58 protein-coding genes and 1 tRNA gene (2 of these 59 only partly in view) are annotated in these 56,135 nt (G+C 56.9%); 19 read left to right on the plus strand and 40 right to left on the minus strand.

The window, feature by feature from the left end; genetic code table 11:
- The 5 genes in view from ACR0M2_RS03100 to ACR0M2_RS03120 are tightly spaced (at most 56 nt apart) and all read left to right on the plus strand, a layout consistent with a single transcriptional unit that may run on beyond the window.
- Positions 1–874 carry the 3' portion of a sugar ABC transporter ATP-binding protein gene (locus ACR0M2_RS03100; protein ID WP_480704008.1) on the plus strand. 680 nt of this gene lie to the left of the window's left edge, so only the last 874 of its 1,554 coding nucleotides appear in the window; its start codon lies beyond the left edge, outside the window; its stop codon occupies positions 872–874.
- Positions 875–876: 2 nt separating this feature from the next.
- The gene (locus tag ACR0M2_RS03105) at positions 877–1,863 is read left to right on the plus strand and encodes an ABC transporter permease (protein WP_174818509.1); all 987 of its coding nucleotides are present in this window, start codon (positions 877–879) and stop codon (positions 1,861–1,863) included.
- A 56-nt stretch (positions 1,864–1,919) separates the two neighbouring features.
- The gene (locus tag ACR0M2_RS03110; protein WP_480704009.1) at positions 1,920–2,915 is read left to right on the plus strand and encodes a substrate-binding domain-containing protein; all 996 of its coding nucleotides are present in this window, start codon (positions 1,920–1,922) and stop codon (positions 2,913–2,915) included.
- Positions 2,916–2,967: 52 nt separating this feature from the next.
- Complete coding sequence (locus tag ACR0M2_RS03115; RefSeq protein WP_480704010.1) at positions 2,968–3,870, plus strand: hypothetical protein; 903 nt, start codon at positions 2,968–2,970, stop codon at positions 3,868–3,870.
- Positions 3,858–4,667, plus strand: coding sequence for an NAD-dependent epimerase/dehydratase family protein (locus ACR0M2_RS03120; protein WP_480704011.1), 810 nt, complete (start codon positions 3,858–3,860; stop codon positions 4,665–4,667). Before ACR0M2_RS03115 ends, ACR0M2_RS03120 begins: the two co-directional genes overlap by 13 nt.
- A 139-nt stretch (positions 4,668–4,806) precedes the next feature.
- Here ACR0M2_RS03120 and ACR0M2_RS03125 read toward each other — a convergent pair whose 3' ends face one another.
- The gene (locus ACR0M2_RS03125; protein ID WP_226688812.1) at positions 4,807–5,493 is read right to left on the minus strand and encodes an IS6 family transposase; all 687 of its coding nucleotides are present in this window, start codon (positions 5,491–5,493) and stop codon (positions 4,807–4,809) included.
- A 206-nt stretch (positions 5,494–5,699) separates the two neighbouring features.
- Positions 5,700–7,646: a DUF3604 domain-containing protein gene (locus tag ACR0M2_RS03130; protein ID WP_170362887.1), complete on the minus strand. Its 1,947-nt coding sequence runs from the start codon at positions 7,644–7,646 to the stop codon at positions 5,700–5,702.
- Between the two features lie 202 nt (positions 7,647–7,848).
- Between ACR0M2_RS03130 and ACR0M2_RS03135 the strand changes: the two genes are divergently transcribed.
- On the plus strand, positions 7,849–9,336 hold the full coding sequence (locus tag ACR0M2_RS03135) for an arylsulfatase (protein WP_480704012.1): 1,488 nt from the start codon (positions 7,849–7,851) through the stop codon (positions 9,334–9,336).
- Positions 9,337–9,417: 81 nt separating this feature from the next.
- On the opposite strand, the gene ACR0M2_RS03140 is transcribed toward ACR0M2_RS03135, so the two are convergent.
- The 6 genes from ACR0M2_RS03140 to ACR0M2_RS03165 form a co-directional block, all read right to left on the minus strand.
- A complete protein-coding gene (locus ACR0M2_RS03140) occupies positions 9,418–9,987 on the minus strand; it encodes a hypothetical protein (RefSeq protein WP_480689293.1) in 570 nt (189 codons plus the stop codon).
- Between the two features lie 153 nt (positions 9,988–10,140).
- A complete protein-coding gene (locus tag ACR0M2_RS03145) occupies positions 10,141–10,242 on the minus strand; it encodes a DUF2474 family protein (RefSeq protein WP_170348197.1) in 102 nt (33 codons plus the stop codon).
- A complete protein-coding gene (cydB, locus tag ACR0M2_RS03150; RefSeq protein WP_170374659.1) occupies positions 10,239–11,240 on the minus strand; it encodes a cytochrome d ubiquinol oxidase subunit II in 1,002 nt (333 codons plus the stop codon). The genes ACR0M2_RS03145 and cydB overlap by 4 nt, the downstream gene beginning before the upstream one ends.
- The gene (locus tag ACR0M2_RS03155; RefSeq protein WP_480704013.1) at positions 11,240–12,622 is read right to left on the minus strand and encodes a cytochrome ubiquinol oxidase subunit I; all 1,383 of its coding nucleotides are present in this window, start codon (positions 12,620–12,622) and stop codon (positions 11,240–11,242) included. The genes cydB and ACR0M2_RS03155 overlap by 1 nt, the downstream gene beginning before the upstream one ends.
- 403 nt (positions 12,623–13,025) lie before the next feature.
- Complete coding sequence (locus ACR0M2_RS03160) at positions 13,026–13,316, minus strand: glycine zipper domain-containing protein (RefSeq protein WP_170362899.1); 291 nt, start codon at positions 13,314–13,316, stop codon at positions 13,026–13,028.
- 143 nt (positions 13,317–13,459) lie between these two features.
- Positions 13,460–14,467, minus strand: a complete 1,008-nt coding sequence (locus ACR0M2_RS03165) for a helix-turn-helix domain-containing protein (protein WP_480704014.1) — start codon at positions 14,465–14,467, stop codon at positions 13,460–13,462.
- Positions 14,468–14,863: 396 nt separating this feature from the next.
- On the opposite strand from ACR0M2_RS03165, the gene ACR0M2_RS03170 reads away from it, so the two are divergent.
- Positions 14,864–15,244 (plus strand): hypothetical protein, encoded by a 381-nt coding sequence (locus ACR0M2_RS03170; RefSeq protein WP_170347760.1) that lies wholly within the window; start codon positions 14,864–14,866, stop codon positions 15,242–15,244.
- Positions 15,211–16,458 carry an HlyD family secretion protein gene (locus tag ACR0M2_RS03175; RefSeq protein ID WP_217353028.1) on the plus strand — a complete coding sequence of 416 codons (1,248 nt, stop codon included), beginning with the start codon at positions 15,211–15,213 and terminating at the stop codon, positions 16,456–16,458. The genes ACR0M2_RS03170 and ACR0M2_RS03175 overlap by 34 nt, the downstream gene beginning before the upstream one ends.
- 393 nt (positions 16,459–16,851) lie before the next feature.
- Here ACR0M2_RS03175 and ACR0M2_RS03180 read toward each other — a convergent pair whose 3' ends face one another.
- The 3 genes from ACR0M2_RS03180 to ACR0M2_RS03190 all read right to left on the minus strand — a co-directional run bounded on the left by ACR0M2_RS03180 (position 16,852) and on the right by ACR0M2_RS03190 (position 19,923).
- Positions 16,852–18,591, minus strand: a complete 1,740-nt coding sequence (locus ACR0M2_RS03180; protein WP_264187097.1) for an adenylate/guanylate cyclase domain-containing protein — start codon at positions 18,589–18,591, stop codon at positions 16,852–16,854.
- A gap of 163 nt (positions 18,592–18,754) precedes the next feature.
- A complete protein-coding gene (locus tag ACR0M2_RS03185; protein ID WP_480704015.1) occupies positions 18,755–19,462 on the minus strand; it encodes an IS6 family transposase in 708 nt (235 codons plus the stop codon).
- Positions 19,463–19,833: 371 nt separating this feature from the next.
- Positions 19,834–19,923: transfer RNA gene (locus ACR0M2_RS03190), tRNA-Ser, on the minus strand.
- Between the two features lie 202 nt (positions 19,924–20,125).
- Between ACR0M2_RS03190 and ACR0M2_RS03195 the strand changes: the two genes are divergently transcribed.
- The 8 genes from ACR0M2_RS03195 (at position 20,126) to ACR0M2_RS03230 (ending at position 27,765) form a co-directional block, all read left to right on the plus strand.
- A complete protein-coding gene (locus tag ACR0M2_RS03195; RefSeq protein WP_480704016.1) occupies positions 20,126–21,493 on the plus strand; it encodes an SPOR domain-containing protein in 1,368 nt (455 codons plus the stop codon).
- Between the two features lie 17 nt (positions 21,494–21,510).
- Entirely contained in the window at positions 21,511–22,677 is a 1,167-nt protein-coding gene (locus tag ACR0M2_RS03200) for a D-alanyl-D-alanine carboxypeptidase family protein (protein WP_170348191.1), read from the plus strand.
- Positions 22,674–23,297, plus strand: a complete 624-nt coding sequence (tmk, locus tag ACR0M2_RS03205) for a dTMP kinase (RefSeq protein WP_170348190.1) — start codon at positions 22,674–22,676, stop codon at positions 23,295–23,297. Before ACR0M2_RS03200 ends, tmk begins: the two co-directional genes overlap by 4 nt.
- A 10-nt stretch (positions 23,298–23,307) precedes the next feature.
- Positions 23,308–24,429 carry a DNA polymerase III subunit delta' gene (locus ACR0M2_RS03210; protein ID WP_480704017.1) on the plus strand — a complete coding sequence of 374 codons (1,122 nt, stop codon included), beginning with the start codon at positions 23,308–23,310 and terminating at the stop codon, positions 24,427–24,429.
- A complete protein-coding gene (locus ACR0M2_RS03215; RefSeq protein WP_480704018.1) occupies positions 24,426–25,232 on the plus strand; it encodes a TatD family hydrolase in 807 nt (268 codons plus the stop codon). The genes ACR0M2_RS03210 and ACR0M2_RS03215 overlap by 4 nt, the downstream gene beginning before the upstream one ends.
- Positions 25,229–26,026 (plus strand): MBL fold metallo-hydrolase, encoded by a 798-nt coding sequence (locus ACR0M2_RS03220; RefSeq protein WP_170548103.1) that lies wholly within the window; start codon positions 25,229–25,231, stop codon positions 26,024–26,026. Before ACR0M2_RS03215 ends, ACR0M2_RS03220 begins: the two co-directional genes overlap by 4 nt.
- A 42-nt stretch (positions 26,027–26,068) precedes the next feature.
- A complete protein-coding gene (locus ACR0M2_RS03225; RefSeq protein ID WP_480704019.1) occupies positions 26,069–27,001 on the plus strand; it encodes an AEC family transporter in 933 nt (310 codons plus the stop codon).
- 71 nt (positions 27,002–27,072) lie between these two features.
- A complete protein-coding gene (locus tag ACR0M2_RS03230) occupies positions 27,073–27,765 on the plus strand; it encodes a CbiX/SirB N-terminal domain-containing protein (protein ID WP_480704020.1) in 693 nt (230 codons plus the stop codon).
- A gap of 33 nt (positions 27,766–27,798) precedes the next feature.
- Here the strand turns inward: ACR0M2_RS03230 and ACR0M2_RS03235 are convergent, their stop codons facing one another.
- From ACR0M2_RS03235 to ACR0M2_RS03255, 5 genes are all read right to left on the minus strand, one after another.
- Entirely contained in the window at positions 27,799–28,821 is a 1,023-nt protein-coding gene (locus ACR0M2_RS03235) for a GGDEF domain-containing protein (RefSeq protein WP_480704021.1), read from the minus strand.
- Positions 28,818–29,405, minus strand: a complete 588-nt coding sequence (locus ACR0M2_RS03240; RefSeq protein WP_480704022.1) for a heme NO-binding domain-containing protein — start codon at positions 29,403–29,405, stop codon at positions 28,818–28,820. The genes ACR0M2_RS03235 and ACR0M2_RS03240 overlap by 4 nt, the downstream gene beginning before the upstream one ends.
- A 121-nt stretch (positions 29,406–29,526) precedes the next feature.
- Entirely contained in the window at positions 29,527–31,086 is a 1,560-nt protein-coding gene (locus ACR0M2_RS03245; protein WP_170348182.1) for a trimethylamine methyltransferase family protein, read from the minus strand.
- A gap of 120 nt (positions 31,087–31,206) precedes the next feature.
- Positions 31,207–31,899 (minus strand): HAD family hydrolase, encoded by a 693-nt coding sequence (locus tag ACR0M2_RS03250; RefSeq protein WP_480704023.1) that lies wholly within the window; start codon positions 31,897–31,899, stop codon positions 31,207–31,209.
- Between the two features lie 24 nt (positions 31,900–31,923).
- Positions 31,924–32,208, minus strand: a complete 285-nt coding sequence (locus ACR0M2_RS03255) for a DUF3572 domain-containing protein (RefSeq protein ID WP_480687339.1) — start codon at positions 32,206–32,208, stop codon at positions 31,924–31,926.
- A gap of 87 nt (positions 32,209–32,295) precedes the next feature.
- Between ACR0M2_RS03255 and ACR0M2_RS03260 the strand changes: the two genes are divergently transcribed.
- Positions 32,296–33,696, plus strand: coding sequence for a diguanylate cyclase (locus tag ACR0M2_RS03260; RefSeq protein ID WP_480704024.1), 1,401 nt, complete (start codon positions 32,296–32,298; stop codon positions 33,694–33,696).
- 5 nt (positions 33,697–33,701) lie between these two features.
- On the opposite strand, the gene ACR0M2_RS03265 is transcribed toward ACR0M2_RS03260, so the two are convergent.
- Genes ACR0M2_RS03265 through ACR0M2_RS03280 form a run of 4 tightly spaced genes read right to left on the minus strand, consistent with a single transcriptional unit; the run spans position 33,702 to position 35,600 of the window.
- On the minus strand, positions 33,702–34,175 hold the full coding sequence (locus ACR0M2_RS03265; RefSeq protein ID WP_480704025.1) for a periplasmic heavy metal sensor: 474 nt from the start codon (positions 34,173–34,175) through the stop codon (positions 33,702–33,704).
- Positions 34,172–34,522, minus strand: a complete 351-nt coding sequence (locus ACR0M2_RS03270) for a hypothetical protein (RefSeq protein WP_480704026.1) — start codon at positions 34,520–34,522, stop codon at positions 34,172–34,174. Before ACR0M2_RS03270 ends, ACR0M2_RS03265 begins: the two co-directional genes overlap by 4 nt.
- Positions 34,515–35,126, minus strand: a complete 612-nt coding sequence (locus ACR0M2_RS03275; RefSeq protein ID WP_480704027.1) for an RNA polymerase sigma factor — start codon at positions 35,124–35,126, stop codon at positions 34,515–34,517. The genes ACR0M2_RS03270 and ACR0M2_RS03275 overlap by 8 nt, the downstream gene beginning before the upstream one ends.
- Before the next feature lie 6 nt (positions 35,127–35,132).
- A complete protein-coding gene (locus tag ACR0M2_RS03280) occupies positions 35,133–35,600 on the minus strand; it encodes an EF-hand domain-containing protein (RefSeq protein ID WP_170348176.1) in 468 nt (155 codons plus the stop codon).
- 199 nt (positions 35,601–35,799) lie between these two features.
- On the opposite strand from ACR0M2_RS03280, the gene ACR0M2_RS03285 reads away from it, so the two are divergent.
- Both ACR0M2_RS03285 and ACR0M2_RS03290 read left to right on the plus strand, forming a co-directional pair.
- Positions 35,800–36,198 carry a DUF983 domain-containing protein gene (locus ACR0M2_RS03285; protein WP_170360144.1) on the plus strand — a complete coding sequence of 133 codons (399 nt, stop codon included), beginning with the start codon at positions 35,800–35,802 and terminating at the stop codon, positions 36,196–36,198.
- Between the two features lie 25 nt (positions 36,199–36,223).
- Positions 36,224–36,925, plus strand: a complete 702-nt coding sequence (locus tag ACR0M2_RS03290; protein WP_170348174.1) for an NUDIX hydrolase — start codon at positions 36,224–36,226, stop codon at positions 36,923–36,925.
- A gap of 3 nt (positions 36,926–36,928) precedes the next feature.
- Here ACR0M2_RS03290 and ACR0M2_RS03295 read toward each other — a convergent pair whose 3' ends face one another.
- From ACR0M2_RS03295 to ACR0M2_RS03390, 20 genes are all read right to left on the minus strand, one after another.
- Positions 36,929–38,596 carry a ribonuclease J gene (locus ACR0M2_RS03295; RefSeq protein WP_480704028.1) on the minus strand — a complete coding sequence of 556 codons (1,668 nt, stop codon included), beginning with the start codon at positions 38,594–38,596 and terminating at the stop codon, positions 36,929–36,931.
- On the minus strand, positions 38,593–39,372 hold the full coding sequence (locus ACR0M2_RS03300; RefSeq protein WP_170360150.1) for a type III pantothenate kinase: 780 nt from the start codon (positions 39,370–39,372) through the stop codon (positions 38,593–38,595). The genes ACR0M2_RS03295 and ACR0M2_RS03300 overlap by 4 nt, the downstream gene beginning before the upstream one ends.
- Positions 39,373–39,383: 11 nt before the next feature.
- A complete protein-coding gene (locus ACR0M2_RS03305) occupies positions 39,384–40,133 on the minus strand; it encodes a biotin--[acetyl-CoA-carboxylase] ligase (RefSeq protein ID WP_480704029.1) in 750 nt (249 codons plus the stop codon).
- A 54-nt stretch (positions 40,134–40,187) separates the two neighbouring features.
- Positions 40,188–41,630 (minus strand): NADH-quinone oxidoreductase subunit NuoN, encoded by a 1,443-nt coding sequence (nuoN, locus tag ACR0M2_RS03310; RefSeq protein ID WP_170348167.1) that lies wholly within the window; start codon positions 41,628–41,630, stop codon positions 40,188–40,190.
- Between the two features lie 15 nt (positions 41,631–41,645).
- Positions 41,646–43,190, minus strand: a complete 1,545-nt coding sequence (locus tag ACR0M2_RS03315; RefSeq protein ID WP_170348165.1) for an NADH-quinone oxidoreductase subunit M — start codon at positions 43,188–43,190, stop codon at positions 41,646–41,648.
- On the minus strand, positions 43,190–45,337 hold the full coding sequence (gene nuoL / locus ACR0M2_RS03320) for an NADH-quinone oxidoreductase subunit L (protein WP_480704030.1): 2,148 nt from the start codon (positions 45,335–45,337) through the stop codon (positions 43,190–43,192). The genes ACR0M2_RS03315 and nuoL overlap by 1 nt, the downstream gene beginning before the upstream one ends.
- A gap of 6 nt (positions 45,338–45,343) precedes the next feature.
- Complete coding sequence (gene nuoK, locus ACR0M2_RS03325) at positions 45,344–45,649, minus strand: NADH-quinone oxidoreductase subunit NuoK (protein ID WP_005984024.1); 306 nt, start codon at positions 45,647–45,649, stop codon at positions 45,344–45,346.
- A 4-nt stretch (positions 45,650–45,653) separates the two neighbouring features.
- Positions 45,654–46,256, minus strand: a complete 603-nt coding sequence (locus tag ACR0M2_RS03330; RefSeq protein WP_170348161.1) for an NADH-quinone oxidoreductase subunit J — start codon at positions 46,254–46,256, stop codon at positions 45,654–45,656.
- Positions 46,253–46,663: a carboxymuconolactone decarboxylase family protein gene (locus ACR0M2_RS03335; protein ID WP_480704031.1), complete on the minus strand. Its 411-nt coding sequence runs from the start codon at positions 46,661–46,663 to the stop codon at positions 46,253–46,255. Before ACR0M2_RS03335 ends, ACR0M2_RS03330 begins: the two co-directional genes overlap by 4 nt.
- Complete coding sequence (gene nuoI, locus ACR0M2_RS03340) at positions 46,660–47,154, minus strand: NADH-quinone oxidoreductase subunit NuoI (RefSeq protein ID WP_170348157.1); 495 nt, start codon at positions 47,152–47,154, stop codon at positions 46,660–46,662. Before nuoI ends, ACR0M2_RS03335 begins: the two co-directional genes overlap by 4 nt.
- 2 nt (positions 47,155–47,156) lie before the next feature.
- Positions 47,157–48,194: an NADH-quinone oxidoreductase subunit NuoH gene (nuoH, locus tag ACR0M2_RS03345; protein WP_170348155.1), complete on the minus strand. Its 1,038-nt coding sequence runs from the start codon at positions 48,192–48,194 to the stop codon at positions 47,157–47,159.
- Positions 48,195–48,389: 195 nt separating this feature from the next.
- A complete protein-coding gene (gene nuoG, locus ACR0M2_RS03350; RefSeq protein ID WP_480704032.1) occupies positions 48,390–50,411 on the minus strand; it encodes an NADH-quinone oxidoreductase subunit NuoG in 2,022 nt (673 codons plus the stop codon).
- A gap of 3 nt (positions 50,412–50,414) precedes the next feature.
- Entirely contained in the window at positions 50,415–50,819 is a 405-nt protein-coding gene (locus tag ACR0M2_RS03355; protein ID WP_254428648.1) for a DUF5333 domain-containing protein, read from the minus strand.
- Between the two features lie 98 nt (positions 50,820–50,917).
- Positions 50,918–51,289: a hypothetical protein gene (locus tag ACR0M2_RS03360; protein WP_254437374.1), complete on the minus strand. Its 372-nt coding sequence runs from the start codon at positions 51,287–51,289 to the stop codon at positions 50,918–50,920.
- 23 nt (positions 51,290–51,312) lie between these two features.
- A complete protein-coding gene (locus ACR0M2_RS03365) occupies positions 51,313–51,729 on the minus strand; it encodes an MAPEG family protein (RefSeq protein WP_480704033.1) in 417 nt (138 codons plus the stop codon).
- Positions 51,730–52,138: 409 nt separating this feature from the next.
- Positions 52,139–53,437 carry an NADH-quinone oxidoreductase subunit NuoF gene (nuoF, locus tag ACR0M2_RS03370; RefSeq protein WP_170348145.1) on the minus strand — a complete coding sequence of 433 codons (1,299 nt, stop codon included), beginning with the start codon at positions 53,435–53,437 and terminating at the stop codon, positions 52,139–52,141.
- A gap of 12 nt (positions 53,438–53,449) precedes the next feature.
- Positions 53,450–53,671, minus strand: a complete 222-nt coding sequence (locus ACR0M2_RS03375; protein WP_170349358.1) for a DUF5337 domain-containing protein — start codon at positions 53,669–53,671, stop codon at positions 53,450–53,452.
- 32 nt (positions 53,672–53,703) lie between these two features.
- A complete protein-coding gene (gene nuoE / locus ACR0M2_RS03380; protein WP_480704034.1) occupies positions 53,704–54,801 on the minus strand; it encodes an NADH-quinone oxidoreductase subunit NuoE in 1,098 nt (365 codons plus the stop codon).
- Positions 54,801–56,024 carry an NADH-quinone oxidoreductase subunit D gene (locus tag ACR0M2_RS03385; RefSeq protein ID WP_170409203.1) on the minus strand — a complete coding sequence of 408 codons (1,224 nt, stop codon included), beginning with the start codon at positions 56,022–56,024 and terminating at the stop codon, positions 54,801–54,803. The genes nuoE and ACR0M2_RS03385 overlap by 1 nt, the downstream gene beginning before the upstream one ends.
- Positions 56,024–56,135: the 3' portion of a hypothetical protein gene (locus ACR0M2_RS03390; protein ID WP_264187107.1), read on the minus strand. Its footprint extends 14 nt past the window's final position; 112 of the gene's 126 nt are visible here — the last part of the coding sequence; its start codon lies beyond the right edge, outside the window; its stop codon occupies positions 56,024–56,026. Before ACR0M2_RS03390 ends, ACR0M2_RS03385 begins: the two co-directional genes overlap by 1 nt.

Below are 56,135 nucleotides of genomic sequence, written 5' to 3' on the forward strand. Positions count from 1 at the left end.
CACTTTACCGGTTTCGGAAACTTCTCAGGAACAAGTCGTTGCCGAGATGATCGGCGGCGCTCACCCCGGTGATGTCACGCGGTCAGGTAAGGTTAACGGTGAAGAGGTTTTGCATGTCCAAGACCTAACCCATCCAGGTGAATTCCAAGAAATTTCTTTCTCCATTAAAGCCGGAGAGATTGTAGGGATGGCAGGGTTGATGGGCGCTCGCCGCAGCGAGATTGTTCGATCGATTGTCGGGCTGATGCATGGCGCGACCGGGGAGATCAGACTTCACGGCAAGCCTGTTAACTTTGCGTCCTTGCGGCAGGCGATGCGTGCTGGGGTCGGGTTTGTTCCCGAAGAACGCAAGACTGAAGGCCTCTTTCTGGAGCAATCACTCAGCGACAACCTGATCGCGGCCAGTCTTTCCGATCATGCGTCTGCTGGGTTCATGCGTTCGGGCTCGATCAAAGCAGCCAGCCAAACAGCCATTGACGCCTTCAGTGTCAAAACCAGCGGGATTAACGAACTTGTTGGTGATCTCTCAGGGGGCAATCAGCAAAAGATTATGTTGGCCAAGTGGCTCAAACGCGCGCCAGCTCTTCTGATCATTGAGGAGCCCACAAAAGGGGTCGATGTCGGAGCCAAATTCCAAATCCACACGGAACTTTTGCGTCGAGCAGCCGAGGGAATGGCCATCCTCGTCGTGTCATCCGATTTTCCCGAACTTGTCTCTCTCTCGACCCGCATCCTTGTCGTCCACGACGGTCGCCTCATGGGAGACATCGCAGCCGCCGAGGCAACCGAAACCACGCTTCTTCAAATGGCCGCTGGAAATTCCGTTCCAATTGTGGACGCACCCCAAACCAATCAATCAGGAGTCGCGACGTGACCATGACCGCTCAAGCCAACTTGCCCATGAAGCGTCCGCTGCTGCGCCGTGTTTTACAAGCTTTTGTCGATATTCGTGAACTGACGCTGATCGTGCTGATCGCCGCCATCATCATCGTGATGTCCAACGTTAATCCCTATTTCCTCAGCTTCTCAAACTTTCGAGCCGTGGCCGTGGGCATGGCCCCCACTGCGATCATCGTGATCGGCATGGCGATCCTACTTGCATCCGGCGGGTTCGATCTTTCCGTTGGATCGGTTATGGCTTTGTCTTCCACCGTCGTAGCCATGCTACTTTTGACTGGCATGCCAATTCCGCTCGCGGTGGTATGCGGACTAGTGCTGGGTGGAATTGTCGGTGTAGTGAACGGTTTGCTGGTGACCGGCCTCGGGATCAATCCGCTTATCGCGACCCTAGGCACGATGTCGATCGCGCGAGGCATCGCTCTTGTCCTGACCGAAGGTTTTTCTGTCTCAAGCCTGCCAGCATCATTTGCCTGGATCGGCAAAGCTGACATCGGCGGCTTTCCTGTAATCGTCTTGTTCACCATTCTGCTCGTCGTCCTGTTTGACCTGGCCGTCCGCCATACACGCTTTTTCCGTCAGGTCTATTTCATCGGCGCCAATGAAAAGGCCGCGATGTTGTCAGGCATCCATGTCACACGCGTTCGTATCATTCTGTACGCACTGACCGGTATTCTGGCTGCTTTGGCGGGTGTATTGCTGGCCTCCCGCCTGATGAGCGGTACGCCCACGGCAGGTAACGGTATCGAACTTCAGGTTCTGGCGGCGGCTGTCATCGGTGGCGCATCTCTACGCGGCGGCGAAGGTACTATTCTTGGTGCTTTCCTCGGCGTCGTTTTCGTCGCGTTGATCAACAACACCATGACGATGCTGGCCGTATCGATCTACTGGCAGATGATCGTCATCGGCGGGGTACTCGTTACAGCGGTCGCCTTGGACATGCTGATCCGAAGCAAACGGGGCTAAGCCCGAAGCTTTCCAAAACTTAACAACAACCAATGATCCAAAACAGGGAGACTACGATGACTGAATTGAAGGTGAATCGGCGCAGGCTGCTGACAGCGGGCACCACCGCGGGATTGGCCGCAGCATTCGGACTGCCCATGCTGTCCAAAGAAGCCATGGCGCAAGCGGCCGGCAAGGAGTATGTGTTCCTGTCCATCGTCACGCAGGTGCCGTTCTGGGTGGACTATCGAAATGCAATGGAAGACCTTGAGGAACTGATGGGCATCAAGGCCACATTCACGGGCCCCTTGGATTTCGACACGGCCGCACAAGCACGCCAATTGGATGAACTGATCGCAAGACGTCCCGCAGGCATCCTTATCTTCCCCGGTGATCCGGCCACTCTGGCCCCCGGCGTCGAACGTGCGGTCGAGGCGGGCATTCCGGTCACATGTTGTATTGGCGATATTCCCGACAGTCCCCGGTCCACATTCCTTGGTATCAACGGCGTTCAAGCAGGACGTGTCGGCGGCGAAATGCTTGCGCAAGCGATTGGCGGGAAAGGCAAGGTTATCCTCGGCACTTTCCCTGCCCCTTCCACATTGGAGCGTGTCGAGGGGTACAAACAAATCTTTGCTGAGAAATACCCAGATATCGAGGTCGTCGACGTCGTCAACGATAAGGCCGACCCGTCTTATGCACCGACAGCCTATCTTCAAGCCATTCAGGCGAACCCGGATATTGTTGGCATTGGCGGTACGGACGGCGACAGCGGCAAAGGCGCTGCAATTGCCGTTAATGAGGCGGGACGCAAGGACATAAAGATCGTCGCGATGGACCGAAATGATGATATGCTTCCCTATATCGAAGACGGCACAATTCACGGCGCAGTGGCTCAGAAATCCTATCTTGAGATCTTTCTCGCCTTCCACATGATGCATTGGCAGAACACTGACGCGCTGAAGGTCTTGCCCGATTGGAAGGCGGCTGGCATCAATCCTTTGCCAGAGCGTGTTGAAACCGGGGTTATGCCGATTACGGCCGAAAACGTCGTTCAGTTCAAGCACACCTAAGGGATTGTCCCGGTGCATTCTATCGCGCCAGGAAACCGATAGGAGGGGGTACATGTCGGACAGATGGAGCGTTCTTCACCTGCGGCAAAACGATCTGCAGCTGACACTCCTGCCCGGCATCGGGGGCCGCTTATGGGATGTGAATTTCCAGGGGCGCTCCCTCCTATTTCAAAACACAGATCTCGACGGGTTGGAGGTCGATGACACGCGGCTTACTGATCTGCCCACACGCTCTCCACAATTTGGTTTTCCACTCTGGGGCGGCGAGAAGACTTGGATCGCCCCAGATGCATCCTGGGTAAACGGCGCTCCGTTTCCCGTGTTGGACAGCGGCTCTTACCAGATCACTTCAAGAAGCAGCACTCGTATCGACATGACCAGCGCAGTATGCCCGACCTCGCACTTGTCAGTGTCGCGCCGCATCACGCTGACCTCGGCGGAAAGCTGGGAAATAGAACACATCGTGGTCAACCATGGGACCTCCTCGCGCCTGACCGGCATTTGGTCAGTCATGATGCTTAACACCCCCACCAAGATCGGTGTCGAAATGGAGGGCCCTGCGTTTTATCCTGTTTTTGGCTCTGCCGAAGGGATGATAGCCACGCACGGCAATGGCATTGTCGTGGATTGCAACAGGCAGCAGGAATTCAAAGTCGGGTTACCGAACCCCAACGGTCGTATACTGATGCGGTGCGGCCATGATGCCCCCTTGCTAATGTGCTCGGTACCAGAACCTCAACAGGGCGATCAATTTGCACACGACTATCCGTTTGAGGTCTTTAATTCAGCCGATTACGCCTATTGCGAAGCGGAGTGGCACTCCCCGGCACGCAACCTCGCGCCGAATGAAACGCTGAGTTTTCGGCAAACGTTCCGCGTCATAGCGGAGGAAGATGCAGCCCAAATGCCATTGGGACTCACAAACAACAAGGAGTTCCTGTCATGCATGTCTTGATTACAGGCGCTGGCGGGCATCTCGGCCGCAAACTTTTCGACGCGCTAGAAAGCGAACCAGACTACGTCGTTTCCGGCATCGACATTCGCCCCGTAGATCATCCCGACATACACACTGCAGACCTGTCCGACGACAGCAGTTGGGTCAGTTTGCTTAAGGGAGTGGACGTTATTGTGCATCTAGCTGGTGACCGAGAGCCCTCCGCCACCTGGGCCTCCGCGATCAAACACAATATGGATGCAACGCTTTCCCTCTATCACCATGCGGCAGCCATGGGCGTCAGCCGCGTGGTTCTTGCCAGCTCCAACTGGGTCCACGGCGACAAAAGGTTCACGCATGAGGTGCTCAACAGCACGACACCACCAGGGCCAGTAAACGCCTACGGCATGTCAAAGCTATTCTGTGAACGGACAGGGGCTTATTTCGCTGAGCATCACGGACTGTCGGTCATCTGCTTGCGCATCGGCTGGACGCAATGGACTCACGGCAACCAACCCGGCACACACATGGCGATGGGCCGGTGGGGTCAGGAAATGTGGTTGAGTGATCGGGACTTTCTAAGCGGAATGCGCGCCGCAATAGATGCCAAGGATATTTCCTTCGCAGCCCTAAACCTAATGTCAGTTAACCCGGGGATGCGCTGGGATATCACCGAAACGCGGCAAGCGATTGGCTACTCTCCAAAGGACGGAAGCCCCGCGAAAACAACAGTGGGCATTGTCTTAAGATCCACGCTGAAACGGCTGTTTACAGTCCGACTCCCCAGCTATTTCACGACACATTTTCCGGATTGGTAGAGTACAAGGTCCGGGCATTGTTGCGTCTCGCACAATCAGCTTCCGAAACCTCCTATCGAATTAAGGGTGCTGTCAGACGAATTCGAACCAGTCTCAGTTTGCCGCGGAAACCGTGATTCTACCCGGAACAAAGTTGACGTCACTCGCTAAGAGCGGCGGCGCGGGTCAGCTTGAAGGTATCTCGGCTTGCGAGCGATCCTTCTTGGTTGAAGTGGTTGTAGACAGAGGAGTGGACCGAGACGAATTTCTGTAGACTTCGCATGCGCCTGAACCGTTGCATGGCGCGTTCGCGTCGTCGGAAAGGAAGGTGTGAATTCTCGACGCGGTTATTGAGCCACCTTCCCGTCTGCTGTTTTTCGGCAGCGCCGAGCTCTCTGAGAGCGGCCCGACACGATGCGAAGCGATCCGTGACGACGTTTTCCGCTTTACCGTGCCGCTTCATCAATTTCTTGAGGAATTTCAATGCCGCCTGCTTGTTTCGGCGTTTGGTAACGACGGCTTCCAGCACTTCGCCCTCATGATCAACGGCCCGCCAAAGATAATGCCGCTTACCATTTACCTTCACGAAAACCTCGTCAACGTGCCACTGCCATTTGGAGAACGAGCGCAGCTGCTGAACACGATTCCGCCTTATCTCAGCAGCAAACATCGGGCCAAACCTGTTCCACCAATACCGGACAGTTTCGTGGCTCACGTCGATCCCGCGTTCGTGCAGCAGATCTTCGACATTCCTAAGCGAGAGCGGGAAACGGATGTACAGCATCACCGCCAAGCGGATAATCTCGGGATTGGTTTTGAAGTACTTGAAAGAGGCGGGTCTGGTCATGGGCAAAAGCTACGCAACACCCCTGCCCCGCTCAACCCAAGTTCTTCTGACAAGACCCACGCAGTTTGGTAAATGTCGGCTCTGGGCTCAGAGCAGCCGTTCGCTGCGCGGAGCATCAGCGACCGTTGTGCGGACAAAGTAGCCGTATGGTTTCAACACCCAGTGACTACCTTTTGTTGAAATTAGTCTAAGACCATTGGTGCCTTTCAGTTCTCGGGCGTATACCAAATTGGCGAAGTGTACGCGCGTTCCTGCGTTGACGTCGGAACCTCCGCAGGTAGTTCGTCTCCGAACCGAACGGAGTCGTAAATTGTCCACCTCGGTGTGGGAATTTCCAAGACACGGGCATAGTAGAAAGCCCTAACTGAAGGATCGAAATTAGGATCCTTCCAAACAGTGATCAGCTCTGGAGACCCTATAGAGTTGGTAAACGTGCCCGTTGCAACATCCACGGTGTTCCCCACCGCTGGCAGGTTGCCGTCCGCATCAGGTTCTCGGTCTCCCGACCAAGCCACGTCATAAACCCGCTCTTCAGTATCGCCGTTGGCATTTAACCAACCCTTCACAATCTGAATACGGTCGAGATTGCCGGAAAATGGGTCTTTTAGGGCAGCGATGAGGAAAGTTGGGGCGTCTGCGCTCTCAGGGGTTTGTGAGAGGTCTCCACCCATCGGAACGCCTTTTTCGTATCCTATTTCGGCGGGCAAACGGGATCTTGCATCTTCTTCCGTAAAGTCCCAGGCACCAAAGAAACGGACCGCAATGCGACTACCGGTTGTCCCGTAAACCTCTTTCCGTTCCATGGCGTCGAATATAGCTTCGCGTGTATTGTCTTCAGCCCAAACTGCTGCGTAGCCAGAGGCCGCCATTTCCCACCCGAGAATCCTCAAGGCATCAAACTCACCAACGACATGCTGCCAACGGCCAGGTTCCGGCTCGACACCGGAGTGTTTGCCAAAGAAATTGTCTTCTTCCGCCGTTGCCAAAGCCGTATGGCTGTCAGTCGAGCCCACTACTCCGAACTTGTATGGATTGGTGCCGAGCTGAGCCTCTAGTTTGAGACCATTCTTCAAAGCCTCGCGCGCGTATTCGTACTGAAGCATCCAGTCTTCTTTGGGCGTCGGACCCAGATTGGATTTATCCCAGGTTTCATAGTCGGCAAACTCATCGTTCGGGCTGAGAAAAGGGTGAGTTTCTCCGTCACCCTTGATCTGGGTGATCTCATACATCGGCTCCCACTTAGCACGCCGCTCTGCGTAGTCTTCGGTCAAAGGTTCGCCCGTTTCCGGGTTGGTTTCCACCGGAAACATCAGGCCGTTTGAGACGTTGCCGTTGTGGGCAAGGGCAAGTACACGGCCGCCGGTCTCTAGTTCATAAGTTTCCATCCAGTCCCACAAACGTTCGGGATTAAATGTTTCTGCGGTTGTGAATGGCAGCATCTGCCGTGCGCGAATGGCATCATCTCGGTAGATCACGTTGCGGTGGAGGTTGTTGCCTCCTTCTGTGGACGTCCATTCGTACCCGATGAACGCAGTGAATGCGCCGGGGTCGTTGTGATGATCCGCAGTTTGCGTGAATTCGTCCCAAACGGATTGTACGAACCTGCGATCTGAAACAGCCTCGGGAAGAGCATCACCGGTTATACCCGCAAAGGTTTCTATGACTTCCATTGTTGCGCCGAGAGCAACATCTCCACCGGCGTTTAGACGTTCGTTCCAGTCTCGAAGTGTTGGATCACGCATCAGGGTAGAATTCCCTGCGACGATCTCATTCATGGCGCCCATGGCGTCCGAGTGATCGGATACGACAAGCCAGTCGAGGGGGCGCGATAACTGCACCCGAAGGCCGTGCGACGTAGTGACTTCCTCACCGCGTGCAAATCTATAAGCATCGTCTGGGCTCAGGATGACGCCAAACCCTCGCGCGTCGAGCGAATTTGACGTGTGCAAGTGAGTGTCACCCCACAGAGGTCGTGTAGGAAAGTCTCGACCTGCATAAGGTGAGAAATCAGCGGGCGCGGGTTCGCGCATATCATCAACCGATATGGTCATCTCTCCGACTTGCCCGCCTTGTGCGGCCTCTTGAGCATTTGAAGAACTTGATAGGAATGCTGCGGAAACTATTGCTGTCGATGTCGTCAGAAAAAACTTCATTTGAACCTCCCAGACGCGCTTAATGCCAGCCTATGGCAACATCTGAGCCGACTGTTCGTCAAGGAAAACAACGGTTTTTCTTAGATGAGCTCAAAAGATCTCAGGAGAGGTTCGACTAGTCCGGGGCCGCAGCTTCGCCCTTACCTCTGGTGCTCAGCCGCGGTGAAAAAGTACCGCAATGATACGACGTTATTGACGACTGGTGACTTGGTTCGTCAGTCTTGAGTCCGTGATCTTGATTGGAGACGTTGTTATGAAGTGGTTATCGCGAACATTCCTGCTGTCCTTGTCTCTTCTATTTGCCACGGGCGCTTCAGCTCAAGATAAACCCAACATCGTATTCATATTTTTAGATAATTTTGGTTGGGGCGAACCTGGGTTCAATGGAGGCGGCATAATCCGAGGTACAGCGACCCCCAAGATGGACGCCCTCGCTGCAGAGGGGCTACGACTCACAAACTTCAACGTGGAAAGCCAGTGCACGCCGTCCCGTGCAGCGACCATGACAGGACGATACGGTATCCGAAGCGGCAACCACACGGTCCCACTGGGCGGCGGCGTCTACGGCCTAACTCAGTGGGAAATCACGATGGCGGAGATGCTAAAGGATGTGGGATACAACACGGCCATGTACGGCAAGTGGCACCTTGGCTGGACCGAAGGACGCTATCCAACGAATCAAGGATTCGACGAATTTTACGGAGTTGAGACCACTGACGTTACAGTCTGGCGCACCCTTCCGGGATTTGCTGAAGCCAACTTGGAAGAGCCTGTTGTGATGCAGGGTGTTGCAGGCAAGCCAGCAACCATCGCGCGGGACTACGATCTCGACTATCGCGGCGAGATAGACGGCGAACTGACGAAAAAGGCTATCGACTTTATCGAAGCGAAGAGTTCCGAAGACGCGCCGTTTTTCATCTATCTTGCATATACGCAGACCCACTATCCAAATATCGCGTCCGAGGAGTTTGATGGCGCCACTGGAAACGGCGTCTGGGCAGACATTCTGCTTCAAACAGATAGCTATATCGGACGCATCGTTGATGCGATTGAAGCGGAAGGCGTTTCCGACGACACCGTGGTGATATTCACCGCTGACAACGGCCCCGAAGCTCTTCCAGTTGGAAATGCCAACGTCTCGCCGGTTCCTGCTGTACATGGTACAGCCGGGCCTTGGCGCGGCACTCTGTTCACCAGCCTCGAAGGAAGCATGCGTGTACCCTTTGCAATCAAGTGGCCGGGAAAGATCCCTGCCGGTTCAGAAAGCAACGATGTTGTCCACTCAATGGATCTCTATCCGACACTTGCAGCTTTTGCAGGGGGCAAGGTGCCTGATGACAGGGCCTTTGATGGTGTCGACCAGTCAAAGTTCTTTCTTGGTGCCCAACCAAACTCAAACCGAGAAGGCGTGATCGTCTACATGGGTGAGCAGGTATTCGGAGTAAAGTGGAAGGATTGGAAAGTTCTTTTCAAAGAGAATACGACTGCTTTTGGTGCAACGGAGTCTTTCGACACACCAAGGGTCTACAACCTTTTGAATGATCCACACGAGCGTGAAAGCGTACTCTTCCCGCACACATGGGCAGTCGAAAAGGCGCTGCCGCAGTTGCAGGAGCACATTGCAACCTTCGAGGAACACCCTCCAATCCCACCGGGAACGCCTGATCCGTACGAACCACCCAAAAACTGAACGGCGGCTTTGTCCGCAAAGCCGTCATCCGACATTTTTTGTCAGATGACCGCGTTGAGCCCAAAACGAAAGTTCACTCGCCTAAGGCGAAGCGAGTGGTTTTGGACGATTTTGCATTAGCCTGATCCCAAGTAGCAGAGACAAACATCCAAACGCCAATCCCATAGCGAGGGCATTGGCAACGAAGATACCGCCAAACAGGGATATCGCTGTTCTTCCCGCCTGCTCGATAGACGTGTCTACTACGATTGATACCCAGTCTTTCAGGTATAATGCGAACAGGATCGAAAGCCCTACGGGCGAAATGATAAGCGCTGCACCGAGAGAGGCCAATCCTCGCCCAAGGACGGCTCGCAGTGTTGATCCTTTCAGTACTATTGCGGTTGTGAAAGCAAAAACGACAAGCGCAGAGAGCAGGACGAGCAACATGTCCACAATTGCGAAGAGGTCTTTCGTAACAGTTCCTGTAAGGGCCGAAGTGAATGGCAATAGAACGAAGGTCGCAAACCCTGCTGCAAGGAGCCCTGTGAATAGCTTTGGCAACATGCCAGACGAGCGGCTATGGCCCAGCTTTTGTTGCTTAGGTAGAGTGGGCAGAGCCGGGTCAATCTGATCCCACTGCACAGAAATTTGTTTTTGACGAGAAAGCATTACAGCCCCCTTGCATTGTTAGGTTTGAGACGACCCAGCCAGCCGCGTGTTATTGAAAATCTGGTGAGCTGGAACGGGGTTTCTTTCGGCGCTTGGACTAATGTTTGCGCGAGCTGGACATGCCGACGCGCGAGCATTGGTATCTTTGCAATTTCAGGTGATGAACAACCTGATTACGTAAGCGACATTGGCTAGGCACAAGACGCTGCCGAACCATATCGCGCCGAACCAGAAAACTTGCTTTATCAGTTTCAATGGAAGCTCTCCTCTGGATCGATCTTTCCGCGGAATACCCAGTACGTGTAGGCGGTGTAAGCAAGGATCACAGGCAGCAGAATGACGGCTCCGACCAGAGCGAAAGCCAAACTGCTGTCAGGTGCTGCGGCTTCGGCAATCGTGAGGCTTGGGGGTAGCATATAGGGATAGAAACTGATCCCAATGCCAATGAAGCACACGACGAACAAGGCAATGGCGCAGAAGAAGGGCTGATAGTCGCGCTGTGTCTTCAGGCCGCGATGAAGCATCCAAGCAATGAGAGCAACAACAGCCGGCACACACACAGAGAAAACTACACCGGGCCACGAAAACCATCTGATCAGATAGATCGGATCTTGGAACGGGGTCAAAAGACTGACGAGGCCAATCAACCCGAGCGTCATGAGCATCAGTGGACGTGCATAGGAACGCATCTGGTGCTGTATTCCGCCCGTTGTTTTCATATTGAGCCAGGTCGCGCCCAGCAAGGCATACCCGATCACCAAGGCCACACCCGATAGGACAGAGAACGGCGTCAGCCAATCCCACTGTGCGCCTGCGTACAGCCGATCTTCGACCGGGATGCCCTGGACCAGCGCGCCAAGCGTGATGCCTTGGCAGAAGGCAGCCACGGTTGAACCGCCGTGAAACGCGACATCCCACAGCCAGCGCCCACGCACCGTTCGCCACCGGTATTCGAAGGCGACACCGCGGAAAACAAGCGCAAGAAGCATGATGATAACGGGCAAATAGATCGCGGGCATCACCACGGAATAAGCCAGCGGAAAAACAGCGAACAAACCTCCGCCGCCCATGACCAGCCAGGTTTCGTTCCCGTCCCATACCGGAGTGACTGAGTTCATCATAACATCCCGATCTTTGTCGGTTTTCGCGAATGGAAAGAGGATTCCAATTCCAAGATCGAAACCGTCCAGGATCACGTAGGTTAAAACGGCAAATGCTATTATGCCTGCCCAGATTGTCGAGAGTTCAAGCATTACGCCGCCTCCGCCATAGTCGGGATTTCAATAGTTCTGTAGTTTTCCCGAGGACCTTCGGCGGGTGCTTTGCCCATGAGGCGCAGCATGTAGAACGTGCCCGCTCCGAACACGGCGAAATACACTACGATGAACGCTATCAAAGACGCGGCAACAGAAGGTGCATCCACTTGTGAGAGTGAGTCCGATGTCCGCATCAGCCCGTAAACTGTGTACGGCTGGCGCCCCACTTCGGTGGTGATCCAACCGGCCAGTACCGCTACAAACCCGCTGGGCGCCAATAGAACGGATGTCCTCTGCAACCAGCGATCGTCGTTGAGACGGCCGCGAACCCGCTGAACAAGCGACCACAAGCCGATGCCCAGCATGGCAAAGCCGATGGCGAGCATGATGCGGAAGCTGTAGAATACAATCGCGACCGGGGGTTCTTCGTCATCGGGGATAGTGTCCAGCCCGTCAAGCGGCGCGTTGGGGTCATGTTTCAGGATCAGCGATGATAGTTTCGGGATTTCGATGGCGTAGTCCACGCGCTTTTCATCTTCGTTTGGAATGCCGAACAGGATTAGCGGTGCACCTTCGGGGTGGCTGTCAAAGTGACCTTCCATCGCCATCACTTTCTGCGGCTGATGCTCCAGCGTATTCAAACCATGAAGGTCGCCGGCAACGATCTGCAGAGGGGTGATTAGAACGGCCATCCACATTGCCATCGAGAACATTCGGGTGATCTCAGCCGTGCGATTGCGCCGCAGCAAATGCCACGCCGCAACCCCGGCCACCACAAAAGCAGTGGTGAGATAGGCGGCAAGAACCATGTGCGTCAGGCGGTAGGGGAAGGACGGATTGAAGACAATCGACCACCAGTCATCGGGAATGAACTGCCCCAGTTCGTTGATGTCAAACCCAGCCGGGGTTTGCATCCAGGAATTGACCGACAAGATCCACGTAGCCGATATCAGAGTGCCAAGAGCGACCATCGCTGTCGCCATCATGTGCAAGCTCGGACCGACGCGTTCGCGACCGAAAAGCATAATGCCGAGGAAGCCTGCCTCCAGGAAAAAGGCTGACATGACCTCGTAAGCCATCAAGGGCCCGATTACAGGGCCTGCGGTGTCCGAGAATGTGCTCCAGTTCGTACCGAATTGGTACGACATCACGATGCCGGACACGACACCCATCGCAAAACCAACTGCGAAGATCTTTTTCCAGTAGTTGAACAGGTTGAGGTAAGTCCTGTCATTGTGCCATAGCCAGAGGCCATTGAGAACGGCCAAGAAGCTTGCCAAGCCGATAGAAAAGGCCGGGAAGATGATGTGAAACGACACAGTAAAGGCAAACTGGATGCGTGCCAGAGTCTCTGCGTCAAAGTTTGCGAATAAGTTCATTGCCGTTTCCTTTGGCATTGGGTTGCAAAGTGCGGCAGTGAACAGAAGTAGCTCGGCTGCCAGCTCATCGATGTCATTCAGATGAGCCGGATTTGGGTTGTTGCCTGTTTCAGTTCATTTGGGTTCTGGACGGTTGTTTTTGGGGTTTGGACAAAACCCAGTTCCCATTGGCTGGGACTGAGGCTGAAAGCTAAAACCGCGCCTTCAGGAAACAATTGCGTTCGAGGGCTCGAAACAAAGTTGCCACCCGGCTCGTTTGTGAGCTGGATGGCAACCTATCAGAAACTGTGCGAGTTCTGTGCGGGATGGTCAGTCAAACTGCGTCTGGATGCTAACAGCGCATGCTGACCGGTCGGGTTTGTTCGGCTGTGTTTCTCCTTGTTTGCTTCACTGGGGTGGTGTCTTAGTTGTTCCAGTCTTTGTGTTCTTCTTTAAAGTCGTCGCGACGCTCCTGGGCTTCGTCCTGCGCGTCTTCGAAATTGTCCTTTTGGATCGCGCCGCCTACGGCTCCGACTGCGGCACCAGCGGCCGCGCCACCTACGATGCTTTCGCCTGCGATACCGGCGACAGTGGCGCCGACAACTGCACCCTTGATCGCCTTGTCGGTGACGTAGTCAGCATGAGCTGTTGCCGCCATGGTGATCAGAAGTGCGCCTGAGATCGGGGCGATAATGAATTTCTTCGAGGTCTTCATAGGGTTCATCCTTGTTCTGGGTTAGCAACCACCGTGGCTGCTGTGTGCCATTGAACTAGGTGACCCGATGGCCCGCTTTCTTTTGGAGACGGGACAAGGTTTTGTGGATCTTGGACATCTTTCGATCCCCGGTGCCAGTCCCTCTAGCGGCCAGCTTTACGGAATCTGGCAGGCGTTTCACCTGTCCAGCGCTTGAACGCCACCGAAAAGGCGGCCTGATCCGCAAATCCAAGCATGAAGGCAACACGGGCAACACCCTCACCGCTACGCAGCATGCGTTTGGACAGGTCGCACAGCACACCTTCCAGAAGAGCCTTAAAACTTGTTCCCTCGGCCGACAGGTGCCGTGTCATGGTCCGACGCGTCAGGCCAAGTTCTCCGGCTATATCGTCGCCGTTTGGTATCGGTCCGGGAAGACGTTCGCCGAGCATATCCATTATGCGGTCGGACAGACTACGGACTGCATCAGGCTGCGCCTTCAGTTGCTCTTCTCCGTGCCTTTGTAAATGTCCCAATAAGGTGGGGTCTGCCGTTGGTATCCGAAAGCTCATGCCGTTAGCGGGCAGAGCCAAGGCGTATCCGGACTTGAAGCCTACGACATCACATCCCGCCAAATCCGCCAGCTGCCGACAGTGCTCGGCATCGTCCGTTTCCAACTCGATAGAGATCGGGGCAAGCCCGCCAGAGGTGATTTGTTGAACACGCTTATAAAGACCGAATATCAGCATTTCACGGTGGCGAGGGTATTGATGCGCCGGGATAACACTGCTCTCCAGAGTGATCTTTGGCTTTTCGGCCCCCCCCACTACGTCAAGACGCAAGTCAGGATCCTGCATTGCATAAAAGCGCTGCGTCAATACCAGCGCGTCTTCCACCGTTTCGGCTGCCCGCACGATGTAGGCCAGAAGTGTTCCGGGACCTTGCGCCGAAAGCCCAACCCGCGCTGCGAAAGTTTTGTCTTTCATAACCCGGCACGCAGTTTCAACTGTACCCGCCTCGTGAAGCAACTCGACAGTTGCGTCGGGGCTATCGCCGATATCAACGGGTGCCCCCGCCATTTCCAGGACTTCGGGAAACGGAATGCGCGCGCCGGGTTCTTGAGAATAACGCAGCCCGACGTTTCGCAGTCTGTAAGTGCTGATGCGTGGCACTTTCGCGTCCTCCCCTGAATGGCACGCAACTCCCTGCAGTCACAGCAATTGTCCAGAAGCCAACAACAAATGTCCAGAACCCTCAGGATTGCAGGCGCGACGACGGTTAGGTCCGGGTCATCAGAAAGGAAACGACCATGATCTACTTCGCAAGGTACTACCGCGTACTGAAGGCAATCCAAAACTCCGCCAAGCAAGAGTGGTCCGGGGGGAACATCCACGGTCTGCATAGTTCGCCACTTGGCGAGAAAACACCGAACGGACGTCGTTGGGATCCACCCTACGCCCCGCAGGAACAGCCCACAGAACCCGCACAACAACCAACCGAGAATTGACGTTCTCCAAACACTGAAAATCTACATGCGCAGCGTGGCTGCGTAACAAAAGGACTGAAACATGAAACCACCCGCGTTCCTGATGGCGCCCTTAGTTGGCGTCATTTCAACTCCGGCCTTTGCCGCTGGCGGCGATCCCAGATGGTGGGTCGCGCCCAACCAAACCGACACCTATGCATGGGTAGGCTTGGTCGTTCTCGCCCTTGCGATCCTGCTGGTCGTACATCTGTACGCGCGCTTTGAACGTTACACCGAACACAAGTCAATCGGCACTCCGCTGCGCACAACTATTCCGACAATGCTCACTGTCGCCTTGGCGTATGAGCTGATGCCTGCCCTGAGCCACTTCAGCAGTCTACTGCCGGGTGCCTTAATCCTGACCGCAATCGCTCGCGACTTCATGTTGTGGTGGCGTCCATCGAAAGAGGAGTTGGCAAAATGATTGAGCTTCTAGTAACCTCTTTTCCGTTTGTCCTGCGCGTGATTTACCTGAAATGGCGCGGGCTACCGGTCACCCTCTACAATGTTCACCGAGCGCTCTTCATGTGGTTCGTTCTCGCCCTGATCGTGTTCTTTGCTGTATTCTACTACTATCCCAAGTCCTACACCGGCCTCGTGCCATTCAGAACTGTTCCGGTCGTCGCCGAGAACGGCGGAACCGTTACGGACATCTATGTAAAGGGCGGCGATCGTGTCGAACCGGGCGATCCGCTGTTTGCAGTCGAGAATGCGTCGGAACAAGCCGCTGTAGATTTTGCGATGCGCAAAGTTGAAGAGATTGAAAGCGCGAAACTGGCCGCTGAGTTGCAGGTCCAGACCGCGCAGGCCGTGGTGGATGCCGCAGTTACCGCTAGAGAACAGGCTGAGCTGGTGCTGATGGATCATGAGGCACTTCAAGCAAAGGGCTCTGCGGCATTTCAAGTGAGCCAGCTGGAGCGCGCTCAAGCAACTTTGAGCACTCGGGAAGCTGAAGTTGAGGCTGCTGAAACGCAACTTGGTGTAGCGCAAGTTCAGGCGACGGCTGTTCTGCCCGCCCAACTTGCATCGGCGCGTGCATCGTTACAGCAGGCTCAGGTGGAACTCTCAAAGACCCTGACGCGCAGCTCTGTCGATGGTGTAGTTGAACAAGTTACCCTGAATGTTGGTTCACGCGCAGCGCAAGCCGCAATGAGCCCCGCCATGCTGATTGTACCCGACCGAAAAGATGTAGAGAAAGGACGCGTCGTAGCCGGCTTCTCACAGGTTTCTCGCACCGAACTGTACGAAGGTATGGCCGCAGAGGTGGCATGCGAAAGCAACTTCAACATCTCGATGCGCAACACCGTTCTTCCTGCAAGGATCGTACGTATTCAGGAGCAGATTTCTTCGGGTCAGCTCGCGCCTAGCGGTCGCCTGATTGAGCCGAGTGAAAAGGCAAAACGGGGTCAGATCGTTGTGCATCTCGATCTGGTGCACCCAGAACACCGCGAACTTTTGGTGCCAGGTAGTGGTTGCATCGTCCAATCCTACACCACCAAATTTGAAGGTGACATGGAAGGAACACTTGTTGCCCACGGGATCCAGGCTATGGGTATCATCAAGGCAGTCGGTCTGCGGGTTAAAGCTTGGTTCGGTCTGACTTCGGGTATCGGCTTGATCGGTGGTGGACACGCCTGATTTTCCAAAGACCCTCCTATTCAGCAAATGCGGCTCCCGATAAACGTTGGGAGTCGTTTCTTCTGTTTTGTGAACAGATCACATGCCAAAAAAATGTGAGTTCTGTTTCGGCTTTCTGATACCCGGCGAACGGTAGGTAGGTCCGCTCAGGTAATCTTTTGCAGGAAAATGACGACCACATACAGTAGACCGGAATGTCAGTTTTGACCGCATAGCCGCCGTCGGTTGATCGCGCAGCAGCAGTCACTATGGGCTCGAAGCGGCCATTCGCTGCTAGTTGCTCGTACGACTGCTTTGCGGACAAAGTGGTCGTTAGACTCCGGCGATCCAAGACCTTTTCTTACACAGAGAAGACGCGTTAATCCTCAATTTTTAAGTTAGCAAATTGTGTACTCAACCAGCGAGGCGAAGTGAGGTTGTCGCCATAGCGCTCCTCAATTCGGCTTTCAATCTTTTAGATATCTCGCGATCTTTGAAGTATTCAGTTTGAATGAATGTAGAAGGTCTAAAGTCCGGATCGTGAAGCAACAAATCGCGAACTGCTCGTTCAAGCTTGCAGTCATTATTCAAGTGAGTTGCGGCCGCAGTCCGATAAGCTGCCGCCCGCCGAGTGAGCCTCGCAAATTCATCCACGGTGTTAAAACAAGCCTCAAAATCATGCATGACATAGTAGGCAATTGCCTCTAGTTCGCGGCAATATTCGGGCAAAAAGGGATCAAGCATCTTTGCACGCTTTTGGTACTCAAGAGCAGTCTTTCCATCTCCGAGAAAGTTATGGAGTTCACCGGTTCGTCCGACAATGAACGCGTGATTGGGGTTTAACTCCAGAGCGCGATTGAAGTGGAACTTAGCCCGTTCAAAGTCACGAACATAGAGCGCCAAGGAACCGGCAATTCGATGGCTTTCAGCGTCCGTTTCATCCAGCTCGACAGCTAGGTTCCCTGCTTCGACCAACTCATCCCATACATCTTCACCGGTCCATTCTGCTACTGTAGCGACAGCGCATGCCCTCCACGCATGAACTCGACCATATCCTGGATCTCGTTTCAGCGCTTCGTCAAACCAATGAACTGCTTCCTGTGCATTCTCCTTTGTGACTCCACCAATCCGGTGATAGTACAAACCGCGGATTAAACATTCATAGGCTTCCAGGTCACCCGGACGTTTGCGCTGTGCCGTGGCTTCCATTTGCCGTTCGATCTGGCCAGCCACACTAGCGACGATTTTGGCAACAAGGTCATCTTGGAAATCGAAAAGATCCTCCAGATTGCAATCCGCCCGCTCTGCCCAAAGCTGTTCGCCTGACACCGCATCCGTCAGATACGCGTTGATCCGTATGCGATTTCCCAGCTTGCGAACCCCGCCCTCAAGACAGAAACGCACGCCGAGTTTCTGTCCAAGTTCACGAGCGTCCGCCGCAACCCCTTTTAACCCAAAACTAGTATTCCTGGAGATCGTGAGAATGTCAGGGAACCGGGACAACTCTGTAATGATGTCTTCCGTCAGGCCATCGGAAAAATACTCCTGCTCGGGATCATTGCTCATGTTCTTGAAGGGAAGCACAACAATTGAGTTGGTGGACTTTTGAAGTTCCGCCACGTAGGGAAGGCTACTGTCCTCGATAAGGGCGGTTCCGCAACTGTGCGTGCCAAGCTCGCCTGCAACAGCGTAGACCGTAATTGGTTCGGAAATATTTTTAAGCTTTCGGGTGCCCTTGTTCTCAAATTTGAGCTGGGCCGACCGCTTGGCGTGATCGAACACAGCATTACTTACGAGGACCATACCCGGCTCGGCTTCAGACTCAATACGACTTGCTACATTTACCCCATCGCCAAGCAAATCGTCGCCATCTACTACGACATCGGCAAGATGGACCCCAACCCTGATTTCTAGTCCAATCTCTCGCTTGGTTACTGGTGCAGCGAGTTGAAGTTGTAAGTTGTAAGCACAGCGAACAGCCGCCACCGGGCTAGAAAACTCCAAAAGAAAGCCATCACCCGCGCGGTTGAAGACCCGCCCATTGTGCGTGGACGCAACAGTTCCGATTAACTCGTTTAACAGTGTAACACGATTTATCGTGTCGACTTCATCTTCACGCATTCGAGTGGAATAACCGACAACATCAGCGGCCAAGATCGTAGACAATCTCCTATTCATATTGAAGGTTCCTTTTGCGCATAAATTTTAAGCCCTAATGCACGATTGCCCCATAGTAAGCCATTTGACTTCAAGAGTCTGCAAGGGGGGCTGTCAGACGAATTCGAACCAGTCTCAGTTTGCCTCGGAAACCGTGAAGCTATCCGGAACAAAGTTGACGCCACTCGCTAAGAGCGGCGGCGCGGGTCAGCTTGAAGGTATCTCTGGTTGCGAGCGATCTTTCCTGGTTGAAGTGGTTGTAGACGGAGGAGTGTACGGAAGCGAATTTCTGTAAACTTCGCATGCGCCTGAACCGTTGCATCGCGCGTTCGCGTCGTCGGAAAGGAAGGTGGGAATTCTCGACGCGGTTGTTGAGCCACCTGCCCGTCTGTTGTTTTTTGAGCGCGCTCAGCTCTCTGAGCGCGGCTCTGTATGAGGCGAAGCGATCCGTGGCGACGGTTTCCGCTTTACCGTATCGCTTCATCAATTTCTTGAGGAATTTCAATGCCGCCTGCTTGTTTCGGCGTTTGGTAACGACGGCTTCCAGCACCTCGTCTTCGTGATCAACGGCCCTCCAAAGATAATGCCGCTTACCATTCACCTTCAGGAAAACCTCGTCAACGTGCCACTGCCATTTGGAGAACGAGCGCGGTTGCTGAACACGCTTCCGCCTTATCTCAGCAGCAAACATCGGGCCAAACCTGTTCCACCAATACCGGACAGTTTCGTGCCTCACGTCGATGCCTCGCTCGTGCAACAAATCTTCGACATTCCGAAGCGAGAGCGGGAAACGGATGTACAGCATCACCGCCAAGCGGATAATCTCGGGATTGGTTTTGAAGTACTTGAAAGAGGCAGGTCTGGTCATGAGAAAAAGCTACGCAACACCCCTGCCCTGCTCAAGCAAAGTTCTTCTGACAAGACCCCCTGTTCTTGCGAGAAAATTCCCTGTTCCACTTTTTAGGGAATTTTCATCATAAGCTATTGGAAAATATAGAATTGTGACATCTGAAATCTCGGGTTCCAGACTTGTTTTGCAGAAATTCCCTGTAAATTGCCGGGTATCAGGGAAATCTGGCTCAAAGCGACCCCGCCAAAATGCGACACTGAGACTGGCGCTGAGTTGTCCTCTGAATGTACAGTCTGCTCCGTCTCTGATTGAAAGCGCATGCGCCAACGCGCGGGAATTGCGGCACAATTCCGGGCCAGAAAACAAAACTGAAGTGAGACAGGTATGAGTGGCGGGGAGACAGGGATTCGAACCCTGGGGACGCTCTCACGCCCAACGGTTTTCAAGACCGCCGCATTCGACCACTCTGCCACCTCCCCGCGTGGGGCTGGGTCTAAGGCCAACTGAAATCGGTGGCAAGAGCAAATAGGGAATTCTCGCCTAAGCATGTGCAGTGGTCTTTCCATGACACCTCACCCACGTTATGCTTTGCAGGAAAGACCGTAACAGACCGGCAAGACAGAACCGGCAATTGGCGGCGGGGTTCAGGAAACGAGACCCCTTCAGGCAAGGGATGACAAAATGAAGCGAGCGACTGAGACACGCGTAAAACCGCGATCGTGGGCGGTGCTGGCCGTGACATTGGCAATTCTGGCGGGGTGTGACGAGACACTGTCGACCGAGGAAGCATTGTCGGACGCACCAAGTGACGGCACCCAGACCAGCGGTACCGTCGAACTGTTTCCCGGTCATTCAGACAAATCAGGCGCAACGGTCGAAGCGCCAGAGGCCTTCAATGTGACCGAGGCCGCGCTGTGGGATGGGCGTCCGTCCTTGGGCGGTATCTGGGTTGCCCACCCGGATGTGACCCAACCCGAACGCGTTGTCATCAAGAATCCGAAAAACAACAAATCTGTGAATGGCGCCTTGTTCCGGCGGGAAAGAAACCTTCCCGGCCCGGCTTTACAACTGTCCTCTGCGGCCGCTGGCAAGCTGGGTATCCTTGCAGGTGCGCCGACCAAGGTTCAGGTTACTGCCCTGCGGCGCAAACCCGTAGAAAAAGAAGAACCCAAGCCCGAAGAAACCGCGACAACCGAGAATAAATCGGTCACCGATGAAGCAAAATCAAAAGACGCAGCCATAGAAACGGCTACGGCAGATGCCGAAAAGCCCACAAAGCGGAAATGGTGGCAAAAGAAGGAAACGGTTGCCGCAGCAGGTGCAGCCGGAGTCGCTGCAGCGGCAACAGGCGACGCCGCAGCTGAAGCAACCGCCGATGCCGCGGAAGACGTGGTTGAAACCGCAGCTCAGGCAACAGCGTCACCTACTCAATCTGACCCCGAAGTCACCTCGCCCGAGGAAAAGCCAGCCAAACGGAAGTGGTGGCAAAAGAAGGAACCGGTTGCCGCAGCAGGCGCAGCCGGAGCTACCGCGACGGCAACAAGCGACACCGCAGCTGAGGCAACCGCTGATGCGGTGGGAGAAGTGGTAGAAACCGCAACTCAGCCCACCGCGGCCCCCTCTCTGTCTGACCCCGAAGTCACCCCACCCAAGGACAAACCGGCCAAACGGAAGTGGTGGCAAAAGAAAGATCCTAACGAGATCACTGAAACACCGCTTGACCCCGTTGCAGGTGCTGCAGCCGCGATTGAAGCGGCCGACCCCACCCCGGTAAGCGCGCCTGCTCCGGCGGCTCAGGATCCAGCACCACGATCTCTGACCAAGCCGTTTGTTCAGGTTGGAACCTTCAATGTCGAAGCCAATGCCAAGAGCGCGGCGCAAAAAATTGAGCGGAACGGAATGACTGCCAATGTTCGCGAGCTGAAGACCGACGACAAAACGGTCTGGCGCGTGCTGGTTGGCCCGGCGAAAACCCGCTCGGAACGCAACGCATTGCAAAGCGACGTCAGAGACCTTGGGTTTTCCGACGCGTTCTCTGTCAAGAATTGAAACAAAGGAGGCCCCTCGTGCTGTCCTCACTGCGATCATCCGTTTTGACCCTTGGGCTGGCTGTGTTTGCCCTGCCCGCCCAAGCCTTTGATACAACAGCCCGCGCGGCATATGTGGTAGACCAGACCACAGGTACGGTTCTACTGTCCAAAGAGGCCGATCTGCCCCTACCGCCTGCCTCTATGTCCAAGCTTATGACGCTTTACGTAGCGTTCGAGGCACTGCGCGATGGCCGCCTGACATTGGATGAAACACTGCCGGTTTCGGAACACGCCATGAGCTATGGCGGCTCAACCATGTTCTTGAACACGCAGGACCGCGTCCGGGTCGAGGACCTGTTGCGCGGCATTATCGTACTGTCGGGCAACGACGCTTGCGTGGTGATCGCCGAGGCGCTCAGCCCTGACGGAACCGAGGCTGGGTTTGCCCGATACATGACGCAACGTGCGCAGCAAATGGGCATGAACAATTCCAACTTTGCCAACTCGAACGGCTGGCCGGCTGCCGGGCATATGATGTCCACCCATGACCTGGCTGTGTTGGCAAATCATCTGATTTCGGATTTCCCGGAATACTACCCCCTGTTCGCCGAGGAAGAGTTTGAATTCGATGGCCGCGCGCCGTCGAACAAACGCAACCGCAACCCGCTGCTCAAGCTGGGGATCGGCGCTGACGGTCTAAAGACCGGCCACACGCAAGAGGCCGGGTATGGCCTTGTCGGGTCGGCCAAACAGGGTGACCGTCGGGTGATTTTTGTACTCTCAGGTCTCGACAGCACCGGCAAACGGGCAGAGGAGGCTGAGGCCGTGGTTAACTGGTCGTTTCGAAATTTTGTCGAGAGGACAGTTGCCAATGCGGACACGCCAATAGCCGAGGCCAAGATCTGGATGGGCGCGCAAAAGACCGTGGGTCTGGTCCCGGAAGAGGACCTGTCGCTGCTGTTCCCAGTTCTGGGTGACAAGAATATCGAGGCCGAGGTTGTCTATGACGGGCCGGTCAACGCGCCAATTGAAAAGGGCCAACAACTGGCTGAGCTGGTTATCAAACCCGAAGGATTGCCGGAAATCCGCCGCCCATTGGTGGCGTCTGAAAGCGTCCCGGCCGGAGGCTTCGTGGTGCGTATGATGACCGTGGGCGGTATCTTTCTGACCGATGTGATCGGCAATCCACTGGACGCATTGTGACAAAGCCCGGGTTGTTTCTGACCTTCGAAGGCATTGATGGATCAGGCAAATCATCGCAGGCACGCATGCTGGCCGAGCGTTTGCGCGATCTTGGTCATGAGGTCGTGCTGACGCGCGAACCCGGTGGCTCGGTCGGGGCCGAAGAGATCCGCCGCCTGGTTTTGGAAGGCGACCCCGACCGCTGGTCGGCCGAAACGGAATTGCTGTTGTTCACTGCCGCGCGGCGGGATCATTTGGAGCGTACCATTGAACCTGCCTTGGCCGCGGGAAAAGTGGTCATCTGTGACCGATTTGCCGATAGCACTCGCATGTATCAGGGCCTGTCACGCGGCGATTTGCGCGGGGTGGTTGATCAATTGCACAGCTTGGTGATCGGGCGCGAACCCGATCTGACACTGCTGATCGACATGGACCCACAAACCGGCCTGGCCCGCGCCAAGGGGCGACAGGGCACAGAAGAACGGTTCGAAGATTTCGGCATCGATCTGCAGCAAAAGATGCGCGCCGGATTTCTGGCGCTGGCCGATGAGTTTCCGGACCGCTTTCGCGTGATTGACGGCAATCGCGACATGGACAGCGTTGCACAGGATGTGACAGATATCGTTCTGCAAGCTTTGTGACTGACGATAGATGAGCGACGATACCCCAACCCCGGATCAGGCCCCCGGTGCCCCGCACCCGCGCGAAACCCAGCAACTGTTTGGGCAAGCCGCGGCTGAACAGGCATTTCTGAGCGCCTACACCTCGGACCGGCTGCACCACGGCTGGCTTTTGACTGGCCCGCGCGGGGTGGGTAAGGCAACCCTGGCCTGGCGGATTGCACGGTTTTTACTGGCAACGCCGCCGATAGAAGAGGATGAGCTGTTCGGTGCCCCTCCGCCACCTGAAACCCTTGCGGTTGATCCCGAACATCCGGTCGCACACCGCATACTGGCCGGGGCCGAGCCGGGGCTGGCCGCCATCACCCGATCCGTGAATGATCAGGGGCGGTTGCGGAACGAAATCGTCGTTGATGATATTCGCAAGCTGGGGAAATTCTTCGGTCTGTCCTCGGCCGATGGCGGGCGGCGTGTCGTAATCGTCGATTCAGCGGATGAGATGAATGTCAGCGCGGCTAACGCCCTGCTGAAAATGCTCGAAGAGCCACCTGCGCGCACGACATTACTGTTGGTTTCGCACCAGCCGTCACGCCTGTTGCCAACGATCCGATCCCGTTGTCGAACCCTGCGCCTTTCTCCACTTGGACCTGAGGATATGCAAGCCGCCCTCGTGCAAACGGGTGCGGACCTGCCCGCGCAGACCGACCATTTGGCGGCGCTGGCCGCCGGGTCGGTCGGCGATGCGGTGCGGTTGATCAATCTGGGTGGGTTAGAGATCTATGCTGAACTGATCGCCATTCTCGGCACTCTGCCCCGCATGGATCGCCAGCGCGCGTTGGCTTTGGCCGAAGCCGCTGCCCAACGCGGTGCGGCAGAGCGGTTCGAACTGCTGCTGACCCTGATCGACGTCGTCCTGTCGCGCCTGGCGCTGACCGGCGCAACCGGTGCGCCGCCACTACCCGCGGCTGCGCCGAATGAGGCGGAAACGCTGTCACGTTTGTCCCCATCTCCGCATCAGGCCCGTCAATGGGCCGAGGTTGCGGCGACAATCACGGCCCGCGCGCGCCATGGTCAGGCGGTGAACCTTGACCCTGCCGCTCTGGTCCTAGATACGGTGTTCAAGATACAGGAAACCGCCGGTCAGAGCAGATGAGCGACACCCCCCAGATCACCGACAGCCATTGCCATCTGGACTTCCCCGATTTTGAGGGGCAGCTGGACCAGATCATCGCCAATGCCGCCGAAGCAGGCGTGACCCGCATGGTCACGATCTGCACCCGCTTGCGCAACGAACCCACCATTCGTGCCATTGCCGAGGCACACGCGCCGATCTTCTATGCCGCAGGCACCCATCCCATGAGCGCCGCGGATGAGCCGATGGCCACGGTCGACGAACTGATCGCGCTGTCCCGGCACCCGAAATTTGTCGGCATCGGCGAAACCGGTCTGGATTACCACTACACCGCTGACTCAGCCTCGGTACAAAAGCAATCGCTGCGCGTTCATATCGAGGCCGCCCAGCACACCGGTCTGCCGCTGATTATCCACGCCCGCGCAGCCGATGATGACATGGCGCGCATTCTGGCCGAGGAACACCGCAATGCGCCCTATTCCTGCGTAATGCACTGTTTCTCATCCTCGGCGGAACTGGCCCGCGCTGCGCTGGATCTGGGTTTCTACCTGTCCATGTCCGGCATCACCGCCTTCCCCAAAAGCCAGGAATTGCGCGATATCTTCGCTGCCGCGCCCGTCGACCGCGTTCTGGTGGAAACTGACGCCCCCTATCTGGCCCCGCCGCCTTATCGCGGTAAACGTAACGAACCGGCCTATACCGCCCACACCGCCCATAAAGGGGCCGAAGTGTTCGGGTTGGACTATGCCGATTTCGCTGCCCAGACGCAGGCCAATTTCGACCGTCTGTTCACCAAGGCCGCAACCTACAAGGCGGCTGCATGACCCAGCTGCGCTGCACCATCCTTGGCTGCGGCTCGTCCGGCGGCGTACCGCGACTGGGCGGGCATTGGGGGGATTGCGATCCGCAGAACCCCAAGAATATTCGCCGCCGCTGTTCGATGCTGGTTGAACGTGACGGGCCGGATGGCACGACCACGGTGCTGATCGACACCACCCCCGACATGCGCAGCCAATTGCTGAGTACTGGAACAGGGCGTTTGGATGGCGTGGTTTATACTCATTCCCATGCCGATCACGTCCACGGCATCGATGACCTGCGCATGATCGTCTATAACATGCGCGAGAGAGTATCGGTCTGGGCCGACGGTGATACCCAGAACGCCCTGCTGGGGCGGTTTGGGTATGCCTTCATCCAACCCGAAGGCTCTCCCTATCCGCCGATCCTTGACTTGAAATCCATCGACGGCCCGTTCGAAATCGACGGCCCCGGCGGTTCGATCCCGTTTCACCCCTTCAAGGTCAATCATGGCTCGATCGATTCTTTGGGTTTTCGGATGGGTAAGCTGGTGTATCTGCCGGACGTCGCCGAACTCTATGACGACGCATGGCCTATGATGGAAGGGCTGGACTGTCTGGTCATTGACGCCCTGCGCCGCAGCCCTCATCCCACACACGCCCATCTGGATAAAACGTTGGAATGGATCGATCAGCTGAAACCCAAACGAGCGGTTCTGACCAACATGCATATCGACCTCGACTATGTCACGGTTGACGCCGAAACCGCCGATCACATCACCCCTGCATATGACGGTATGGTGATCCATCAGGATTTATAGGGCACTGCCGTTGCAGCCCGCGAAACACTCTGGGGCGGCTGGATGCTGCAAACTCTGATCGAAGTTATCCTGCCGGTATTTCTTGTGATCGGTGCCGGATACACCGCGACCCGTCTGGGGTATTTCAAAGAAGCCCATGTCGAAGGGTTGATGAAATTCACCCAGGGCTTCGCGATTCCCTGCCTGCTGTTTCTGGCCATCGCACATCTGGATCTGAGCGCCAGTTTCGATCCCCGGCTACTTGGCAGCTTTTATGCCTCCGCAGCCCTGTGTTTCACCGCCGGGTTGTTCGGCGCCCGCCTGATCTTTCACCGCGAGTGGGAAGATTGCGTCGCCATCGGCTTTTGCTGTTTGTTCTCGAACTCGGTTTTGCTGGGCCTTCCGATCACGGAACGCGCCTTTGGGTCCGAGAATTTGGACGGGAACTACGCCATCATCGCCTTCCATGCGCCATTTTGCTATGCCATCGGCATCACGGTGATGGAAGTTGTCCGAAACCGGGGGAATGGCGGCAGGCGCATGATCCGGTCGGTGATGTCGGCAATGTTCCGCAATGCGCTGATCCTCGGTATCGCGCTGGGATTTATCGTTAACCTTTCAGGAATTGGCGTACCTTCAGTTTTGGACGAAGCGCTTGGCCTTATTACTCGTGCCGCCCTGCCCGGCGCCCTGTTTGCGCTGGGCGGAGTTCTGGTCAAATACAAGCCCGAGGGCGATCTGCGCGCGATTGCCTATGTCTGCTGCATTTCATTAATCCTGCACCCCGCCCTGGTTTGGCTGTTTGGGACCTCTGCTGGTCTGCCTCAGGATTTGTTCCGCTCGGGCGTTCTCACAGCGGCGATGGCGCCCGGCTTCAACGCTTATATATTTGCCAACATGTACGGACACGCAAAACGGGTGGCAGCCTCATCCGTTTTGATTGGAACGGCGACCTCGATTCTGACGGTCTGGTTCTGGCTGACACTTTTAGGTTGATGGCTCCTTAGTTTGGATTGACTCTGGCGCGGCGGGACGCACCTATCGGTAAAGCTAACAGGACAATTCGAATGCACCACGCCCTTATCGTCGCCCATGGCCAACCGTCGGACCCGACCCCGGCCGAACAGGTCTTAGCCGAGTATGCCGCCGAGGTCGACGTACTGTGCTCAAAGGTGACTGTGCGGTCGGCAACGCTGGCGGCACCGGGTATATTCGAAGAGCGCGTTTCAAAGCTGACAGATGACGCAGTGATTTACCCGCTGTTCATGGCAAAAGGGTGGTTTGTCACCAGCGCCCTACCCAAACGCCTTGCCGGGCGAAATCTACGCATTCTGGACCCGCTTGGTGTCGACCCTGACCTACCAGAACTTGTGGCCGGGGCGCTGCGCGACAGGTTGGTGGAAAACCAGTGGACGGCGCAGGAAACGGATCTGGTTGTGGCCGCTCATGGCTCAGGTCGCAGTCGCAACCCATCTTCCGTTGCCCTTGCATTTGCCGGCACGTTAGAAAAACATCTGGCATTCAGGTCTATTCGTGTGGGTTTTGTCGAAGAACCCCCTTCCATCTCCGAGGCCGCGTCAGGTTTGTCGGAGCAAGCTATTTGCCTGCCCTATTTTGCCTGCACCGGCGGTCACGTTCTTGAGGACCTGCCGCAAGAGTTGGCTGAAGCCACGTTCAAAGGACAACTCATGCCAGTTGTCGGAGAGCTACCACCGATCAAGCGCCATATTGCAAACACTCTGAGCCGTGTGTTCGATTAGGCTTGATCGCATCTAAGCCGGGTCCACGCGATTTTAATCCAAACGAACCCCGGATGCCGGGTCGCCTTGCCGACGCCCCACCAGTGTCGAGTATAAGCAATGCCGAGATCTGCCTTTCCTCTTCGCCTCATACAGCGCCAAATCAGCCGCGTTCAGAATTTCCGCGGATTTGGGGGGCGAAAACTGCGTGGACAACGCGGTCCCGATACTGGCTGATATCCGACAGGGGTTTTTCTCGAACACCATTGGTTTTTGCAGCCGGTCAATAAGACGTGACGCAATTGCTGAAAGGACAGATTCATCCATCAAACCCTTGAAGATAATAACGAACTCATCCCCACCAATGCGGACCACTGTGTCATCGTTGCGGGTTTCCTCTACCATGATCCGGGCGGCCTGCTGCAACACGTGATCCCCCGCTGCGTGCCCATATTGATCATTGACCGACTTGAAGAAATCCAAATCCAGATGCATCAGGGCGAAAGGCGAATTCCCGGATATCAGATGGCCCAGAACCACGTCCATGGCCCGACGGTTCTTTAACCCGGTCAGCATATCGGTAAAGGCTTGTTCTTCGGCGGCCAACATCGCCCCTTGCAGTCGCAGGTTAAGCGACCGCGAAGCCTCCATCGCGGCCGATTTAGCCTCGACCAGGTACAGCAGTTCGATCGCAAGGTCGGTGCCAGAAAAGTCCGCACTGGTCAGCGCATAATCGCGTACAGCATCCAAAATCGAAATGCCGAAGGACAGGTTAATTACTGCGCCTTTTCCGTTGGGCAGTGGGGCAATCAATCCCTTCAACGCCGTTCGTGGCGTATCATGGAGTTTCAGGTGCAGTTTTGCGCCAGCCAACGACATCAGCGCCGAAAGGGTTGTGACAGCGCGCGGGCGTATCAACTCGAATACGTCCAGAAATTCTTTCCCCTCTATCGGTTGATCAGGGCGAAGTTTCTGCAACGTCGGCCCTACGCGTGTTACCCGCCCAGTTTCGCTCACCAGAACGAACATTGGACATAGTGTTTCCAGCAAAGAACCCAGATCGCCAGTATCCATCATGATTTGCGCGCCCCAAGATCGAAATGACGCCCTTCGGCAAAAGCGCTTTCCACAAGTACGACTGAGATGACTTCGGCCTCGCCCTCTTGCCCGTCATGGGACAACATGGCCAAGGCACCGTAATCGTCAGCCATGGCGCGCAAAACCCCGACCATAACGCTGGAATGTCCGGCCAATCCGGGATGACAATACAATTGATATTCTGTTGGGCTCACCTCAATAAGCTCCAACATTGGCAGGCAAAGGTCGGAAACTGCCAAACGGACGCGGTCGGACAAGTCATCCAGGGAATGCAGGAACTCTACATAAGTGACGCCGCCAAAGCGCAGCAGACGGCGCAGATCCTCCATATTCGGGTGAGACACCAGATATGTTCCCAAATCCTCGAGTATTTCGGCACGTGGGCGCTTTATTTCGTCGCACAGTGCGTCCAAAACCCGGGCAGTCATGTCGTCATCGTAGACGAGCATGGCCTCGAACTCGGTAAATCCCAGCTCAGCCATCTCGGTTACGCGCAACCAGCACGTCTGCCCGTAGGTCGCACATACGAAAGATTGTACCGCCCGATTGATCAGACCATGCATAAAATGCCCCAGATTGGTTACTTCTCCAATCTGGCCCGAGATTCCTTAACAAACCCCCAAGATAGGTCGTTGGATTCCAACAATCTGAACAAGTATCGCAGTGGAAGTCTTTGACAGGGAACTAGAAATCCGTCGGCGCCCCACCTTCGGCCTTGCGACGGGCGACAAAGTCGGCAAGCTCATCCCGGATCGCATCATCCAGCGCCGGTGGTTCAAAACTGGTGATGATCTCTTTGAACATGTGATGGGCCCGCTCCGCCGTCCAAATGCCACCCGCAACATTCCAGCCCTCGAAGTTCTTCCAATCACTCAGGAAGGGTTGATAGAACGCGGTGGTGTAGCGGTCCTGCGTGTGCTGAATACCAAAGAAATGGCCGTCATTGCCCACCGACCGGATCGCATCCAACGCGATTTCATCTGGACCGGTCGCGGTAATTTCAGGCTGCATATAGCGCTGAATTTGCTGCAATATTTCACAGTCCATGATGAATTTCTCGGGGCTGGCGATCAACCCTCCCTCAAGCCAACCTGCTGCGTGGTATACCATATTGGTACCCGACTGAACGGACGCCCACAGAGAGTTCGAGGTCTCCCAAACCGATTGGCCATCAGGCACGTTTGCGGCACACACCCCCGACGACCGCATCGGCAGGTTGTAGAACCGTGCCATTTGCCCAGTCATCTGGGTGGAACGCATGTATTCCGGTGTACCAAAGGCAGGTGCGCCTGACTTCATATCCACATTGGATGTGAACGTCCCGATTACGCAGGGAATCCCCGGGCGCACGTATTGGAACAGAGCGATTGCGCACAAGGCTTCGGCCAGAGATTGCGCCACAGCCCCCGCCATCGTTACCGGAGCCATTGCACCAGCCAACGTGAACGGCGTCACAACAATCGCCTGCCCCCGCCGCGCCAAACGCAAGCATCCGTCAATCATCGGGTGGTCGTGTTTCAGCGGTGAGGTCGAGTTGATGTTGGAATACATCCTAGGCGTTGCCTCGAATTCCTCGTGGCTCAGCCCGCCAGCGATGCGGACCATCTCCATCACATCTTCGACCCGTTCCTTCCCGAGGCAATAGGCATGCATCGCCTTGTCGGTCAGGGTCAGCTTGTCATAAAGCACATCTAGGTGCCGGACACTGGCATGTATATCGACGGGTTCAACCGGATACCCGCCCGCAAAGTGAATGCAATTGAAATATTGCGTCAGTTTCAACAGGTTGCGGCACATATCTCGATTGCCGGGAACCTTGGTACCGATCTCCATATCCCAGTAATTCGGCGGCGATGAGACGTTGCCGAACACCATGTTCTTTCCGCCGATCTCAATCGTGCGGTCCGTATTTCGCGGAGTAATCGTAAAGCTTGAAGGGGCTTTGCCCACCATCTCCATGACAAAGTCCCGGCCCATGCGAACATTGTCGCCCTCGACCGTACACCCTGCCTCGCGCAGAATGCCTTTGGCTTCTTCGTTGTAGAACTCGATCCCGATCTCTTCGAGGATGCGCATGGCCCCTTCATGGATCGCCTCGATCCCGTCCTGATCCAACGGTTCAGTCGGGCGGTCGATGTTGATTGGCGGGCTCCACGGCATCTGGTCGATTACCGCAGTACCTCTGCGTTCAGCGGCCCCGGCACGTCCACCACCACGACGCCTGCGAGTTTTTGTGTCTGCCATCTGATCCTCCGGAGCTTGCTCTATCACAAGCAAGCCCCGAAGGTCGGGGGCTGGCCGCTCTGTCTGCGACAGACTTTGTCGGTTTTTTATCCCGAAGCGACGAAATCGGCTGGAGCATGATCAGTTTTTCGCCAGCCAGTCGGGAATGTGCCCGATATCCGGCAACACGACATCCGCCATGGGCGCCAGTGCTTCGGCCGGGGCCATGCCCGTGAGAACGGCAATTGTCGTCATCCCGGCAGCGCGACCTGCTTGCAGGTCGTGCAGACTGTCGCCCACCATGGCCACCTGTTCAGGTGCCACGCCTACATGGGTCGCAAAGGCAAGCAACTGCCCGGGCCCTGGTTTGTACCCGTGGCCGCTGTCATAGCCCGCGACAAAGTCAAAATGATCGCGAATCCCGACCGATGAGAGATGCTGTTTCGCTGGCATCTCACCGTCATTTGTGGCCACGCCCAGCTTTAGCCCAGCCTGTTTCAAACCTTCCAGAAAGGGGGCCAATGGCACGGCCTGCGCCTGCGGAGCCGACGCCGATTCGGTGTTCAGGACATCGACCAGATCTTCCTGCGTCATGTCGGGAAGATGCGGAACCAAGGCTTCGGCGATTTCATCAACCGTACCGGCGATGACGATGCTGTCCTCGGAATAGCTGGCCTTTTCCAGGTCAAAGCCGATAACACGCCCCAATTCTGAAGCGCGTGCAGGGTCTCCGTCGGCCAAGCGCAACACGACATTGCGCCCGAAAGCCCCCCAGGTGTTGGCAAAGTCAAACAAGGTGCCGTCCTTGTCGAACAGGATCGCGTCGATAGGCATTGCATGCTCCTGCAAAGTTGTGGGTCAGGTCCAGTGGACGTCAGCGCCACCGGACAAAGCCGCGCGGGCCTGTCCAGGCAGGTCATAGGGCACGGAATTCGCGTCACAGAAGGCGATTACCCACGAGTCGTCAAGCATAAGAAACTCCAGCACCGACCCCAGAAACTCGGGCTCGCCTGCTCTTTCGCGCAGGTCCTGTGTCGATGCACCGGTTGAGCCAAGGAAAATTGGCAGCAATTCTTCATTGCCCACCAGCCAACCCAGAACATTGAGCGCCAGCGTTTCGGCAGATTGGGCGTTGATTGACATAAAGTAGCCCCGGATCAGGTCTTGGAAAGGGTTTGTTAACCAGACTCATAAACACTTTAGCAACGCATGCAATCAATGGTGACTGATATGTCCGTGCAGGGAACCATCCTTGTCCTCGACGGGGCCTCAACCAATCGCATCATGCTGAAGGTTCAGCTAACTGCGGCTTGGTATCACGTTGTTCAGGGTGAACGGCTTCAGGGTCTGCCCGGACTTTTACGGCGTGCCAGGCCCGACCTGGTACTGACCTCGCAAACCTTGCCGGACGGCACTGCCGCTGACGTAAAGAAGCTTGTCATGTCAGACCCGGATTTGACCGATGTGCCGGTGGTTGCGATCGCACAGCAAAACGACAAGGCCGCGCGGTTGAAGGCACTGGCTGACGGCCTGGACGATGTTCTGGCCCACCCGTTCAAGGATACGTTCCTGCTTGCGCGGGTTCGCAGCCTGTTGCGCGCGCGCGCCGATACCCAAGAATTGCAGGTTGGAACCAGTTCGCACCCCATCGGATTTGCCGAACCCAGCGCTGCGCTAATCATGCCTGCGAAAACCGGTCGAGTCGCTATTCTGACACAATCGTCATGCACCAGCGCTTTGTGGAAAAAGGCCCTATACAAGCAGACACCGCACAAACTATCCGCTCATACAACTTCCAACCTTCGGGGTATTCTGTCGGGACCTGTCCCTGATGCCATCGTGTTCGAGGTCAGTGCAAACCCGTCGGACCTCAAACTGCTGGCCGATTTGAAATCGCGAAGCACTACGCGGCATACGGTTCTGATTGGTGTTCTTGAGGAAGAGAATACCGAATTGGCATCCGAAGCGCTTGATCGGGGTGCCGACGCGATTTGCATGGGTAGTTTCTGCCCTGAAGAAACGCTGTTGCGCCTGGAAAACCAGATTGTGCGAAAGGCCCGGCTGGACCAGATGCGCGCGTCGCTCAGACGCGGGCTGGAGGATTCCTGGGTCGATCCGTTAACCGGCCTGCACAATCGCCGATATGCGATGCACGCGATGGATCAGATCATGCACAAGGCAGCGCGGACCGAACAAGGTTTTGCGGTGATGCTGGCAGACCTGGATCACTTCAAGTGTATCAACGACACCTTCGGCCACACCGGCGGGGATCTGGTGTTGGCCGAGGCAGCGGCCCGGATGAAACAAACGATTGGCTCGGCCGGGTTCATCGCACGAATCGGTGGCGAAGAGTTCATGGTTGGCCTCGCCGAAGCAACGCAGGCCAAAGCACTGAAACTAGCAAGAAGCTTGTGTGATTGCATCCGTGACAAACCTTTTGAGCTGCCAGACGCCCCTGCCCCAATACCGGTCACGATCAGTATTGGACTAATCGCAGCCCAACCAAACGGGTGGTCGCAATCTCATCAACTACCCCGGTTGGAGGGGCTGATCAAATCGGCCGACACCGCGCTTTATGCTGCCAAGTCGGCTGGGCGCAACCAGGTTCGGGTCCGGCAGAGCGCAGCCTGAACCGATCAATCCTTGTGCTTGCGCCCATGCGCCTTGCGCTCGACCACTTCCTGCAGCCGGTCCGCGTAAGACTGACGTTCCGCGTCAGTCATCGCGGTGATGCGGTCCAGCCATTTATCCTGCAATGCGCTTTGCAATTCGGCCATGGCTTGCGCCTGTTGCTGCAACAGCGCCTGCACCGCCTCGGGATCGAACGGTTCCGCGCGCAAGGCTGCCTCAAGCGCGGCAAAGTCCTGCGACCGCATCTTCGCCCCCTTGGTATGCCGCTCAGACAACTCACCGCGCAACGCTTTCCGTTCCTCTTTGGGCAGCGCCCGGTACAACGTTGGGGCAAATCCGGGCGGACCCTTGCCGTGATGCCCGCCTTTGACCCTGTAAACAGTGCCCAAAGCGACCCCGACAACCAAAAGGTTCAGCGCCAGCGATACGGTCAAAAGAACCGTCACCCACCGTCTTTTGGGTTTGGCATTATCGCTCATTCGGCGTCCTCCAGAAAAGTTGTATCCAGGCCAAGGTCAGCGACCACAAAGCCGGTGTCCTGCGGAAAAATAATCGTTGCCGGGTCAGGTAAAAAGTCGGGCGCGGCAAATCCGATCCAAACCCCTGCGGCACTGGCCGCGACCAAACCACCCATGCTCTGCCAGCCTCCGATCCCGTCCAGCAGCCGCGCCCAGACAGAACGCGGCGGATCTGCAGGTTTCATCCGGTCAAGACGCACCGTTTCGGCGTCCGTCAGAATACGAACCGCCAGATCATCGGGCAGTTCCGGCCGGGCTTGCCGTGCCTGAGCAAACAACTGGTCCAATTTCATGTCATCTTCAGCCATCTTCGTACCCCAGTTCATCTTGCCGTCCTGCCAGTATTGCCGCCAAGGCGCGCTTTCCGCGCGCGGTCAGGCTTTCTACCGCTTCAGTCGAAATGCCCATGATCCCGGCGATTTCAGGGTTGGGCAGTTCTTCGATATGCCGCAAAATCACCGCTTGCCGTTGGCGGTCTGGCAATTGCGACAACGCTGATTGCAGCGCATCCTTACGCGCCGCTTCTTGTAGCCGCTCGGTAGCGCTCAGGTCTTCATCCTCGGGCTCGGGCACATCGTCCAGACGGTCCGGCCTTTTCTTGCGCTGCACATCCACACACAGGTTCAGCGTGACCCGATACAGCCAGGTGGACACCTTGGCCTGCCCCGGCACCCATTTTGGGGCCATCTGCCACAGCCGCATCATGGCGTCCTGCGTTACGTCTTCGGCCTCGGCGCGGTTGCCCAGCATTCGCATCGCGACTGAAAAACAACGCGGCCCCAACCGGTCAGTCAACCGACGGGCAGCCGCCGCGTCGCCGCCCGCGAACTGCCGCAGCAACGCATCATCTGTCGTATCCGCGGCACATTCTGCGCCGCGGACATCCTGTAATGGAGAGGTCAGATCCTCCATCCTTCATCAGCTGTCGTCAGAGTCCGCCTTGCCGTGTTTCTTGTGCTTGCGACCCATCCGCTCTTTCGCATCGGCGTATTCCTGTTCCGAGATCGTTCCGCTGTTATCCGCGTCGATACGGTCAAACATCTTGCCAGCGCGGCGCGGTTTGGGCAACTCGTCTTCACTCAGAAAGCCGTCCTGATTGGCGTCGTGTTTTTCGAACATCTTGGTCACGCGGTCATTGGCGCGTTTTTGGCCAGCGGCCTGCATTTCTTCGACGCTCAGTTTGCCGTCGCCGTCAGCGTCAGCGTTCGAGAATCGCTGCGTGCGGTGGGCCTCCAATTCTTCCTGCGTCAGTTGACCGTCACCATTGGCATCCAGTTCTTGAAAGCTTGCAGGTTCACGATCCTTTGGTCCGGCCGCCAATACGGACGTGCCTGTGATTGCAATAGCCGAGATAAGGATGGCCGGAATGAATTTGGCGCTTTTCATGTCGTTTTCCCTTTGTTTGGCGGCCCCATCGCCGCTGCTCACATAAGTTCAAACGCAGGGCTGGATGCTTTCCGTCGCAAAAATCCAAAAAACTTTGCAGGCCTTTACCAAAACCCCACGCCACAAAGCGACGCACCCCTCTTTTTTTCAGGGCAAAACAAGCGCATTATCCGGCTCAAACGAACGCGCGAGTTTTACAATGACAGATCAAACGATCGACACCACGACTGAGAATGACCGCCCCACTTGGCCTGCTTTGGTCAAAGGCTTCCGCTGCCGCTGCCCCAAATGCGGCGAGGGCAAGGTTCTGAAAGGCTATCTGAAGGTCAAGGACAGCTGCGACTCTTGTGGGCAAGAGCTGTTTCACCATCGGGCAGATGACGGTCCGGCGTACCTGACCATTCTGCTGGTCGGACACCTGATGGCACCGGCCCTTCACGTGTCTTATGTAGAGTTTCGCCCGGAACCGATGACCATGTTCCTGATCTTTGCCATCGGTTGTACGGCCCTGTCCTTGTTCCTGCTGCCTCGGCTGAAGGGTGCGGTTGTCGCGTACCAATGGGCACGTCGCATGCACGGATTCGAAAAAGCGCAATGACCTCGCTCATCGGCTCGCACAGAACATGACAGTCGACAAATCAGCGATACGGGACGCGGCAACGGTCATCGTTCTGCGAGATCGTATGATCGAGCCGTCCATCCTGATGGGGCAACGCGGTGCAAAGGCCGTATTCATGCCCAATAAGTTCGTGTTTCCCGGCGGTGCCGTCGATGCCGAGGACAGCTCGGTACCTTTGGCCACGCCCCTGCCCGCGTTGTGCAGCGATAGGCTGGACGAAAAGTCCGAACCGGGATTGCAAAACGCACTGGCCGCAGCCGCAATTCGTGAATTGTGGGAAGAAACCGGGCTGATCCTGGGGGATCCCGGCGGGTGGAGCGGCACAGTTCCGGAGGATTGGCAGGGCTTTGCCGACTTGGGTTACCGCCCATCGGCCAGCGCGCTGCAATTTGTGTTCCGTGCTGTGACCCCTCCGGGGCGCCCACGCCGTTTCGACGCACGGTTCTTTCTGGTCGATGCCAACGCCGTTCAGGGGGATCTGGATGATTTCAGCCGCGCGTCGGATGAGCTGTCCCATTTGCAATGGGTCCCGCTGGACCGCGCGCGCGAACTGGACCTGCCCTTCATTACCGAGGTCGTTCTTGCGGAAATAGCGGCCCGGGCTACAAATCCCGAACCACCCGCCACCGTGCCGCTATATCTGCATACCGAAGAACAAAGCCTGTTCTTGCAGCTCAAGGGTTATCCCATGCCCGACGCGGACTAGGCGTCACCTCATCCGGCTGATAACCGTCGTCACCTCGGGCTTTTTACCGATTTCTGACTTGGCGGTCTGGCGCACGATGCGGCGCAAAGCTTCCTCCAGCTTGTCATCGTCGCGCAACGTCTTGGCATCGGCCCGCATCAGGAATTGGTTCAGGTCCTCTTCCAACACTTCAATCAGCGCCGCCCGCGACGTCCCGATTTCAGGCAAGCCCATCGTGTCGCACCACGGCTCACCCAGCGGCTCGTCCTCTTCGTCCAAAATGACCGTCACGGTCACGTGCCCGTTCAAAGCCATGCGAATACGGTCACGCACGATCCCGTCCAGAGCCCCGACCTTGACGGTGCCGTCCAGATAGGTGCGGCCGGTTTCAATATAATCCACCACCTGCGGCGCATTGCCTGTCAGGTCAACCATCGTTCCGTTGACGGCCAGAATGCCCGTACGCCCACCGACCTCGGCCAGTTTAGTGTGTTCACGCAAATGCCGATGCTCGCCGTGCATCGGGATCACCATCTGCGGGTCGATCAGGGCGTGAACTCTTTCAAGATCCGGTCGGTTGGCATGGCCGGACACGTGGTACAGACCTGAACTGTCATCCACCACATCCACACCCTTTTCGCTGAGCTGGTTCATGATGAAAATCACGCCGCGCTCATTTCCGGGGATGGTTTTGGACGAAAACAGGAACAGATCGCCCTCTTTCAGCTCCAGCCCGCGGTATTTGCCCCGCGCCAGTTGGGCACTGGCGGCGCGGCGCTCGCCCTGGCTGCCGGTCACGATCAGCATCAGGTTCTGGCGCGGCATGTCCACGGCCTCTTCGGCGCTGACAACCTTGGGAAAATCCGAAAGGATGCCAGTTTCAGTCGCGGCTTCGATCATCCGTCGCATGGCGCGGCCCAGCAACACAACCGAACGCCCGGCGCGCTGGCCCGCTTCGGCCAGTGTTTTCACCCGCGCCACGTTCGACGCAAAGGTGGTCGCAACAACCATGCCTTCGGCGCTTTCAACCAGCTTGGTGATCTCGGGGCCGACCTCGGATTCCGAACGACCTGCATGTCCAGAAAAAACATTGGTGCTGTCACAAACCAGCGCCTTAACACCGGACTGCGCGACCTCGGCCCACAGATCGGGATCAAAGGGCTCACCCACCACGGGGTTTTCATCCAGCTTGAAGTCACCAGTATGCACAATCCGCCCCTTGGGCGTGTCGATCACCAGCGCAGCACTTTCGGGGATCGAATGCGACACAGGCAGGAAGCCAATCGTGAAGGGACCGACCGAGACCTGCTCGGGCCAGGCCGATACCGTGCGGACCGCGTCCTCGGGGTGGCCATGTTCCTCCATCTTGCGACGGGCAATGTTGGCGGTGAAGGCGCGTGCATAAATAGGTGCACCCAGTGCCTCATAGCAATGGGCCACGGCGCCGACGTGGTCTTCGTGCGCGTGGGTGACGAATACGGCCTCAAGCCGGTCCGCCCTTTCGCGCAGCCACGAGATATCGGCATGGATCAGATCAACGCCCGGCGTCGTGTCCATATCCGGAAAGGTCACGCCAAGATCCACCAGGATAAGACGTTCTTTCCCGGGCTTTCCATAGCCATAGACATACGCATTCATGCCAATTTCGCCGGCACCACCCAGCGGCAAATAGATCAGTCGTTCACTGCTCATGTCGAGCCATTATCCTTGTTATAGCGATGGATCACGGTCAGCCCGTGCATCGTCAGATCTTCTTCGATCGCGTCAAACCCGACATCCGCCTGATCGAACAAAGGCGCAAGCCCACCGGTGCCGACCACTTTCATCGGCATGCCGTATTCCGCCTTGATCCGGGCAATCAGCCCCTCGATCAAACCGGAATAGCCCCAATACACGCCGGACTGGATGCAGCCAACAGTATTCGTACCAATCACCTTTTCCGGGCGGGTAATGTCGATATGCGGCAATGCAGCCGCGCCTTGGTGCAGTGCCTCAAGGCTGAGGTTCACACCCGGTGCAATGATGCCGCCAACATAGGCCCCGTCGTGGGCCACTACATCGAAATTCGTGGCCGTCCCGAAATCGACCACAACAACATCGCCGCCATGGCGGTCAAACGCGCCCACGGCATTGGCCAACCGGTCCGGGCCGGGGATTGTTCCTTCGTCAATGCGCGGTGCCACGGGCAACAGGCATTCAGGCTTGCCCACAACCAGCGGCCGACACCCAAAGAAGCGATCAGCAAAAATACGCAGGTTAAAGACCACACGCGGCACGGTCGAGGCGATCACCACGTCAGTGATCTCCGCTTCGATCCCGTAATGTTTCACCAGCGTCGAATACCAAGTGAAATAGGCATCCGCCGTACGCGAATGATGGGTCGAGGTGCGCAGGGTACACAGGAACTTTTCGCCGTCCCAGATCGAGAAAACGGTATTGGTGTTGCCGCAGTCGATAGCCAGAAGCATCTGAGCCCCCTTTAGAAGTACACGTCCGCCGCAGGAATGCTGACACGGCCTTTTGCGGTCTTTAGGACAAGGTTGCCGCCCGTGTCCACGGTTTCAAAGGTTCCAACCGTTTCAGATGTCGAGGTTCGCGCGGTGATCACGTCACCCAAGCGAGCGGCACGAGACAGCCAGGCAGTGCGGATCGGTTCGAACCCGTAGGTCACGAACTGAGTTTCATATTGTGCATAAGCCGCGGCTAATTCGGTCAGAAAATCCTCGGGCAGCACTGCGGCACCGGTTTCCGACAACAGAGAGACTGGCCGCACCGCGCTTTGTTCCACCGCATAGGCTGGGGGGGCCTCGGAAAGATTTACACCGATGCCAATCGACAGATACGACACGCCCCCGCCCTTACCGGTGCTTTCCAGCAAGATGCCCGCCAGCTTGCCCCCGTTCAGCAGCACGTCGTTGGGCCACTTCAATGACAGCCCGTCGGCGCGACCGGTGACCGCGACACAGGCGTCGAACAGCGCCAAGGCCGCCACAAAGCTGCGCAAGGCCGCTTGTTCCGGATTACCCTGCGGTCGCATTAACAAGGTCGCCGCCAGGTTGCCCTTAGGGTTGGCCCACGCCCTACCCCGTCGTCCCCGCGCCGCCGTCTGGTGATGCGCCATGATCCACACAGGGCCCGGCGACGTAGGGGCAAGTCGGGCAGCCTCATTCAATGTACTGTCGACTTCCTGCACGATGTGCAGTCCGTATCCTTGCGGCCAATCAGTCATGTCAAAAAGGCCCGGCCTTTTGACCGAGCCCCCTGTAATTGGATGTTAAACACGTCAGTTGACAAGCGTCGCTGCCGCAGCCGCAGCCGCGCCTTCGATGCCGAACTGATAGAAAACGCCCACCAGCATCAGCGCCGCCGACCCCATCAGCGCGACCCACAGAACCGGGGTCGAGTGGGTTTCGATCGGATCCTCGTTCTCGGCCCCGAAATACATATAGAACACGATCCGCAGGTAATAGAACGCACCGATCACAGAGGCGATGGCCGACACGATCACCAACCCGGTCAGACCCGCGCTGATACCTGCCTGCCAGACGCCGAACTTGGCAAAAAAGCCCAGCATTGGCGGAACGCCAGCAAGGCTGAACATTAGGATCAGAACAGCCAGGGCCTTACCCGGATCGCGTTTGGAAAACTGGCGCAGCGCATCGATATCAGTGACGGGTTTGCCATCGCGCTCCATCATCAGGATGAAGGCAAAGGTGCCGATATTCATGGTCACGTAAATTGCCAGATACATCAGCATCGCTTTGATGCCCATTTCCGTACCCGCCGCCAGACCGATCAACGCATAACCCATATGGGCAATTGATGAAAACGCCATCAGCCGCTTGATATTGCGCTGACCAATCGCGGCAACCGCACCCAGCAGCATCGACAGAACCGAAAGCAGCACGATCACCTGCTGCCAGTCTTTCACTACGCCACCAAAGGCGTCATGCATAAGGCGGGCAAACAGCGCCATCGCCGCCACTTTTGGTGCGGTGGCAAAGAAGGCGGTGATCGGCGTGGGCGATCCTTCGTACACGTCCGGCGTCCACATATGGAAGGGCACAGCCGAAACCTTGAAGGCAAGGCCCGAGATCAGGAAGATTAGGCCGAACAGCAGACCAACCGAGATGTCGTCGTGATGGACCGTTTGGATGATGCCCGAAAACAGCGTCGTGCCGGTAAAGCCATAAACAAGCGATGCACCATACAGCAGCAGCCCCGAACTGAGCGCACCCAGTACGAAGTACTTCAGACCGGCCTCAGTTGATTTGGCGCTGTCACGACGCAACGCAGCCACGACGTACAGCGACAGGGATTGCAGCTCCAGCCCCATATACAAGGACATCAGATCGCCTGCGCTGACCATCATCATCATACCGACAGCAGCCAGCGCCACCAGCAACGGGTATTCGAACCGCAACAGATCGCGGCGGGTCATATATTCCTGGCTCATCACCAGAACAGCCGCAGCCGACAGCAGGATCGCGACCTTGGCAAACCGCGAGAACCCGTCATCGACGAACATCCCGTTGAACGCCACGTTGGTGCCATCGCCATTGGTTGCAATCCAGAAGGACAGCAGCGCCATTAGCCCCGCCGTCGTCCACACCAGAATTGGCGCCAGCGCGTCTTTCGTCGTGTAAACTGCCCCGATAAGGGCGGCCATCGCATACACGGCCAGAACGATTTCCGGCAGGATTATTGTCAGATCAGCCTGGATCATGTCTCCAAAGCTCCCTTAATGCGAGGCGGCCGTCTGGGTCGCGGCCTCAGCCGCGGCCAGAGCCGAGTCATAGTTCGAAATAAGCGCGGCGGTCGAATTGCCGATCACATCGGTTACCAGCGACGGGTAAACGCCCAGCAGGATGGTCATCACGATCAGCGGCGCAAAGATCAGCCGCTCGCGCGAGCTCATGTCCGTCATTGCCTTGAGGCTTTCCTTGATCAGATCGCCAAACACGACCCGGCGATACAGCCACAGCGCATAGGCAGCCGAGAAGATCACGCCAGATGCAGCCACAGCCGTCACCCAGGTATTGACCTGGAACGCGCCCATCAGCGTCAGGAATTCACCGATGAACCCGGATGTACCCGGCAGGCCGACATTGGCCATGGTGAACAGCATGAAAACCAGCGCGTATGCGGGCATCCGGATCACCAGACCGCCATAAGCGTCGATGTCACGCGTGTGCATCCGGTCATAGATTACACCGACACACAGGAAGAGCGCGGCCGAGATAAACCCGTGGCTGAGCATCTGGAAGATCGCGCCGTCAATACCCTGCTGGTTCGCAGCAAAGATACCCATAGTCACAAAGCCCATATGAGCAACCGAGGAATAAGCGATCAGCTTCTTCATATCCTCCTGCACCAGCGCCACCAGCGAGGTGTAGACTACTGCGATGGCCGACATCCACAGCACCAGATCGGTCATCACCGCTGACCCGACCGGGAACATCGGCAGACTGAACCGCAGGAAGCCATAGCCGCCCATCTTCAGCAGGATCGCCGCCAGCACAACCGAGCCTGCAGTCGGCGCCTGAACGTGTGCGTCAGGTAGCCAGGTATGAACCGGCCACATCGGCATTTTCACCGCAAACGAGGCAAAGAAGGCCAGGAACATCAACGTCTGCATACCGCCGACGATATAAACGCCCAGCACGCTGAACCCTTCGGACGAGAAATGGTGGCTCATCAAGGCTTCGATATCGGTGGTGCCTGCATCGGAATACATCGCAACCATCGCCACCAGCATCAGCACCGAGCCGAGGAAGGTATAGAGGAAGAACTTGAAGCTTGCGTAAATCCGGTTCGCCCCACCCCAGATGCCGATGATCAGGAACATCGGGATCAGGCCGGCCTCGAAGAACAGATAGAACAGAACCAGATCCAGCGCCATGAATACGCCCAACATCAGCGTTTCCAGCAGCAGGAAGGCGATCATGTATTCTTTGACGCGGTCGGTGACCTGCCAGCTGGCCAGAATGGTCAGCGGCATGATGAAAGTGGTCAGCAGTACGAACAGAACGCTGATACCATCTACACCCATCTTGTATTTTAGGCCCAGCAGCCACTCGGCCTCTTCCACCATCTGAAAGCCGGTATTGGACGGATCAAAGCCTGTATAGATACCGATCGAGACAAGGAAGGTCACCGTGGTCGCGACCAGCGCAACCCATTTCGCGTTGCGCTGCGCAGCCGCGTCCTCACCATGCAGGAACAGGGCCAGGATGCCTGCCGCCACTGCCGGAATAAAGGTGACGATCGAGAGGATATTATCCATTAGTGTGCGCCTCCGCCGATCGACATCCAGGTGACCAGGGCAGCGATACCCAGAACCATCCAGAAGGCATAAGTAAAGATGTAGCCCGTCTGTGCCTTGCCTGCGAGGCGGGTAAAGAAGGGAATAACGCCCATCGAAACCCCGTTCAGGAAGCCGTCGATGGTATTGCCATCACCGCGTTTCCACAGGAACCGACCAAGCGCAACGGTGGGTTTGACAAAGATCGCATCGTAGATCTCGTCAAAGTACCACTTGTTCAGCAGGAACAGGTAAAGCGGACGCTGGTTCTGTGCCAGACGCCCCGGCAGGGACGGGTTCACGATATAGAACCAATAGGCCATGACAAAACCCAGCGCCATCGCAACAAAGGGTGAGACCTTGACCCATTTCGGGGCGGCATGCGCTTCGTCCAGAGTATGGTTGTCCGGCGCGATATAGATCGCGCCCTCGCCCGGCTCACCCGCGAAGACATAGTGGTGATCACCGCCATGCGCATCCTTCTCGCCGTGCCCATCATCGGCATGAGTATCTTCTGCGTGCCCCTCATCAGCGTGTGCATCATCCGCATGTGAATCCGCAGTGCCATGATCGCCCGCCTCGGCATGCTCCGACGCCTCGGCCACCGGAATGCCATAGAACTTGCCGACCTTGTCCGCATGACCAAAGAAGTTGCTATACCAGATCATCCCGGCAAAGACCGCACCCAAGGACAGCACGCCTAAAGGAATCAACATGGTCATCGGGCTTTCATGCGCATGCTCATGCGTATGCTGATCACCACGCGGCTCGCCATAGAAAGTCAGGAAGATCAGGCGCCAGCTGTAGAACGAAGTGAACGCAGCCGCGATCACAAGCAGCCAGAAGCCATAGGCCGACCCACCAGCATAGGCACTCTCGATGATGGCATCCTTGGACAGGAACCCGGCGAACCCGATGGTGGTCAGCGGAATACCAACGCCGGTAATAGCCAGTGTCCCGATCATCATCGCCCAGAAGGTATAAGGGATTTTCTTACGCAGACCGCCGTATTCGGTCATTTCCTGCTCGTGATGCATCGCGTTGATCACCGACCCCGCACCAAGGAACAGCAGCGCCTTGAAGAAGGCGTGCGTAAACAGGTGGAACATCGCCGCCGAATACATGCCCACACCAGCGGCCACGAACATGTAGCCCAGCTGCGAACAGGTAGAATAGGCGATGACGCGCTTGATATCGGTCTGAACCAGACCCACGGTCGCCGCAAAGAACGCGGTCGAGGCGCCTAGTACGGTGATGAACCCGGTCGCACCCGGCGCGAACTCCATCAGCGGCGACATGCGGCAGACAAGGAAGACACCTGCAGTCACCATGGTCGCAGCGTGGATCAGTGCCGACACCGGTGTCGGGCCTTCCATCGCATCCGGCAACCAGGTGTGCAGGATCAGCTGCGCCGATTTACCCATCGCACCGATGAACAGCAGCACACAGATCACCTCGATGGCATTCCATTCACCCCACAGGAAGTGCAGTTGCGTTTCCGCTAGCTCAGGGGCCGACGCGAAAATGTCGGAAAAATTGATGCTGTCCGTCAAGAAGAACAGCGCAAAAATCCCCAACGCAAAGCCAAAGTCACCCACCCGGTTGACAATGAACGCTTTCATCGCCGCCGCGTTGGCCGATGGCTTGCGGTAGTAGAAGCCGATCAGCAGGTAAGACGCGACACCCACACCTTCCCAGCCAAAGAACATCTGAACCAGATTATCCGCCGTCACCAGCATCAGCATGGCAAAGGTAAAAAACGACAGATAAGCAAAGAAGCGCGGCTTATAGCTCTCGCCTTCGCGCCATTGCGGATCATGGGCCATATAGCCAAAGGAATACAGGTGTACGAGCGCCGATACGGTCGTCACCACGATCAGCATGATCGCGGTCAGCCGGTCCAGCCGCACGGCCCAGCTTGTCGAGAGCGAGCCGCTCTCGATCCAGCGCATGATCTCGACCTGCTGGGTCACCCCGTCAAAGGTGAAGAACACGATCCACGACAGTAAACAGGCCAGAAACAGCAGGCCGGTGGCGGTCCACATCGCGGCCTTTTCACCAATGAATCGCCAGCCGAACCCGCAGAGCAGCGCGCCCACCAGCGGGGCAAAGAGGATGGTGGTTTCCATGTTCTCTTACCCCTTCATCATATTGACGTCTTCAACCGCGATGGTGCCGCGGTTGCGGAAGAAGCAGACCAGAATGGCCAGACCAATCGCCGCCTCGGCCGCTGCAACGGTCAGCACGAACAGCGTAAACACCTGCCCGACCAGATCGCCGAGGAAACTGGAAAACGCCACAAGGTTGATATTCACCGCCAGCAGCATCAGTTCGATGCTCATCAGCAGGATGATGACGTTCTTGCGGTTCAGAAAGAGACCGAAGATGCCGATGACGAACAGTGTCGCCGCGACCGTAAGATAGTGTTCAAGTCCGATCATCGTCTCAAAGTCCCTGCCCCGGTTTCACGTCCTTCAACTCCATCGCCTTGGCCGGGTCGCGCATCATCTGGCCGATGATGTCCTGACGCTTGATGTCCTGACGGTGGCGCAGCGTCAGAACAATGGCGCCGATCATGGCCACCAGCAGGATCAGGCCCGCCAGCTGGAACAGAAGGAAGTATTGATCATAAAGAATGACGCCCAGCGCCTCGGTGTTGTGGCGGTCCACCGGAACCGGCTGCGCCAGATTAGCCGCCGCACCCTGCGCGCTGTCCCATGCGCCAAAGGCCATGACGAACTGCATCAGAATGACCAGACCGATCAACAAGGCCAATGGCATGTAACGCGCCATCTCGGCCTTCAGCTCGGCAAAGTCCACGTCCAGCATCATCACCACGAACAGGAACAGCACCGCGACCGCGCCGACATAGACGATGATCAGCAGCATTGCCACGAACTCGGCCCCCAGCAGCACGAACAACCCGGCCGAGGAGAGGAAGGAAAGGATCAGCCACAGCACCGAATGCACCGGCTGGCGGCTGATCACCGTAAACAGCCCGCCGGTGATGGCGCTGATGGCAAACAGGTAGAAGGCAAAGACGGTCATTGATCCTCATCCTCGTTATCGCCCATGACCTCTTGCGCCAGATCCAGCGCGCGGGTCATGGCCGGGATGCCGGCAAAGACCGACATCTGGCCGATCGTTTCCACGATCTCTTGTTTCTTCGCGCCCGCTTCCAGCGCATGACGCACGGTCTGACGCACCGCCGAGTCCGCTTGAGCGCCCTGACAAGTCAGCCCAGCCAGCGTCAGCAGCAAGCGGGTCTTGGCGTCCAATCCATCCTTGTTGACGGTATTGCCGAACATCATCTCCATGACCTCTTTGGGCATGGTCGGCCACAGCACTTCGAACCCCTTGGGCGAGAAATTCTCGAGCCCCGGGTTCATCGCCTTGGCCATGTCCTGTGCCTGTTTGAGCATTTGCTCGAATGGGTTTGTGGGCTTGTCACTCATCTGTACGGCGCATCCATTTCCAGGTTGCGGGCAATCTCGGCTTCCCAGCGTTCGCCGTTATCCAGCAGTTTTTGCTTGTCGTAGAACAGCTCTTCGCGGGTTTCGGTGGCGAACTCGAAATTCGGGCCTTCGACGATTGCATCGACCGGGCAGGCCTCCTGACAGAAGCCGCAATAGATGCACTTGGTCATGTCGATGTCATAGCGCGTGGTTCGACGGCTGCCGTCCTCACGCGGTTCGGCGTCGATGGTGATGGCCTGCGCCGGGCAAACCGCCTCGCAGAGTTTGCAGGCGATGCAACGTTCCTCGCCATTCGGATAACGACGCAAGGCGTGCTCGCCCCGGAACCGCGGGGATAGAGGACCCTTCTCGTGCGGGTAGTTTATGGTGGCCTTGGGGGCGAAGAAATATTTCAACCCCAGCTTCATGCCGACCCAAAAGTCCTGCAGCAGGAAGTATTTGGCAGCGCGGGTATAGTCGATCTGCGTCATGATTAGCCTCCTACGCTCCAACGGGCGAATGCGCCCCAGAACCAGTCGAATTTCGCCGCAAAAGCCACGAACACCACCCAGGCCAGCGAGAACGGCAGGAACACTTTCCAGCCCAACCGCATCAGCTGGTCATAGCGGTAGCGGGGTGTGATCGCCTTGACCATTGCGAAGAGGAAGAAGAAGAACGCCATCTTCGCAACCATCCACAGGACACCGTCAGGCAGGCCCGGGATCGGCGACAGCCAGCCACCGAAGAACAGCAGCGATGTTAGCGCGCACATCAGGAAGATCGCAATGTATTCGCCTGCCATGAACAACAGGAAGGGTGTGGCCGAGTATTCCACCTGATAACCGGCGACCAGTTCGGATTCCGCCTCGGGCAGGTCAAACGGTGGGCGGTTGGTTTCCGCCAGCGCCGAGATGAAGAACAGGAAGACCATCGGGAAATGCGGCAGCCAGTACCAGCTGAATAGGCCCAGCCCGCCATCCTGCGCGCGTACGATGTCGCCGAAATTCATCGACCCTGTAGAAATGATCACACCAATGATGATCAGGCCGATGGAAACCTCGTAAGAAATCATCTGCGCAGCTGAGCGCAACGATCCTAGGAACGGGTACTTTGAGTTCGACGCCCAACCGCCCATAATCACGCCATAAACCTCCAACGAAGATACGGCGAAGACATACAGAATGGCAACGTTGATATCTGACAGGACCCAGCCATCGTTGAACGGGATTACCGCCCAGGCGATCATCGCCAAAACAAAGCTTGTCAGCGGTGCCAGAATGAAAACCGTGCGGTCGGCCCCGGCGGGGATAACCACCTCTTTCACCACATATTTCAGCGCATCTGCCACCGATTGCAGCAGGCCATAGACGCCCACCACGTTGGGACCGCGGCGCATCTGTACCGCCGCCCAAATCTTGCGGTCGCCATAAACGAGGAACAACAGCGAGATCATCACAAAGGCAACAACGGCAAGCACTTGCGCCAGAATGATGATGGCTATTCCGCCTGGGGTGTTAAAGAAATCAGCCATTGGTCCTCACACCGTGGGTATTCCGTTTTCCGCGTAAATTGCGAAGGCCATTTGCCTGCGCAAACTGCGGCTGGGTCGGCGCGTTGGTGTAAACAGCATCCGCCGCACTTACGCCACCCTTATTGTTGCGTCTCACGCGCATTTTCACAGCCACCTTATTGCAGGCCCCTAAAAGCGATATGAAACAGGTCTGTTTCATTCCGCCGCGATCTTCCCGGCCTTGCGTGCCTGTGCCTGCGCCGACAGCTCAGCCATCAGTTGCGAGGCGCGGGCGATTGGATTGGTCAGGTAAAAGTCCTTGATCGCATTGCGGAAAGTGGCTGTACCTAGGGGGCCAGCCTCCATCAATTGCACTTCGTTTTCGATCACCTCGTCGATGCGCGTCAGATGCGGCACTGCTTCGATCAGCGCACTGCGCAATTGCGCCAGCGAGTCGTAAGGCAGCGTCGCGCCCAATTCGGCCGACAAGGCCCGCAGGATCGCCCAGTTTTCCTTGGCCTCACCTGGCGCAAAACCAGCGCGCATTGCCAATTGCGGGCGGCCCTCGGTGTTCACGAACAGCCCGTTTTCTTCGGTATAGGCGGCACCCGGCAAGATCACGTCAGCGCGGTGCGCGCCCCGGTCGCCATGGCTGCCCTGATAGATCACGAATGCGCCCTCGTCGATTTCGACCTCGTCTGCCCCTAGGTTGTAGATCACGTCCGCCGCGTTGATGGCCTCAATGCCACCCTCGTTGGTGGCACCCACATCCATTGCCCCCACGCGAGAGGCAGCGGTGTGCAGGATCAGCAGCCCGCTTTCAGTACTGGCAGCAATGGTTTGCGCGGCGGCAAGCACAGCCGCACCGTCGGCCTCTTGCAACGCGCCCTGCCCCACAACGACCAGTGACGCCTTACCCTTGATCTCATCATCTCCGCCCATGTCGACGACCTTTTGCAGTGCTGTCCTGTCGTCACCAACGTGATGGTAGGCATAGGTCAGATCGACTGCTGGCCCGACCAGGGCTACTTCGGCCCCGTGCGTCCACGCCTTTCGGATTCGCGCATTCAAAACCGGAGCCTCGTCGCGCGGGTTGGTACCGATCAGCAGGATGCGTTCGGCCGCATCAATGTCTTCAATCGCGGCGGTTCCCGCATAAGCCCCACGATTTCCCGCTGGCAGCTTGGCCCCGTCAGTACGGCACTCGACAACACCGCCCAGTCCTTCGACCATCTGTTTTAACGCAAAAGAGGCTTCGACAGGAACCAGATCCCCGACGATCCCGGCGGGTTTTTCAGCGCCTTTCAGGGCTTTTGCCGCACGTCCCAGCGCCTCGGGCCAAGTCGCGGGTCGAAGCTTTCCGTTTTCGCGAATGTAAGGTTTGTCCAGACGCTGACGACGCAAGCCATCCCAGACAAACCGGGTCTTGTCGCTGATCCATTCCTCGTTCACGCCGTCATGATTGCGCGGGAGAAAGCGCATGACCTCACGGCCCTTGGTGTCCACCCGGATGTTGGACCCCAGCGCATCCATCACATCGATGCTCTCGGTCTTGGTCAATTCCCATGGTCGGGCAGTAAATGCGTAAGGCTTTGAGGTCAGCGCCCCAACCGGGCACAGGTCGATGATGTTCCCCTGCAGGTTCGAATTGAGCGTTTGGTTCAGATACGAGGTAATCTCGGCATCCTCCCCTCGACCGGTCTGGCCCATCTGCGCGATCCCGGCGACCTCGGTCGTGAAACGCACACAGCGCGTACAACTGATGCAACGGGTCATCGCGGTACCGACCAGCGGACCGAGATCCAGATCATCGACCGCACGTTTGGCTTCTTTAAAACGCGACCCCGACACGCCGTAAGCCATCGCCTGATCCTGCAAATCGCACTCACCGCCCTGATCGCAGATCGGGCAATCCAGCGGGTGGTTGATCAGCAAGAACTCCATCACGCCTTCGCGGGCCTTCTTGACCATGGGCGAGTTCGTCTTGACCTGAGGCGCCTGCCCTTCCGGCCCGGGGCGCAGGTCACGGACCTGCATCGCGCAGGACGCTGCAGGTTTGGGCGGGCCGCCCACAACCTCAACCAGGCACATCCGGCAGTTCCCTGCGATCGACAAACGTTCGTGATAACAGAAGCGCGGCACCTCGACCCCGGCTTGCTCACAAGCCTGGATCAGGGTCATCGCACCATCGACTTCGATTTCCTGCCCGTCGATATTGATCTTACGGAGGTCAGACATCGTCTAGTTCGCCCTCAAATACACGCCAATGGCGCTGTTTCTTTCAATCTCTGCCCGCCCCAGCGTGCAGAAGGAATTGGGGTTTTCGTAGGTGACACCGTGTTGGGCCAGATACGCCTCGCCCTTGGCGCGCATCCGGTCCTTTTCGGCATCCGAATCCACATACGCCCGGATTTCATTGTCCGAATATCCCAGTTTGTTCGCTTGCGACTTCAATCCCCACAGCACACCGATCGCTTTCAGACGCCGCCCGCTGATCGAGGGGCAATACTCTGAAATCTCATTTGCAATGGCGATGTAATAGAGTTCGTTGTCGATTTCTTTGACTTCGCGCAAGGGCGGTTTCGCTTCAACGATGGTGGGCAAAGCCAGCACAGACAGCAGCGTCAGCATTTTCACACTGGACATGACAATTCCTTTCGTCTTGGGAAACCCAAGACGACCGGCAGTCGGGGTGCTATGCAATAACATCCCCCGTGTCATCGAGTGATATGCGAACACGCGCGTCATGGTCGCTGGCAAGCTCCTGCAAAGGTCAACTTGTCGTCGCTGACACGCAAGTTCTGGGGTTCAGTATCCGGGCCGACCTTCCACGCGATGCTGGAAGAACCGAAGTTCTTGATGCAGAATTTCGTTCCCTCGTACCGTCCCGCTTCGCGCGCGCCGTCCAACGAGGCAGAAACCCCATTCACAACCACGGTGAATTCGGTCGGCATCTTCTTTTTATCGACGGGCTTTGCTTTGGCCCGAAAATACTTACCGTCAAAAAGGACACGATCACTGGACGACGTGATGCCACCGCACGCCGAAACAAGTGACAACGTAAGGACGCCGGCCAACATGGACACGCGACCGGCAACACTTTTACGTCCTAGCATCTGATATTTTCCCCAAGTCTTCATCAAAACGCCGCCACTATTGCCATAGTCCCCATCACGACCATGCAGGCCCAGGCGATGACATACAGAACCGAGCGCAAACCAGCAGACGGTTTGCCGATACCGCGAATATGCACCACCAGCATTATCAGGCGCGCCAGCAACGCGACCGAAGCCAGCAGGTTAACCCAAAATGGGCTGGCCCCCATAAGAATGGCCGCGACAATGACCGTCAGATAGGCGGGCAGCGTCTCGGTCCCATTCAGGTAGGCGCGATTCAGGCGATAGGCCTTGTCAGCATAGTCTTGTTCGGGTGTGGCCCCCGGCGCCAACCCTTTGCTTTGTTTCGCCAAAGCCGTGAATGGCGACATGAACAGAAGCACGAGCGTGAAGATCACTATCGAAGTAACTGCGTGGGAGTAGTCGGTTAGAAATTCCATCTAGGTCACTCCTTTACCAGAAATCGCCCGATAGCATCTTCGGTTCCCGCCACGCCTCGTCCAAACGCACAAAGAGATTTTTTGTTTGAAAATTCTACATTTCTGTCGTCGAGAACCTTCCTTACTTGCCCCTTAAGCCAATCGGATCTCCCATAAAATAAGAACTTGCGCATTTTTTGCCGACGCAATCCCTGAACCGCAGTCAGTTCTGTCGCAGTCAGCACGTAACTCTGGTAATCAGAACCGCCAACAGTGGCCAGACCGCTGCATCTGTCTTTTATGAAATGAGCCGCAAGAACCTCACCGACAGCCTGATCGTATGCCGCACGTTTCGCAGCTGCGGCTGGGGCTGCTACAGCCCCGATAAGCAAGAGTGCGACACAAGTTGTTCGAAAGCTCCGCATCTCGATCACTCCGCCGCCATCGCACCCATCCGACCCGTTTTCTGGGCCTTGATGCGATCTTCAATCTCTTCGCGGAAGTTACGGATCAGGCCCTGGATCGGCCAGGCAGCCGCATCGCCGAGGGCGCAGATCGTGTGACCTTCAACCTGTTTGGTCACATCGAACAACATGTCAATCTCTTCCAGCTCGGCCTCGCCGCGCACCAGACGGTCCATCACGCGCATCATCCAGCCGGTGCCTTCACGGCAGGGCGTACACTGACCGCAACTTTCATGTTTGTAGAATTTCGACAGCCGCCAGATCGCCTTGATAATGTCCGTGGACTTGTCCATCACGATGACCGCAGCAGTCCCAAGGCCCGAGCCCAGATCGTTGCGCAGGTGGTCAAAATCCATGATCGCATCGCGCATGTTCTCGCCGCGCACACAGGGTACCGAGGACCCACCCGGGATGACCGCCAGCAGATTATCCCAACCGCCTCGAATGCCGCCGCAATGGGTTTCGATCAGCTCCTCAAAGGGAATAGACATGGCCTCTTCGACCACGCAGGGGTTGTTCACGTGACCCGAAATGGCAAACAGCTTGGTCCCTGCATTGTTCTGACGGCCGAATCCCGCAAACCAGTCCGCACCACGGCGCAGGATGGTCGGCACAACCGCGATGGATTCTACGTTGTTCACCGTGGTCGGGCAGCCATACAACCCCGCGCCCGCCGGGAACGGAGGCTTCATCCGCGGCATACCTTTCTTGCCCTCAAGGCTTTCGATCAGGGCGGTCTCTTCTCCGCAGATATAGGCACCGGCGCCGTGATGCAGGAACAGATCGAAATCCCAACCCGAACCGGCGGCGTTCTTGCCTAGCAGACCCGCGTCATACGCTTCGTCAATCGCGGCCTGCAGCGCCTCGCGCTCGCGGATGTATTCGCCGCGCAGGTAGATATAGCAGGTGTGTGCGTTCATCGCGAAAGACGCGATCAGGCAGCCTTCGATCAACGTGTGCGGATCATGGCGCATGATCTCGCGGTCTTTGCAGGTGCCGGGCTCGGATTCATCCGCATTCACCACCAGATAGGCCGGACGACCATCACTTTCCTTGGGCATGAACGACCATTTCAGACCAGTTGGGAAACCCGCGCCACCGCGCCCACGAAGGCCCGAGTCCTTCATCGTCTGAATGATCCAGTCGCGCCCATTGCCAATCAGGCCAGCTGTGCCGTCCCAATGCCCGCGGGCCTGCGCACCTTTCAGCGTGCGCTCGTGCATCCCGTAGATGTTGGTAAAGATCCGGTCCTGATCCTTCAGCATCGCGTGTTACCTTCAGCTATCCTGACGCATGCGCCAGAGTTGAAATATGTTGACGCCCGCATAGACGAACGCCGCCAGAGCGGCGAGATCAAACAACAACGCATGGCGCGTCGTCAGTTCCAGTGCGGGGCCAATGAACAGGTTCATGGCAAGCCAAATGGTCATCGTCACTGCAATGACGATACCTATGTGACGACCCTTGCGGGCTATGGCCTGTTCTTTGTCCTTGTCCATCTCATCCTTCATGCCCCGGATGGGCATGCGTCCTAGTCTTCGTAAGTGCCGTCTTTCTTGGCACGTTTGGCGAACTCGGTTTCCTCGCCCGCCGCCAGCTTACCGGCCTGTTCGATCCAGCCGTCCCGCTCGATCCGACCTTTGAACTTCAGCCGCGCATCAACCCAAGCCACCTGTTCCGATGTCCAGGCCGCAATCTGGTCGTAGTGGTAAAAGCCCAACTCGTTCAGCGTTTCTTCCAGCTTGGGTCCGACACCTTTGAGCATCTTCAGGTCATCAGCTTTTCCATCGCGCGGCGTGGTCAGGGTTTCCGGCTGGTCTTCTTTCGCCTTCGCCTCTTCGGCCTGTTTCACCGCAGACTTGCCCGGTGTCGGCGCTTTCGGAGGTTTTGGTGCCGCCTTGGTCGCTGCAGCCTTACCGTCCTTACCCAGCCAAGGGGTTAGGATGGGCACTTCGGTCCCATCAATCCGCTTGACTGTATCGCCCAGATCATTCGCCAGTTCGACACTGGCGTTAAACTGGGTTCGACCACTGTCATATTCCGTCAGACTGGTCAGTCCTTTAAGAGGTTCTGCCGCATAACGCCCATTCTGCGGGCCCGGTGTCGGAACTTTGCCCGCAACCAAATCGTCGAGGATTTTGCCAAAGCTCTCGGTGGTCAGGTCCTCATAATAATCCTTACCAATCTGCGCCATCGGCGCGTTGGTACAGGACCCGAGGCATTCCACCTCTTCCCAGCTCAGCTTGCCATCGGCAGATAGTTCATGCGGCCTGGCAGCGATCTTGTCCTTGCAGACCGCAATCAAATCCTCGGCCCCGCAGATCATGCAGGACGTCGTGCCGCAGACCTGAATATGTGCCACCGAGCCAACCGGCTGCAACTGGAACATGAAGTAGAAAGACGCGACCTCAAGAACGCGGATGTAGGCCATGCCCAGCATGTCGGCGACGGATTCAATCGCCGGACGACTCAGCCAGCCTTCCTGCTCCTGCGCGCGCCACAGCAGCGGGATAACCGCGCTGGCCTGGCGCCCCTCAGGGTATTTTGTGATCTGCGCTTCGGCCCATTGCTGGTTGGCAGCGGAGAAGGCAAAGCTTTCGGGTTGTTCGGGGTGGAGGCGGCGGAGCATTAGCGGTCAATCTCTCCAAATACGACGTCCATGGTGCCGATGATGGCGGCAACATCGGCCAGTTGGTGGCCTCCGGCGACGTGGTCCATAGCTTGCAGGTGCAGGAACCCCGGTGCGCGCAGTTTGGCGCGGTAGGGTTTGTTGGTGCCGTCGGCGACAAGATAGACGCCGAACTCACCCTTTGGGGCCTCAACGGCGGCGTAGACCTCACCGGCGGGAACGTGGAAACCTTCGGTGTACAGTTTGAAATGGTGGATCAAGCTTTCCATCGAGGTCTTCATGTCTGAGCGTTTCGGCGGGGTGATCTTGCCGCGCGCCAGAACATCGCCGGGGCACTCACGGATTTTGACGATGGCCTGCTGGATGATCGACAGCGACTGGCGCATCTCTTCCATGCGCACCAGATAACGGTCGTAGCAGTCGCCGTTCTTGCCGACGGGGATCTGGAATTCGAACTCGTCATAGCATTCATAAGGCTGCGCGCGACGCAAATCCCATGCCAGACCAGACCCGCGCACCATCACGCCCGAAAAGCCGTATTTCTGGATGTCATCCTCGGTTACGACGCCAATATCGGCATTACGCTGTTTGAAGATACGGTTTTCGGTCAGCAGACCGTCGATGTCGTCCAGAACGGCGGGGAATTCGTGGCTCCACGCCTCGATATCGTCCAGCAGTTCTGGCGGCAGGTCCTGATGGACACCACCAGGGCGGAAATAGGCCGCGTGCAGGCGGGCACCGCAGGCGCGCTCATAGAACACCATCAGCTTTTCGCGTTCCTCGAAGCCCCACAGCGGCGGCGTCAGCGCGCCCACATCCATCGCCTGCGTGGTCACATTCAGCAGATGGTTCAGGATGCGCCCGATCTCGGAATAGAGAACACGGATGAGCGAGCCGCGACGCGGCACTTCAACCCCTGTCAGCTTTTCGATGGCCAAACACCAGGCGTGCTCCTGGTTCATCGGTGCCACGTAATCCAGACGGTCGAAATACGGCAGGTTCTGCAGATACGTCCGGCTTTCCATCAGCTTTTCGGTGCCACGGTGCAGCAGACCGATATGCGGGTCACAGCGCTCGACAATCTCACCGTCCAGCTCAAGCACCAGACGCAAAACTCCATGCGCCGCAGGGTGTTGCGGACCGAAGTTAATGTTGAAGTTGCGGATTTTCTGTTCTCCGCTCAGCGCGTCCGTGCTGCCGTCATCGTATCTTGAGCCGTCCATCAACGCCCCCGTTTTTTCTTTTTCGCTTCGGCCCGAACCCGAACCTTTTCAGCTTCGGCCGCTTTGGCAGCGGCACCTGCCAGCAGCACCCCCAGCGCACCCAGAATGATA

The sequence above is a fragment of the Ruegeria sp. BE10 genome (assembly GCF_056538905.1).

Bases quoted from the DNA above. Each gene is read 5' to 3' on its own strand.
- ACR0M2_RS03105 (WP_174818509.1), top strand. From the start codon at position 877: ATGACCGCTCAAGCCAACTTGCCCATGAAGCGTCCGCTGCTGCGCCGT.
- ACR0M2_RS03110 (WP_480704009.1), top strand. From the start codon at position 1,920: ATGACTGAATTGAAGGTGAATCGGCGCAGGCTGCTGACAGCGGGCACC.
- ACR0M2_RS03115 (WP_480704010.1), top strand. From the start codon at position 2,968: ATGTCGGACAGATGGAGCGTTCTTCACCTGCGGCAAAACGATCTGCAG.
- ACR0M2_RS03120 (WP_480704011.1), top strand. From the start codon at position 3,858: ATGCATGTCTTGATTACAGGCGCTGGCGGGCATCTCGGCCGCAAACTT.
- ACR0M2_RS03125 (WP_226688812.1), bottom strand. From the start codon at position 5,493: ATGACCAGACCCGCCTCTTTCAAGTACTTCAAAACCAATCCCGAGATT.
- ACR0M2_RS03130 (WP_170362887.1), bottom strand. From the start codon at position 7,646: ATGAAGTTTTTTCTGACGACATCGACAGCAATAGTTTCCGCAGCATTC.
- ACR0M2_RS03140 (WP_480689293.1), bottom strand. From the start codon at position 9,987: ATGCTTTCTCGTCAAAAACAAATTTCTGTGCAGTGGGATCAGATTGAC.
- cydB (WP_170374659.1), bottom strand. From the start codon at position 11,240: ATGCTTGAACTCTCGACAATCTGGGCAGGCATAATAGCATTTGCCGTT.
- ACR0M2_RS03155 (WP_480704013.1), bottom strand. From the start codon at position 12,622: ATGAACTTATTCGCAAACTTTGACGCAGAGACTCTGGCACGCATCCAG.
- ACR0M2_RS03160 (WP_170362899.1), bottom strand. From the start codon at position 13,316: ATGAAGACCTCGAAGAAATTCATTATCGCCCCGATCTCAGGCGCACTT.
- ACR0M2_RS03170 (WP_170347760.1), top strand. From the start codon at position 14,864: ATGAAACCACCCGCGTTCCTGATGGCGCCCTTAGTTGGCGTCATTTCA.
- ACR0M2_RS03185 (WP_480704015.1), bottom strand. From the start codon at position 19,462: ATGACCAGACCTGCCTCTTTCAAGTACTTCAAAACCAATCCCGAGATT.
- ACR0M2_RS03195 (WP_480704016.1), top strand. From the start codon at position 20,126: ATGAAGCGAGCGACTGAGACACGCGTAAAACCGCGATCGTGGGCGGTG.
- ACR0M2_RS03210 (WP_480704017.1), top strand. From the start codon at position 23,308: ATGAGCGACGATACCCCAACCCCGGATCAGGCCCCCGGTGCCCCGCAC.
- ACR0M2_RS03215 (WP_480704018.1), top strand. From the start codon at position 24,426: ATGAGCGACACCCCCCAGATCACCGACAGCCATTGCCATCTGGACTTC.
- ACR0M2_RS03220 (WP_170548103.1), top strand. From the start codon at position 25,229: ATGACCCAGCTGCGCTGCACCATCCTTGGCTGCGGCTCGTCCGGCGGC.
- ACR0M2_RS03225 (WP_480704019.1), top strand. From the start codon at position 26,069: ATGCTGCAAACTCTGATCGAAGTTATCCTGCCGGTATTTCTTGTGATC.
- ACR0M2_RS03230 (WP_480704020.1), top strand. From the start codon at position 27,073: ATGCACCACGCCCTTATCGTCGCCCATGGCCAACCGTCGGACCCGACC.
- ACR0M2_RS03235 (WP_480704021.1), bottom strand. From the start codon at position 28,821: ATGATGGATACTGGCGATCTGGGTTCTTTGCTGGAAACACTATGTCCA.
- ACR0M2_RS03240 (WP_480704022.1), bottom strand. From the start codon at position 29,405: ATGCATGGTCTGATCAATCGGGCGGTACAATCTTTCGTATGTGCGACC.
- ACR0M2_RS03245 (WP_170348182.1), bottom strand. From the start codon at position 31,086: ATGGCAGACACAAAAACTCGCAGGCGTCGTGGTGGTGGACGTGCCGGG.
- ACR0M2_RS03250 (WP_480704023.1), bottom strand. From the start codon at position 31,899: ATGCCTATCGACGCGATCCTGTTCGACAAGGACGGCACCTTGTTTGAC.
- ACR0M2_RS03255 (WP_480687339.1), bottom strand. From the start codon at position 32,208: ATGTCAATCAACGCCCAATCTGCCGAAACGCTGGCGCTCAATGTTCTG.
- ACR0M2_RS03260 (WP_480704024.1), top strand. From the start codon at position 32,296: ATGTCCGTGCAGGGAACCATCCTTGTCCTCGACGGGGCCTCAACCAAT.
- ACR0M2_RS03265 (WP_480704025.1), bottom strand. From the start codon at position 34,175: ATGAGCGATAATGCCAAACCCAAAAGACGGTGGGTGACGGTTCTTTTG.
- ACR0M2_RS03270 (WP_480704026.1), bottom strand. From the start codon at position 34,522: ATGGCTGAAGATGACATGAAATTGGACCAGTTGTTTGCTCAGGCACGG.
- ACR0M2_RS03275 (WP_480704027.1), bottom strand. From the start codon at position 35,126: ATGGAGGATCTGACCTCTCCATTACAGGATGTCCGCGGCGCAGAATGT.
- ACR0M2_RS03280 (WP_170348176.1), bottom strand. From the start codon at position 35,600: ATGAAAAGCGCCAAATTCATTCCGGCCATCCTTATCTCGGCTATTGCA.
- ACR0M2_RS03285 (WP_170360144.1), top strand. From the start codon at position 35,800: ATGACAGATCAAACGATCGACACCACGACTGAGAATGACCGCCCCACT.
- ACR0M2_RS03290 (WP_170348174.1), top strand. From the start codon at position 36,224: ATGACAGTCGACAAATCAGCGATACGGGACGCGGCAACGGTCATCGTT.
- ACR0M2_RS03295 (WP_480704028.1), bottom strand. From the start codon at position 38,596: ATGAGCAGTGAACGACTGATCTATTTGCCGCTGGGTGGTGCCGGCGAA.
- ACR0M2_RS03300 (WP_170360150.1), bottom strand. From the start codon at position 39,372: ATGCTTCTGGCTATCGACTGCGGCAACACCAATACCGTTTTCTCGATC.
- ACR0M2_RS03305 (WP_480704029.1), bottom strand. From the start codon at position 40,133: ATGACTGATTGGCCGCAAGGATACGGACTGCACATCGTGCAGGAAGTC.
- nuoN (WP_170348167.1), bottom strand. From the start codon at position 41,630: ATGATCCAGGCTGATCTGACAATAATCCTGCCGGAAATCGTTCTGGCC.
- ACR0M2_RS03315 (WP_170348165.1), bottom strand. From the start codon at position 43,190: ATGGATAATATCCTCTCGATCGTCACCTTTATTCCGGCAGTGGCGGCA.
- nuoL (WP_480704030.1), bottom strand. From the start codon at position 45,337: ATGGAAACCACCATCCTCTTTGCCCCGCTGGTGGGCGCGCTGCTCTGC.
- nuoK (WP_005984024.1), bottom strand. From the start codon at position 45,649: ATGATCGGACTTGAACACTATCTTACGGTCGCGGCGACACTGTTCGTC.
- ACR0M2_RS03330 (WP_170348161.1), bottom strand. From the start codon at position 46,256: ATGACCGTCTTTGCCTTCTACCTGTTTGCCATCAGCGCCATCACCGGC.
- ACR0M2_RS03335 (WP_480704031.1), bottom strand. From the start codon at position 46,663: ATGAGTGACAAGCCCACAAACCCATTCGAGCAAATGCTCAAACAGGCA.
- nuoI (WP_170348157.1), bottom strand. From the start codon at position 47,154: ATGACGCAGATCGACTATACCCGCGCTGCCAAATACTTCCTGCTGCAG.
- nuoH (WP_170348155.1), bottom strand. From the start codon at position 48,194: ATGGCTGATTTCTTTAACACCCCAGGCGGAATAGCCATCATCATTCTG.
- nuoG (WP_480704032.1), bottom strand. From the start codon at position 50,411: ATGTCTGACCTCCGTAAGATCAATATCGACGGGCAGGAAATCGAAGTC.
- ACR0M2_RS03355 (WP_254428648.1), bottom strand. From the start codon at position 50,819: ATGTCCAGTGTGAAAATGCTGACGCTGCTGTCTGTGCTGGCTTTGCCC.
- ACR0M2_RS03360 (WP_254437374.1), bottom strand. From the start codon at position 51,289: ATGCTAGGACGTAAAAGTGTTGCCGGTCGCGTGTCCATGTTGGCCGGC.
- ACR0M2_RS03365 (WP_480704033.1), bottom strand. From the start codon at position 51,729: ATGGAATTTCTAACCGACTACTCCCACGCAGTTACTTCGATAGTGATC.
- nuoF (WP_170348145.1), bottom strand. From the start codon at position 53,437: ATGCTGAAGGATCAGGACCGGATCTTTACCAACATCTACGGGATGCAC.
- ACR0M2_RS03375 (WP_170349358.1), bottom strand. From the start codon at position 53,671: ATGGACAAGGACAAAGAACAGGCCATAGCCCGCAAGGGTCGTCACATA.
- nuoE (WP_480704034.1), bottom strand. From the start codon at position 54,801: ATGCTCCGCCGCCTCCACCCCGAACAACCCGAAAGCTTTGCCTTCTCC.
- ACR0M2_RS03385 (WP_170409203.1), bottom strand. From the start codon at position 56,024: ATGGACGGCTCAAGATACGATGACGGCAGCACGGACGCGCTGAGCGGA.